Below are 43,265 nucleotides of genomic sequence, written 5' to 3'. Positions count from 1 at the left end.
GTGGCGAATAGATTGCCTTGGCGCGATGCTTAGTCGAGGTAATCAAATACCTTTACGATCCGCTGTACGCCGCCAACCGAGGAGGCTGCGTTGACAATGCGGTCAGCCTCTTCGCGGGTGACGCGGCCCATCAGATAAACGCTGGCATTCTCAGTGGTGACTTTGATTTTTGAAGAGTCGATGCGGTCATTGGTGGCTAGTTGACTAACCACATTGGTGGTTAACCAGGTGTCGGCTAGGCGCTGGCTTGCGGGTAGGTTGGCGGCGATGGTTAGCTCGTTATGCACCCGGCTAACGCCGCGTAACTGGCTAGTGACACCTTCCGCCATGTCGCGAAGCTCTTCGCTGGGCACTTGCCCCACCAGTAGTACAACCCCGTTGTAGCTATGGGCACGAATGCGGGCATCGGCTAGACGTGCATCAGCGCGTTCCAGGGCGCGACCGGCTTCACGTTCGATGGTGGTATCGACGGCTTCAACATCGTCACTACGCTGGGCATAGTTGGACTGGTTGGAGGCTGAGTTATTGGCGCAGCCAGTGATGAAGAGTGCTGCGCAAAGCACAGCGACCAGTAAGCCGCGGGGGGAGAGGCGTTGGGTCATCGGTATGACTCCTTAGTGCTGGCAGTTAGAGCATGGGTTTTAAAAACGTTCAGTTAAACAATATCCTGCGTGACAACGTGCTAATAAAGTGATTAGGCGCTGCCAAACAGCTGTTCATCGATAAGATCGCATAAACAGTGAATCACCAGTAGGTGAACCTCCTGAATGCGCGCCGTCGATGTTGCCGGGACGCGAATCTCGCAGTCATCCTGGCCTAGTAGCGATGCCATATCGCCACCGTCGCGGCCGGTAAGCGCAACCACGGTCATGTCGCGATCATGAGCGGCTTGAATGGCCTGCACAATATTGCCTGAATTACCGCTGGTGGAGATAGCCAACAATACATCACCTGGCTGCCCTAAGGCGCGAATTTGCTTTGAAAACACCTCATTATAGCTATAGTCGTTGGCAATTGAGGTAAGCGTAGAGGTGTCAGTCGTCAGGGCCAGTGCGGGTAGGCTGGGGCGTTCACGTTCAAAACGGTTGAGCAGTTCTGAGGAGAAGTGCTGGCTGTCCCCGGCGCTGCCGCCATTGCCGCAAGTGAGAATTTTTCCTTCGCTGACAAGGCACTGCACCATCATTTGACTGGCCACTTCAATAAACGGCGGAAGTACTTCGCTGGCGTAGGTCTTGGTGTCGATGCTGGCGTTGAAGTGATCGAGTATCCGAGATTGAAAGTCCATCAGGGGCTTCCTGGTAAAATGAGAGTGTTAATGAGTATTTTTAAAGGCAGCTTTTAAAGATGGTTATTACAAACAGTTTTTAAAAATAGCTTTTAAAAACCGTCAAAAGGCATCAAAGGCAGCTTTCACCCAGTCAAACTCAAGGTTGGGTGGTTTGCCCGTTATTGCCAGAATATCAAAGCGGCAAGGCGATGAAAGCCCGCCGCGGGCGATATAAAGCTGTGCCGCACGCACCAGCCGCTGCTGTTTTTGGTAAGTGACGGTTTCCAGTGGATGCCCGTAGCGCGTCGTCGTACGGTGTTTGACCTCAATAAAGACAAGAATATCGCCATCTCGCATTACCAAGTCAAGCTCACCCCCTTTCACGTAATGATTCTGCGTGATCAGGGTGAGCCCTTGCTGGCGCAGCCATTGAGCGGCAATTTGCTCAATGGCTGCGCCGCGGGCGCGGGCGGTGTGGGCGTTAGTCGTCACTGTCGGCCAGGTTTGGGATTAAAATGGGCGAAGGCACACCGTTCTGGAATTTGGCCCAGGGCAGCTCGCGGTAGATGCGCCCGTCGCCATTCAGGTAGAGAGTGCCGGTGCTACCATTAAGGCCATTAAGCTCGTCCAGATCGGAAAAGCGGATGGCCAGTTCGTAAGCATCTACGCCCATGGCCATTAGGCGGAACATAGAAGCATCGGACTCGTCGCGCAGGCTCTGATAGCTAGATGCAAAGGGCAGGGCCTCTTCGCCGCCCACAGCGGCATCGGGGATCTGCCAGGGGATATCCACAAACATGACATCGTTTAGGTCTTGGTCAAGGCGTGTCTGCAAGCGTCCTTCATGCAAGTGTGAGGTGGCATAGATAGGTAGGTCGGGGGCGTAGTAGTAATCCATGTTCGGCGGCACCTGTCGCGCATACTCAGGCAAGGCAAGCAGGAACAGGGCGTCAATATTGCTGAGCCTCGCGCGATCGCCACTGACATTAAGAGCGGTTTGTACGGCATTGGAGACCGAGCTCTCGGGGTTGTAGCGTACGGCGTTAGCAATTTCACCGCCCTGGCTGTGCCACTCATTCCAGAAAGCTTCGCCTACGCGACGGCCCCAGGCGTTATCCGGTACCATCATCGACATTTGGCGATGACCATCCTGCCAGGCGCGGCGAGCGACTTGACGCGCTTCGTCTTCAGCCGAAAGACCGTACTGGAACAGGCGCTGGGCTTGGTTGCTTTCGCCGCTGCCATAGTTAAGTGCCAGTGTCGGGAGCGGTACGCTATCGCGCTGTTCTAGCTGGGTGACTTGATCTTTATCTAACGGTCCAATCATTAGCTGTGCATTCATCTGCTGGGCGCGGTCATAAAGCTCATCCATTGAGTAGCGCGAAGCGTCCAGAAAGCTCAGCTCGACACTGTCGCCTTTAACATCATGGTGCTGACGCATGGCGGTGGCGATCGTATTGGCAACGCTACTCAGCGGACCTGATTCGGGCAATGCAACCACGATGCGACGTATTTCCTGGCCCTCGAGTTCGGGTAGCGCAACGCTAACGGCACCGCTGGGCTGATCAAGTGCCTCACGGGCCCAGCGCTGGCGCTCTGCAAGCCTCTCTTGCTGATTGGCCTGCATCGGTAGTTCGTCGTCAAGCACTTGTGTAGCACGCAGTACGGCGCGCGGTTCATTCAGGGCGCGGGCGAGTTCGGAAAATAGTAGTGCCCAGCGAACACGGTCCGGTTCTGATAGCAGGCTTTCATCTATCCCGTCGGCGGTTTTAAAGGCTCTGTCGCGCTCACCTTGGCGGGCCAGAATATTGGCCGCTTCTAAGCGTGTCTTGGCGGCCTGTTCGGGTGCTTGCTGTTCCGCTTGGCTGAGTAGCTGGCCGGGATCTCCATCGGGTGCACGATCTACCACGCTAGGCGATTGCATCGCACAGCCAGCAACCAGAAATGCCATGAGGGCAGCGGCGAGTAAGCCACGTAATGACTGTTTCATGTATCCTTCCTTAGGTTTCCATTTGCGCTGTCGCTGCTTGTCAGCGATTGACCAAGCCACTGCACAAGCATAGCGCACCAGCAGGGCAAGCCATCAACGAATTGAGAGTCAACAATGACAGACGATAATCCGGGCACATTGTACGTGGTTGCCACGCCAATTGGGAATTTGGATGACTTAACCGCGCGTGCCGCTCGGGTGTTAGGACAAGTTTCGCGTATTGCGGCTGAAGATACCCGCCACAGTGGGCGCCTGTTGGCGCACTTGGGGCTGAATAAGCCCATGCTTTCTTTGCACGAGCACAACGAAGCGCGCCGGGTGGATACCCTGGATAGTTACCTTGCAGCAGGTGAGGATATTGCCCTGATCAGCGATGCCGGAACACCGTTAATTAGCGACCCAGGTTTTGTGTTGGTGCGAGAGTTACGGGCACGCAATCGCCATATTGTGCCCATTCCAGGGCCCTGCGCGCTGATTACTGCGCTTTCAGGCGCGGGCTTGCCGACAGACCGCTTTGTGTTTGCGGGTTTTCTGCCCGCCAAGCCAGGCTCGCGTCGCCAAGCGTTAGACGGTTGGAAAACCCGCGAAGAGACGCTGGTGTTTTATGAATCTCCTCACCGTATCGTACACACTCTGGAGGCGCTGCAGGAGCAGATGGCGGATCGTGATGTGGTCTTGGCGCGTGAGCTAACCAAAACCTTCGAAACATTTCTGCACGGTACCCCAGCGTCGCTATTGACGCAGTTGAGCGCTGATCCTAATCAGGCCCGCGGCGAATTTGTAGTCATCGTCGCCGGCGCTCCGCCGGTCGAGCAGAGTGAGCATCAGGATATATCGGCAGATGCCTTGCTGGAGGCGCTGTTGGCAGAGGGGGTTGGCGTGAAACAGGGCGCTGCAATTGCGGCGCGAATGCTTGGTGGTCGTAAGCAAGTCTGGTACGCGCGTTTGCAAGCAATTAAAGGTGAGCATTGAGGCTAGCCGAGGGCGCTGGTATGCTTGCCGCCGGAGTTGGCCAGACAGTCGCCGCTAATACCCCTCAAAAGGTGTTGGGGGAGGAAAGTCCGGGCTCCATAGGGCAGAGTGCCAGGTAACGCCTGGGCGGCGTGAGCCGACGGAAAGTGCAGCAGAGAGTAGACCGCCTAAGCCCCTGAAATAAACCTCTGGGGCCGGTAAGGGTGAAAGGGTGCGGTAAGAGCGCACCGCGCGCCTGGCAACAGTGCGTGGCATGGTAAACCCCACTCGGAGCAAGACCAAATAGGGATCCAATGGCGTGGCCCGCGCTGGATCCGGGTAGGTTGCTTGAGCGCTGTGGTAACGCAGCGCCTAGAGGAATGGCTGTCCACGACAGAACCCGGCTTATCGGCCGACTCCCCCATATTACGTACCAGAGCGTGCACCCACGCTCTTTATTACGCTGTCACTATCATCTTGTGTGAGAAAAACATGCCTTCTCCTGACGCTGAACAGGTTGCTCCTCGCTTTCGCCATACCAGCGTGTTACTGGAGGGTGCTGTCGATACCTTGGTTCATGATGCGCAGGGCATCTATTTGGACGGTACTTTCGGGAGAGGCGGTCACTCACGAGTTATTCTTGATCGTCTGGATGCCCAGGGCCAGCTACTGGCTATGGATCGCGACCCCCAGGCGATTGACGCGGCCACTGACATAGACGATCCGCGCTTTCAGATTACCCAGCGCGAATTTGCTCAGCTAGCCGAGTTTGCCCGCGAACAGGGCGTATTCGGCAAGCTTTCTGGGGTGCTGCTTGATGTCGGCGTTTCGTCTCCCCAGCTTGATGACCCCGAGCGCGGCTTCAGCTTTATGCGCGATGGCCCGCTGGATATGCGTATGGATCCTACCCAGGGGCAAAGCGTGGCTGATTTTCTGGCCCGTGCCAGCGAAGCAGATATTGCCTACGTGTTTAAAACCTATGGCGAAGAGCGCTATGCCAAGCGCCTGGCCCGCGCCGTTGTGACTCGTCGGGTCGAGAAGCCGTTTACTCATACGGTGGATTTGGCGGAAGTGTTGAAAGTTGCCCACCCCGCCTGGGAGAAGGGACGCCACCCGGCAACCAAGGCGTTTCAGGGCCTGCGTATTTTCGTCAACGGTGAGTTGGAACAGTTAGACAGTGCTTTAGACGCGGCGCTTGAGGCGTTGGCGCCGGGTGGTCACTTAGTGGTTATCAGTTTTCATTCCCTAGAAGATCGCCGCGTGAAGCGCTTTATTCGCCACCACGTGCGCGGCGATACCGACCTGCCGCGTGGGGTGCCTATTCGCGACGATCAGTTGAATCGGCGGCTTGAGGCGCTAGGCAAAGGCGTGCGTCCCAGCGAGGAGGAAGTGGATGCAAACCCTCGCGCACGCAGTGCCGTCATGCGGGCTGCACGCAAACGGATGTAAATGTCATCATGAGCATGGATCGGATTGAGCAGTGGGCAACCACGCTACGCACCGAATGGCCTTTCAGGCTGCGCCTACGCACCTGGCCGGTAGTTATTACGCTGCTGTTTCTACTCTGCATGGCCTCCGGGCTAGGCGTGGTCGTCACCACTCATATGACGCGGGTTCAATTTGCTCAGCTGCAACAGCTGGAGCAGGAAGAGAACCAGCTGCAAACGGAGTGGGGGCAGTTACTGCTTGAGGAGGGCGCATGGTCGACGCCTGCGCGCATTGAAAAAATTGCCGCTGAACGTTTGGGCATGCGAATCCCCGATGTCCATGATGTTGAGGTGATTCGGCCATGAGGAGCGAACGTCGAGGTGGTACCTCGCGCCAGACGCCGATTGCCCCTCCTCTTGGCGGCGGACGGTTCGTGTTTATGCTGTTCGCGATTGGCTTGGCATCTATTATTTTGATTGGCCGCATTACCTTGCTTCAGGTCATCGACCGACCCTTTCTGCAAAGTCAGGGTGACGCACGTACCCTCCGTCACGAAACGATACCCGCCCACCGCGGCATGATTACTGACCGTAATGGCGAGCCGTTGGCCATTTCCACGCCAGTGGTGACCCTTTGGGCTAACCCACAAGAATTACCCGATGATGCTATTCAGCGCGTTATGTTAGCCCAGGCGCTGGGTATGACATTGAGCGACTTTGAGTCTCGGGTGGCACGCTTTAGTGAGCATGAGTTCATGTATTTGCGTCGTCAGATGACCCCCGCAGCGGCCCAGCAGATACTTAACCTGCGCACGCCCGGCGTATACCCGCAACGTGAATATAAACGCTACTATCCAGCCGGTGAGGTCGCCGCCCAGTTGCTGGGAGTGGCCAATGTGGATGATGTCGGCCAAGAGGGGCTAGAGCTCGCCTATCAGCCTTACCTGGCGGGCCACCCAGGTCAACGGCGGGTGATTAAAGATCGCCGTGGACGGCTGGTGCGCGAGCTGGGCGTGATTAACGAAGCCCAGCCGGGGGGCGAACTGACCCTCTCCATTGATCAGCGTATTCAATATATGGCCTACCGAGAGCTGCGCGCCGCGGTGGCTGAGAATGAGGCGGATGGCGGCGTGCTGGTAATGATGGATGCCCGCACAGGGGAGGTGTTGGCGATGGCTAACTTACCCTCCTATAACCCTAATAATCGGGCGGGGCTTGATCCACGCGGGTTACGTAACCAGGCGCTGGTGGATGTGTTCGAGCCAGGCTCGGTGATGAAGCCGCTGGCCATGGCCGCCGTGTTGGAGAGTGGCGTGGTGGATCGTAACGCTGTCGTAGACACCTCGCCCGGCTGGATGCGGCTAGATCAGTTTACCATCCGCGATTTTCGTAATTATGGCGAGCTGGATTTGGCTGGCATTCTGGAGCACTCTTCGAATGTGGGTATGTCTCGTCTGGCGCTGCGGCTAAGCGATACGGCGATTTGGGAAAAGTATAATCAGCTAGGATTGGGCCAGGCGCCCGGAACCGGCTTTCCAGGCGAGTCTACGGGTAGCCTACCGGCGCCGGTTCGCTGGTCACGCAGTGAAAGGGCGACCCTTGCCTATGGTTACGGCTTATCTGTGTCAGCGGTACAACTGGCCAGTGCTTATACGGCATTAGCCAATGATGGTGTGCGTTTGCCACCCTCGCTACTGCGTCTTTCCGAGCCGCCTCAAGGTATCCCAGCGATAGACCCCGCGGTTGCCAATGATCTGTTGCAGATACTGGAGACCTCAGTGGCGGCCTATACCGGCGGGAGGCGGGCCCGTGTCGAGGGCTATCGCGTCGGGGGTAAAACGGGCACGGTGCGTAAAATAGGCCAGCAGGGCTACACCACCGATGCTTATCGCAGCGTTTTTGCTGGGATTGCGCCTATCTCGGATCCGCGTATTGTCACTGTGGTAATGATTGATCATCCCAAGGCAGGCGAGTTCTACGGCGGCGCTGTCGCCGCACCGGTCTTTTCCAGTGTGACAGGGAATGCTTTACGCTTGTTAGACGTTCCGCCGGATCACGAGGCGGAGTAGCTTTTAAAGGAGATTGCATGACGCTGAGTCCAGGCGATGTATTAACGGCGCTTGCGAAAGTGTGGCCCAATTCACCCCTGCCCGCTGATCTGCCTAAGTTGCCGGATCAGGTGCGCATTGAGATGAACTCGCGCAAGCTCGCCAAAGGAGATATTTTCGTCGCCGTGCCGGGGAGTCAGCGTGATGGCCGCGACTTTATCGAGCAAGCGCTCGAGGCAGGTGCTGCGCTTGTTTTAGCGCAGGGGGCGCACAGTGATGTTCAGCTTGATGGGCGGGTGCTGACATTGCCGCATCTGTCGTCTCGCTTGGGAGAGCTAGGGCGCGCGCTGTTTAAGGTGCCCGGTGAGCTGGAGGTCATTGCCGTAACGGGGACGAATGGTAAAAGCTCGGTGACGCATTACATCGCTGCCCTTAGCGAGGCATTGGGTACACCTGCTGGTCTCGTTGGCACCTTGGGTGTGGGCCGCCCCGGCGAGTTGAACGACAGCGGCCTAACCACGCCTGGGCCCCTGGCGCTGCAGGCGACGTTGGGAGAGCTGGCGCAGCAGGGGGTCACCCGTGTTGCTTTAGAGGCCTCTTCCCATGCCCTGGATCAGTACCGTTTGGACGCGGTCAACGTCAGCGTGGGGGTGTTTACCAATCTGACTCGTGACCACTTGGATTACCACGGCAGCATGGCCGCCTACGCCGCTTCAAAGGCCAAGCTGTTTAGACGCTCTGAGCTTAGCTTGGCGGTGGTCAACGGTGATGATCCCTTGGCACGTTTAATGCTGGCCGGCTGCAGCAACCGCGTACGCGTGCTGGCCACCGGGCAAGACGAAGCCGTGACGCTGCGGGTGCTCGATTGGCAGGCGTTTGAGCAGGGGCAGCAGGCGATGATTGCGACCCCAGACGGCGAGAAAATGCTGCGCTTAAAGTTAATCGGGCGGTTTAATTTAGATAACGTGTTACTGGCAATGGCCGTGTTGTACGGATTAGGCGAACCCCTTGATGCGCTGTTTGATGCAGCGATGGCGCTGACGCCGGTGCCGGGGCGCATGGAGCTGTATGGCGATGTTGGCGCCCCCAGCGTAGTGGTTGATTACGCCCACACGCCGGATGCCCTGAAAAGTGCCCTGCAGGCGCTACGCGCTCACCTGGGTGATGCGGGTCAATTATGGTGCGTTTTTGGCTGCGGCGGTGAACGCGATACAGGTAAGCGCGCCGAAATGGCCAGGGTCGCCGAGCCGCTGGCGGATCGCATCGTGATCACCGATGATAACCCGCGCCACGAGCCCGCCGCGCAAGTCCGTGAGCAGATTTTGGCGGGCTTCTCGGCTAGCGCGGGTCCCATTGAAATAGGTGATCGCCGCGAAGCCTTGGCTGTGGCCATTAGACAAGCTGGCGCCCAGGATGTGGTGCTGATCGCTGGCAAAGGGCATGAGGCGTATCAGGAGGTCGAAGGTGTGCGCCACCCTTACACCGATAGCGAAGAGATTCAGCGTGCCTTTGCGCTGCGGAGAGCCCAATAATGCACTGGGATCTTGGTCAAGTAGCCGCGGCGCTCGGCATTGAAGCACCGTCAGAAAGCGCCCGGTTAACTATCTCAGCTGTGATTACCGATAGCCGTAAAATTGAGGCGGGTTGTCTGTTTGTTGCCTTAAAAGGTGGCAATTTTGACGGCCATGATTTTGTTGAGCGTGCTCACGCGCTGGGCGCGGTGGCGGCGTTGGTTGACACACCTGTTGCCAGTGACCTACCCCAACTGGTGTGTCCCGATACGCGCTTAGCCCTAGGGCTACTGGCCGGCGCCCACCGACGTGAATGGCAAGGTCCCCTAGTCGCAGTCACCGGCAACAGTGGTAAAACCACCGTGAAGGAGATGTGCGCTGCACTGTTGATGCCTTTAGGTGAGGTGCTAGCCACCGAGGGGAATCTGAACAACGATTTCGGCGCGCCGCTGACCTTGTTGCGATTGCGTCAGCAACATAAAGCCGCTGTGATAGAGCTGGGCGCTAATCATTTGGGTGAGATCGCCTGGACAGCGCCGCTGGCACACCCCGATATTGCGATTATTACCAATGTGACCGGTGCCCATGTGGGTGAGTTTGGCGGCATGGGGCAGATCGCCCAGGCGAAAAGTGAATTGCTGGCTGGGCTGAATGAGCAGGGTATTGCCATATTGAATCGCGATGATCACTACTACACTTTCTGGGCCTCTCGTGCGGCCCCAAGGCGAGTCGTCAGTTTTGGCTTTCACCCCCAGGCCGAGGTGAGTGCCTCAGCGCTTTCCTGTGATCCTCAAGGGCGGTATGCTTTCACGCTACTGCAGCATGGTCAGGTGCTGGGCCAAGTGCGTTTGCCGCTACTCGGCAAGCATAATGTCAGTAATGCCTTGGCCGCCGCTGCGGCAGCATTAGCGCTGGGTGTGTCGGCAGCGCAGATCATTGCGCGCCTGGAAACACTGCCAGCGCTAGCGGGTAGGCTAACCGTGGTGCCCGGCTTGCGGAATGCCAAATTGCTGGATGACACTTACAATGCCAACCCAGGGGCGGTCAAAGCAGCCCTGGATACCCTGGCAAGTTTCCCAGCCCCGCGCTGGTGTGCGTTAGGGGCGATGGGCGAGCTGGGGGGCGAGTCGGCAGCGCTGCACGCGGAAATTGGCCGCTACGCCGCTGAGCTAGAGATTGATCAGTTGTTAACGCTGGGTGATGCCGCAGGTCCCGCCAGCGAGGCCTTTGGTCGTGGGCTGCATTTTAACGATCACGAGGCGCTAACGCGTCATGTCACTAATACTTTGCCGCCGGACACCACTTTACTGGTGAAAGGGTCGCGCAGTGCGGGCATGGAACATGTCATCAATGCACTGCGTTCGGATAAATAAGGTAAACGCCGTTCATGTTACTTCACTTGGCGAATTTTCTGTCGCAGTACCAATCTGATTTTCAGGTAGTCAATTATTTAACCCTGCGTGTGATTTTAGGCGCTCTCACATCGTTAATGCTCTGCTTGTGGCTGGGGCCATGGATGATCCGACGTCTGGTCGAAGGCCAGATCGGCCAATCCGTGCGTGACGATGGTCCTCAATCGCACCTTTCCAAGGCGGGGACTCCGACCATGGGGGGGGCGATGATCCTGTTGGCTATCGCCATTAGTACCTTGCTATGGGGTGATCTCACCAATCTGTATATTTGGGTGGTGCTAGGTGTCACGCTGGGCTTTGGTGCCATTGGCTGGGTCGATGATTACCGCAAAGTGGTAGAGAAGAACCCCCGTGGCTTGCCCGCGCGCTGGAAGTATTTTTGGCAGTCAGTCGTCGGCCTGGGGGCGGCAGTGCTGCTTTATTTGAGCGCCTCAACGCCGGTCGAAACCAGTTTGTTAGTGCCGATGTTTAAAGAGGTTGCGCTGCCGTTGGGCGTTTTCTATATCGTGCTTAGCTACTTTGTGATTGTGGGCAGTTCCAATGCGGTTAATTTGACCGATGGTCTTGATGGCTTGGCGATTATGCCCACTGTACTGGTCGCCATGGGCTTGTCAGTATTTGCTTATGCGAGTGGTAATACCCTGTTTGCTGAGTATCTGCATATTCCGTTTATTGCCGGTACCGGCGAATTGGCAGTGTTCTGCGCCACAATTGCCGGTGCAGGTCTTGGGTTTTTATGGTTTAACACTTATCCCGCCCAGGTCTTTATGGGTGATGTGGGCGCCTTGGCGTTGGGTGCTGCCTTGGGCGTGGTGGCAGTGATTGTGCGTCAGGAGATCGTGCTGTTTATCATGGGCGGTATCTTTGTCATGGAAACGGTATCAGTCATTCTTCAGGTCGGCTCCTATAAACTCACCGGGCGACGCATCTTCCGCATGGCGCCCTTGCATCACCACTATGAATTAAAAGGCTGGCCTGAGCCGCGAGTCATCGTGCGCTTTTGGATTATTACAGTGGTGCTGGTGCTGCTTGGCCTCGCAACTCTCAAAATTCGTTAATGCATGTGGGCACGAGGCGAGAAGGAGCCTGTGATGGTTCAAGTTGCTAAGGGTTTAACGCTGGTGGTAGGGCTGGGGATATCGGGTCGTGCCATTTGCCGTCATCTAAGCCGCTTAAAGGTGCCTTATATGGTGGCGGATACGCGTGCCGAGCCACCGGGGTTAGATGACTTTAAATCCTCTCATCCGGGTGTTGAAGTTCACTGTGGCCCGTTAACGTCGCTGGATCTGCGTGATGTTGAAGAGGTGGTGGTTAGCCCTGGGCTTGATCCACGCATGCCGGGCTTAAAAGAGCTGGCGGATCAGCTTAATCCGCGCACCGGCGAGCCGAGGGTAGTGGGCGAAATTGCCCTCTTTGTACGTGCTGCTAACGCCCCCATCGCCGCTATCACCGGCTCTAATGCCAAATCCACGGTCACCACGCTACTGGGAGAAATGGCCGCTGCAGCCGGTGTCAATGCGGCGGTGGGCGGTAATCTGGGTACACCTGCTCTGGATCTATTGGCCAGCCATCCGGGTGCGGCGCTGTATATTCTTGAACTCTCAAGCTTTCAGCTTGAGACGACTCCCTCCCTGGGAGCGAGGTGTGCAGCCTTCCTGAATTTATCCGAAGATCACTTGGATCGTCATGGCGATATGCACGGCTATCGCGCCGCCAAACAGCGTATTTTTATCGGTGCAGAGAGTGCCGTGGTGAATGCCGATGAGCCCCTGACATGGCCTGAGCAGTCAGTGGCCCAAGTGGCTTATTTTACCCATAACGTTCCCAAGGAGGGCGAGTGGGGGCTGGCGCACCACCACGATAAGTTGACGTTAATGCAGGGTAAAACGCCTTGGCTGGCCATTGATGAGTTAAACATGGCCGGTCAGCACCACTATCTGAATGCCTTGGCGGCACTGGCCATAGGTCAGGCGTTGGGCTTCGCACCTGAACCCATGTGCAGTGCGCTGCGCGCATTTAAAGGTTTAGAACACCGCAGTGAAGTCATTGCGCAAATCAATGGTGTTACCTGGGTCAATGACACTAAAGGTACCAATGTGGGCGCCACCTTAGCGGCCATTAATGGCATTGGCGCTACGCTGGGAGGGCGGTTGATTTTATTGGCGGGAGGGGTCGGCAAGGGCGCCGATTTTTCTCCCTTGGCCGAGCCTCTTTCAGAATTTGCACGGCACGTGCTGCTCTTCGGTTTAGATGCCCCACGGCTAGCCGAAGCATTGATTGAACACGTTAGTATTCAGCAGGTAGAGAATTTAACCCAGGCGATGCAGATAGCCTTTGAGCTTGCCCAACCTGGTGACTGCGTGCTGCTCTCGCCTGCCTGCGCAAGCCTGGATCAGTTTGCCAACTACCAGCAGCGCGGCGATGTATTCCGCCGCTGGGTGCAGCAACGGGCACTGCTTTCCACGGGGGAAGCGCAATGAGCCGACTGCAACGTCTTCGCTCGACGCTTTCCACTCGCGACTTACCCTGCGATGTCTGGCTCATCGTGGCAGCGGTTGCCTTGGCGGGCTTGGGTTGGGTCATGGTCAGTTCAGCGTCGATTGGTTTGCTGGAAGATACCTATCACTACTCACGTCAGCACGGTATGTTCCTGATCCTCGCCATTATGGCCTGCGTATTTATGCTCTGCGTGCCTCTAGAAGTTTGGCGCCAAAACGCAGCGCTGATCCTGCTTGCCACTATTTTCCTTTTGATCCTGGTGTTGATTATTGGCCAAGAGATCAATGGCAGTAAACGCTGGATAGCGTTGCCGGGACCCTTGCCGAGTTTGCAGGTGTCTGAATTTGCTAAAGTCGGCCTGATTTTCTATATGGCGGCATTTATGTCGCGTTTTACCTACGATTTACGTCGCCGAGCGTTTAGCATGTGGCGCCCGCTAGCCGTGCTGGCGGTGCCTGTTGGGCTGCTTTTTCTAGCGCCCGATTTCGGCGGCATGGTGGTGTTTACCGTTTGCGTGATTGGCATGCTGATGATGAGCGGTGCATCGCTGGTGCTGTTGGGGGGTAGCGGGCTGCTGCTTGGCTCCGGTGCGGTCATGATGGTGGTGATTGAGCCCTACCGACTGGCCCGCTGGACCAGTTTTCTGGATCCTTGGGCCGATCAGTTTGCCACCGGCTATCAGTTAACCCAGGCGTTAATTGCCTTTGGTCGAGGGCATGTCACGGGCACTGGCTTGGGTAACAGCGTGCAAAAATTGCACTATCTGCCCGAAGCGCATACTGACTTTATCTTCGCCGTGATCGCTGAAGAGCTGGGCATGATCGGTGCGATTATCGTCGTGCTGCTGTTCACTCTGTTTATTGCCCGCGCCATGTGGGTGGGCCGTAAAGCGGAGCTAGCCGGGCACCTTTTTGGTGCTTACGTCAGTTACGGCATCGGGTTTGTGGTGGCCGCCCAGGCGTTTATTAACATGGCGGTGAGTTCGGGGCTACTGCCGACCAAGGGGCTAACGCTGCCGCTGATGAGCTATGGCGGCTCTAGCCTCCTCGTGACGGGTATTATGGTCGGTCTGCTGTTGCGCACAGATGCCGAAACACGCCATCGGCCCCGGCGCGCCTCCACCCCGTATAAATCGCGCCATGAACCGCGTTTATCGTAACGCTATGCCGCTGGGTGTTATCAGGAGTTTGATGTGACGACGAACGTAAGGCGACGAGTACTGATTATGGCCGGTGGCACCGGCGGCCACGTGTTCCCGGCGCTGTCGCTTGCCAAGGCTTTGCAGGCACAGCAGGTCGATGTTGAGTGGTTGGGCAGCCCGCGGGGAATTGAAAACCGTCTGGTTCCCGAGGCGGGGATTAGGTTGCATACCATTGCAGTGAGTGGGCTGCGCGGAAACGGTTTAACGGGCTGGCTAAAAGCGCCGCTGAACCTTAGTCGTGCGATCTTACAGGCACGTGCCGTTATTGATGGCTTCAAGCCCCATGTAGTGGTCGGTTTGGGCGGCTTTGCCAGTGGCCCCGGCGGTTTGGCGGCATGGTTGACGCGGGTTCCGCTTGTTATCCATGAGCAAAACGCCGTGGCAGGCTTGACCAACCGCGTCTTGTCGCGACTGGCTAAACGAACCTTTGCTGCTTTTCCTGAGGCCTTTGGCGCGCGTGCCGATGTTATTGGCAACCCAGTGCGTGACGACATTGCCGCCTTGGGGAGCACGCCGAGGGACGAGAAAACACTCTCTTCTCGGCCTCTACGTTTGCTGGTGGTGGGCGGTTCGCTCGGCGCTGTAGCGCTTAACAAGCGCTTGGCCCCCGCACTGGCTGCACTGCCTATTGAGCAGCGCCCCCAGGTGCGTCATCAGGCGGGTAAGGATCGTGAAGCGGCCACTGCTGAAAATTATCAGCAGCACGGCGTGAGCGCTGAGGTTAGCCCTTTTATTGAGGATATGGCCGATGCCTACGAGTGGGCCGACTTAGTGGTGTGCCGCGCCGGTGCGCTGACAGTGGCTGAATTGGCGGCTGCGGCTAAGCCCGCGCTGCTGGTGCCGTTCCCCTTTGCTGTCGATGACCATCAGCGCATCAACGCCCAGGTACTCGTCAAGGCGGGGGCAGCTCAGTGCGTTGTTCAGTCTGAGCTGACCGTTGAGCGGTTAAGTGAATATTTACATCAATTGCTCGTCCCAACCACCCTGGCTGCAATGGCGTCTAAAGCACGCCAGGCCGCCCATCTAGATGCGACGAAGCGCTTGGTTGAAGGGTGTTTGGCGATGATGCCGGTAGGAGACTTTGCGTGATCGATTCAGACCAAACCATGACACCTTCACGAACTGCTGCGGGCCCCGGCATGCGTCGGATACGCCGACTCCATTTTGTTGGCATTGGTGGCGCGGGCATGTGTGGTATTGCGGAGGTGCTGGCGAACCAGGGCTACACCGTGAGCGGCAGTGATGCCAAAAACTCTTCGGTCTTGGAGCGACTGCGTCAATGCGGTGTCAGTGTGGCGATCGGTCATGCAGAGGCCAATGTGGAAGGCGCCGATGTAGTGGTTGTCTCCAGCGCCATTGATGAAACCAATCCGGAAATACGCTGGGCTCACGAGCACCGCGTGCCGGTGGTGCGTCGCGCTGAAATGCTCGCGGAGCTGATGCGCTTTCGCCACGGCATCGCCGTGGCGGGCACCCATGGTAAAACCACCACGACCAGTTTAACGGCGACACTGCTGGCCGAAGGTGGGCTAGATCCCACCTTTGTGATTGGCGGCAAGCTGACCAGTGCCGGTGCCAATGCCCGCCTAGGTGAAGGCGACTATTTGGTTGCCGAAGCCGATGAGTCCGACGCATCGTTTTTGCACTTGCAGCCGATGGTCTCGATTGTCACCAATATCGATGCAGACCATATGGCCACCTACGGTGGCGACTTCGAGCGACTGAAGAGTACCTTTATCGAATTTCTGCACAACTTGCCGTTCTATGGATTGGCGGTGCTGTGTATCGATGACCCTCATGTGCGTGTGCTTTGCGAACAGGTAAAGCGGCAGTTTGTGACCTATGGATTTGATAGCGATGCCGATTACCGCATTATGGATTTTGCCCAGCGTGGTGGTGAAGTATCGTTTACAGCGCTACGCCCTGGTGGCGCCGCGCCGTTAGACGTACGTTTGGCCATGCCAGGGCGCCATAATGCCTTAAACGCCATGGCGGCGATCGTGGTGGCTACTGATGCAGGCGTGAGCGATAAGGCTATTTTGAGCGGCTTGGCAGGCTTTGCTGGGGTGGGGCGTCGCTTTCAGGTTCACGGCCACTTTCCCGCGCCTAAGGGTGGCGGTGACGTCATGCTGGTGGACGACTATGGACACCACCCCCGTGAAGTTGACATGGTCATTCAAGCGATTCGCGCAGGCTGGCCTGAACGTCGGCTGGTCATGCTCTATCAGCCCCATCGCTACAGCCGTACCCGGGATTTGTACGAAGATTTTGTGCGCGTGCTTTCCCAAGTCGATACGCTGGTGCTGCTTGATGTTTATAGTGCTGGTGAAGCGGTTATTCCTGGCGCTGAGGGGCGCACCTTGGCGGGTTCAATCCGCCAGCGCGGTGAAGTCGATCCGCTGTTTGTCGAGAATAAACATGAATTGCCTGCGCTGTTAACCAACGTGTTACGCCCAGGCGATATTTTAATTACCCAGGGCGCCGGTGATGTGGGGGGGATCTCCCTGCGTCTGGCACAGGCACGGCTAGCGATGAACGAGGTGGATCTGTGAGCGTCGACGTAGCAACTTCCCACTCTGTTGGAAAAGTCGTGGTTGTTTATGGCGGCACCTCCGCGGAACGCGAGGTCTCGCTGAAAAGCGGTGCGGCGGTACTTGAAGCGCTGCAGCGTAAAGGTGTCGATGCCTGTGGCTATGATCCCCAAGACGGTGGCCTGGCCGGCTTAGAGCAACTGGCGCCATCGGTGGTCTTTGTTGCTTTGCACGGCCGCGGCGGTGAGGATGGCACGCTGCAGGGGGCATTGGAACTGTTGAATATTCCTTATACCGGCAGTGGGGTGCTGGCCTCGGCGCTGGGGATGGATAAGCAGCGCACCAAACAGCTGTGGAGCGCAGTTGGCCTGCCCACTCCTGAGAGCATTATGCTGGATCAAACGGCGGATTGGTCAGCGGTCGTCGCGCAGCTCGGCTTACCGCTGATCGTGAAGCCGGTGCACGAAGGTTCGACGCTGGGCATTAGCATCGTAAAAAGTCAGGCAGCGCTTGAGGCGGCCTACCGCGAGGCAGCCCAGTTCGACGCCCGTGTGATGGCCGAGCGCTTTGTAGTGGGCGACGAGTATACGGTCGCGCTGCTAGGTGACCAGGTGTTGCCCGCCATCCGTGTTGAAGTGCCCGGCGGCTTCTACGACTACGAAGCCAAATATATCGCTAATACCACCCAGTACCACTTGCCTTGCGGCTTATCTGCCGAGGATGAAGCAGCACTGGCTGAGCTGTGCCAGCAGGCGTTTACAGCCATAGGCGGGGTAGGCTGGGGCCGGGTTGATGTCATGCGCGATAGCGAAGGGCGTTTTTGGTTATTGGAAGTCAATACGGTGCCAGGCATGACCGATCATAGTTTAGTGCCTCAAGCAGCGGCGCATGCGGGTATTGGCTTTGATGATCTAGTGCTGCACATACTCAACACCGCAGGCGAGCCGTTCACCGCATGAGCAATAACTTATTTAAAAGCGCCTTATTAAAAGTGCCTTATGAAAAGGCGTAATGCTTGGTTGGGAGTTATCCTGCTGGCGCTGCTGATGGGGGCAGGCGGGCGTGCGCTTTGGCTGTGGCTAGATCGCCCTATTGAACGGGTGTCTATTCGTGGCGAATGGGAGTATGTCAGCGCCGATTACCTGCGCACTCAGCTGGCGCCACTGGTGGTCGATGCCACTTGGCTGTCGGCAGATCTGGGAGAGCTGCGCGACCGAGCTCTGCAAGTGGGCTGGTTAAACGAAGTGCGTATCTCCCGTGAATGGCCTAACGCCCTGGTGTTTGAACTCATTGAGCAGCAGCCTGTCGCGCGCTGGAATGATGATTTCTTGCTTAACCCTGAGGGCGAGCCTTTTGCCTTTGCCCCTTTAACGCCACCGTCAGGCATGCCTGATCTGGCAGGTCCTGCTGGTAGCAGCGAAGAAGTGTTGAACTATTACCATCGGCTAAAATCCCACTTCGAACAGTTATCGCTAGAACTCACCCAGCTTCGTTTAGAGCCTCGCGGTGCTTGGCGGCTGCAATTAAACGATGGCGCTTGGGTGATGTTGGGGCGGCGACAGCATGAAGTACGCTTAGCACGATTATCGGCTTCTTGGCAGCGAGAGTTAAATTCACTTAGTGATCAAATTCGCTATATTGATCTGCGCTACCCTAACGGTGTTGCCGTTGCTTGGCATGGAGAAAGTGAATTTGCGGTGCAAGCTGAGTAACTTTTCTATTACTTGATGCAAATAAGGTGTAAAAGTGAGTAGTTGCCATCGTTGAAAAAGCCAATAATCGGCTTTAAATTGCTCTTCAAGCCTATTATTGTGGTTTTGTACTAGTCGTATTGTGACTATTGTTTCTATACTATGGGCCAGACGCGAGTTAAATAGTTTTTAATTTCGACTATCGACAATTAGCGAGTGTCTGAGAAACAGCACTGATTATTTTGGGTAGTACGCCTTCAATGTTAAGCGTCACCCTATTTATATTTATTTTTAACAATGGCGCAAGGAGATTTCCCGACTCATGGCAGGCTCACCCAACGCATCCAATATGGTGGTCGGGCTGGACATTGGAACGTCCAAGGTCGTCGCGATAGTCGGTCAACCTACCGATGATGGCGGAATTGAAATTGCTGGTATTGGTTCGCACCCTTCGCGTGGTATGAAACGTGGCGTGGTGATCAATATTGAATCAACGGTTCAGTCTATCCAGCGGGCGGTTGAAGAAGCAGAGTTAATGGCCGGGTGTGATATCCACTCGGTATATGTCGGCGTCGCCGGTAGCCATATTAGTTCAATGAATTCGGATGGCGTTGTGGCCATTAAAGAGCGTGAAGTAACGCCCTCCGATATTGAACGCGTGATTGACTCTGCAAGGGCGCGCGCCATTTCAGAAGGCCAGCGTGTGCTGCATGTGCTGCCCCAGGAGTTCTCGATTGATGCTCAAGGCGGTATCCGTGAACCGCTAGGTATGTCTGGAGTGCGCTTGGAAGCGCAGGTGCACTTAGTGACGGCCGCATTAAACGCGGTGCAAAATATCGAAAAGTGTGTGCGCCGCTGCGGTTTAGAAGTTGATGCTATTATCTTAGAGCAGCTCGCCTCAAGCATGGCAGTGCTTACTGATGATGAGCGTGAACTAGGCGTTTGTATGGTAGATATCGGTGGTGGGACGACCGATATGGCTATTTTCAGCGAAGGCGCCATACGCCACACGGCGGTTATTCCTATCGCGGGTGACCAAGTCACTAACGATATTGCCATGGCGCTGCGCACACCAACGCAGCACGCTGAAGAGATCAAAGTTAAATACGCTTGCGCATTAACGCATTTAGCCGCAAGCGATGAAATGATTAAAGTACCTAGCGTAGGCGATCGTCCTGCGCGTGATCTATCGCGTCAAGCGCTCGCTGAAGTGGTAGAACCACGCTATGAAGAGCTGTTTACGCTAATTAGAGACGAATTGCGCCGTAGTGGCTATGAAGACATGGTGGCTGCTGGGATAGTGCTTACTGGTGGTACCTCTCGCATGGAGGGGGTTAGCGAATTGGCGGAAGAGATTTTCCATATGCCTGTTCGTATCGCAAGTCCGCAAAATGTAAGAGGTTTGGCGGATGTCGTTCATAACCCCATCTATGCGACGGGCGTCGGTCTGCTGCATTATGCCTTGCAGGAAACGCGTCATGGGCAAGGTCTAAGAAGCCACGGGGGAGTGGTTGCCGCTCATAAGGGCCGCAACGAACTTGCCCGGCGTGATATCAAGGAAGACCATTCGGCGCTGGCAAGAATTAAAGGCTGGTTCAAAGGAAATTTCTGACAGGGCCGCAAGCGCGGTTCAGGAGACGGGGCTTATGTTCGAATTAGTAGATAACGCACCCTCGAGCAGTGCGGTCATCAAAGTGGTTGGTGTTGGCGGCGGTGGCGGCAATGCTGTTAACCACATGGTCGAGAGTAATATTGAAGGCGTTGAGTTTATCTGCGCTAACACGGACGCCCAGGCGCTGAAACGCTGTGCAGCGAAGACGGTGTTGCAATTGGGTAGCGAAATCACTAAAGGATTAGGCGCAGGTGCCAATCCCGACGTGGGACGCCAGGCGGCAATGGAAGACCGCGAACGGATTGCGGAATTGCTGGTGGGGGCCGATATGGTCTTTATCACTGCTGGCATGGGTGGTGGTACCGGTACCGGAGGCGCCCCGGTTGTGGCTCAGGTCGCCAAAGAGCTGGGGATTCTTACCGTTGCAGTGGTGACGCGTCCCTTCCCATTTGAGGGGCCAAAGCGTATGCGCGCTGCAGAGGAGGGCATGAAAGAGCTCTCCGAGCACGTCGATTCGTTGATCACTATCCCTAACGAAAAGCTGCTTTCCGTGCTGGGCAAGAACGCCACGTTGCTGACAGCTTTCAGTGCGGCGAACGATGTGCTGTTGGGCGCTGTTCAAGGTATTGCAGAGCTGATCACTAGCCCAGGCATTATCAACGTTGACTTTGCCGATGTGCGCACCGTTATGTCAGAAATGGGCATGGCGATGATGGGAACCGGTGGCGCAACAGGTGAAAATCGTGCCCGTGAAGCTGCCGAGAAGGCTATCCGTAGCCCGTTACTGGAAGATATCGATCTTCATGGCGCGCGCGGTATCTTGGTCAACATCACTGCGGGCCCTGATTTGTCGATCGGTGAGTTCAATGATGTGGGCGCCACCGTGCAGGAGTTTGCTTCTCCGGATGCCACTATCGTAGTGGGTACCTCCATTGATATGGAAATGTCCGACGAGCTGCGTGTCACCGTGGTGGCGGCTGGCTTGGATGGACAAAAACCTAAAACGGCCGCGCGCGAGCCAGCGCGTCGTTCCGCTGCGGAGTCGTCGGATTACCGCAAGCTGCAGCAGCCGACGGTGATGCGTCAGCAGGCAACAGCCCGCGCCGAAGCACCCGAAACGGCCGCAAAACCTCGTCCAGAAAAGCGTCGTGCTGCCGAAGCCGATGACTATCTGGATATACCCGCGTTTCTACGCCGCCAGGCGGATTGATTCTCGCTATCAGGCTCACTGTAACGGCGAGCGAGCGTTTTGTTGGCTAAAACGCTCGTTTGCTGTTAAAGTGAACACTGTTTGATAACTTTTTCCCCTGCGGTTATTACCGTCATCAGAGTTCGGCTACTATCCATGATCAGACAACGCACCCTGCAAAACGTCATTCGCGCCACCGGAGTGGGCCTGCATTCTGGCAAAAAAGTCCATCTGGCTCTGCGTCCGGCGCCTCCCAATACGGGGATTGTGTTTGTTCGAACCGATCTGGATCCCGTTGCACACGTTCCCGCGCGGGCAGCATTAGTTGAAGACACTAAACTGTGTACTGCACTGGTTCTGGATGGAGTCAAAGTAGCCACGGTAGAACATCTGATGTCAGCCTTTGCTGGATTGGGTATCGATAACGCCTATGTGGACGTTAGCGAACCTGAAGTGCCCATTATGGATGGTAGCGCTAGCCCGTTTGTGTTTTTGATTCAGTCGGCGGGTATCCTGGAACAGGACGCTGCGAAGAAATTTATTCGTATCAAGCACCGCGTGGCGGTGACCGATGGCGATAAAGAAGCTGTTTTCTTACCCCATCAAGGGTTCAAGGTCTCGTTTGCTATCGACTTCGATCACCCGGTTTTTGAGCAGCAAAAGCAGACCGCACTGATCGATTTTTCGACGACCTCTTTCGTTAAAGAAGTTTCCCGTGCGCGTACCTTTGGTTTCATGCGCGACCTAGAGTTTTTGCGCTCAAACAACCTGGCGTTAGGCGGAAGTTTAGATAACGCTATTGTGGTGGACGATTACCGCATTGTTAATGAAGGCGGTCTACGCTACGAGGATGAGTTTGTTAAGCATAAAGTGTTAGACGCGATTGGCGACTTGTACCAGTTGGGTTATAGCTTAATCGGGGAGTTCCGTGGGGTGAAGTCTGGCCACGCGCTAAACAACCAGCTGTGTCGCGAATTGTTGGCGCAGCCCGAGGCGTATGAAATCGTCACCTTTGAAGAAGAGAAGGCAGTAGCGCCAATTTCTTATGCCGCGCCTGCCATGGCCTGATATTGTGCCAGCTAATCTGGGCGCAATGAGCTAATCCATACGAACTAGGCCTGAACCAGGTCATACGAATCAGGTTATATGAACCAAGTCGGCTTGGGTGGGTAAGTTAATAAAGCATCGCTTAGGCGGTGCTTTATGCGTTTAAAATCGAGGCCCAGTAACGCTGGTCGGTACGTTGATTATTTAGCCGGTCGCGCGTGAGAGGCAAGGCGTTCAAGCGCCCGTTTAAGCGCGGGGTTGGTGGTGTCTTCAGCACATTCCGCTAATGTTTTGCCTGCGTCGGCTGACAGGCTGCGTGTATTGCGCTGGGGAGCCACAATAGGACGCACAGGGCGTACTTTAAAGGTGAACCCGCTGACCCCTTCAAAGCCGGGCAACTGATGAAGCAGTTCCAAAAGGCGCCGCTGTTCAAAGCGTAGCCACGTCAACCAGCTCGCCTGGCCACTAATCAGGGTTAAGCGACCTTCGCTAAAGCCACCCACAAAAATGTGCTCACGCATCTCTTCGGGCAGGTGAGCGCGCAAGTGCCGCTGCGCCTGATCGATTAACCGAGATAGGCGCATTAACTTATTAATATCGCCCGACTTGGAGAGCAGACGGGCAATGGGCTGTGCGCGAGAACGCTTAACCTTTATACTCATACGCTTAATTCCTAGGGTACCGCTATCCTAGGGTACCGCTAATGATGAGGTCGGAAGTATTAGCCGATTCCACTTTAGCCGATATTACCACGCTCAGGAGCCGGTCTACAGCATGTCACCTACGCTTGATATTCAATCAGCTTTGCCGCGGCGCCAGCGCCGTCACGGTATAGCGCGTTGGTGGCTGGCCGGTTTGCTAGTGAGCTGCCTATTGCCCGCCAGTTTAGGCTCTGCCGATGCACTGCGCAGTGGCGAGCGTAGCGTGGCTATCTGTTTCTGGGTGCCGGCGATTTTACGCGCCCAGTCTCATTGGGTGGCCAAGCGGCGGCGCGCTCTGCAACGCTGGGCGCAAAGCCCTCGGCGATTTGCGCCTATGCGGCGTCTATGCCACTGGCTAGCCCCGATGGCTATGCTGGTCGCTGCGCGGGATGTCTTGACCCAGCGCGGCCCGCCTTCCCAACGAGTCTGTCGTTAATACACCTACATTGGGCATGCTCTGCAGAGAAAGAGCGTGCGGTGAAAAGCCTGTCGTAAAGGGCAATGTCCGCTAGGACGCTCGTGAATACTTGGATATTTCATGCTTAATAATTTATTACGTAAAGTCGTGGGTTCTAAAAATGACCGCGATGTTAAACGCATGCACAAAAATGTGCCGCAGATTAACGCCTTAGAAGCGGAGCTTGAGGCGATTAGCGATGCGGAGTTGCAGGGGAAGACGGCCGAACTGCGCCAACGTTTAGAGGCTGGTGAGTCGCTTGATGCGCTGCTAGCGCCCGCCTTTGCGATCGTTCGAGAAGCCAGCAAACGCGTTATGGGCATGCGCCACTTTGACGTGCAGATGGTGGGGGGCATGACCCTACACCGTGGCCGTATTGCTGAAATGAAAACCGGTGAGGGTAAAACGCTGGTAGCGACGCTGGCGGTATACCTGAATGCGTTGCCGGCTAAGGGCGTGCACGTGGTCACGGTAAACGACTACCTGGCTCGGCGTGATGCGGAGTGGATGCGCCCGCTGTATGAGTTTCTAGGCCTGACTATTGGCGTTATCTTCTCCGGCCAGACTGGCGAAGAGAAGCGTCATGCCTATCATTGCGATATTACCTACGGTACCAACAACGAATTCGGCTTCGATTATCTGCGCGATAACATGGCGTTTTCGTTAGAAGATAAAGTCCAGCGTGGACTGCATTATGCAATTGTCGACGAAGTTGACTCGATTCTGATCGATGAAGCGCGCACGCCACTGATTATTTCCGGCGCGGTGGATGAAAATACCGACCTTTATAAAGTCGTTAATCAACTTGCCCAACAGCTTGAGAAAGGCGAGGAGATTGAAGATGAAGAGGCCACCGTGGTCGGTGACTTTTTAGTCGACGAGAAGCAGAAACAGGTAGAGCTAACGGAGCAGGGGCATAATAAAGTTGAAGAACTGATGCGCGCTGAGGGTTTATTGGGCGATGAAGAGTCGCTCTATGCCGCGCAGAATCTTAACTTGCTTCAGCATATGCATTCAGCCCTGCGTGCCCGGTATCTCTATAACCGGGATGTCGACTACATCGTCTCTGAAGGTCAGGTGGTGATCGTCGATGAGCACACTGGCCGTTCGATGCCTGGGCGCCGTTGGTCGGAAGGGTTGCACCAGGCTGTCGAGGCTAAAGAGGGCGTCACGGTGCAGCGCGAAAGCCAGACACTGGCCTCCACGACGTTCCAGAACTACTTCCGCTTGTATGAAAAATTAGCCGGTATGACCGGTACGGCGGATACCGAAGCTTTTGAGTTTAGGCAAATCTACGGCCTCGACGTGGTGGTGATTCCCACCAACCGGCCATTGGCCCGTAAAGACCTCAACGATCTGGTTTACTTGAGCGCGGAAGAGAAGTACGAAGCGATCATCAAAGATGTCAAAACCGAGACTGAAGCCGGTCGCCCGGTACTGGTGGGTACGGCGTCTATTGAGACATCCGAGTACCTTGCCAAGCTGATGCGTGAAGCGGGCCTGACGTTCAACGTGCTGAACGCTAAGCAGCACCAGAGCGAAGCCGAAATTATTGCCCAGGCGGGTCGTCCAGGGGCGATTACCATCGCCACCAATATGGCCGGTCGCGGTACCGATATTGTTCTGGGTGGTAACTGGGAAGCCGAAGTCGCCAAACTGCAAAACCCAAGCCAAGAGCAGATTGATGCGCTTAAAGCCGAGTGGCAGACGCGTCACGATGGTGTGCTGGCCGCGGGTGGCCTGCACGTGGTGGGCTCTGAGCGCCACGAATCCCGGCGGATCGATAATCAGCTGCGTGGCCGTGCTGGGCGCCAGGGTGATCCTGGCTCGACGCGGTTCTTCCTGTCGCTTGAAGATAGCCTGATGCGGTTGTTTGGCTCTGATCGTGTCAAGCGCCTGATGCAGGCATTGGGACTTGAGCACGGCGAAGCCATAGAGCATAAGATGGTTTCTAACGCCGTTGAGCGTGCGCAGAAGAAAGTCGAAGGACGTAACTTCGATATTCGTAAGCAGCTGCTTGAGTATGATGACGTTGCCAACGACCAGCGCCGGGTGATTTACGACCAGCGCAATGAAATTCTGGCTGCGGACGATGTTGCCGATGCTGTCATCGGTATCCGTGAAGAGGTAATGGAGACGGCTATCAGCGATTATGTGCCGCCCCAGAGCCTGCCTGAACAGTGGGATCTGCCCAGCTTGGAAGCGCACCTGAAAACCGAGTTCAACCTTGATGTGCCCGTGGTTAAATGGGCCGCTGAGGATGACCGTTTCAGTGAAGAGCAGCTGCGCGAGCGTCTGCAGACGATGCATCGCGAGGCCTATGCAGCCAAAATCGAGGCGGCGGGTGAGAAGCTGATTCGTCGCTTTGAGAAGCAGGTCATGTTGCAAGTGCTGGATACGCGTTGGAAAGAGCACCTTCAGTCGATGGATCACCTGCGTCGCGGTATCCACCTACGTGGCTATGCGCAGAAAAACCCCAAGCAAGAGTACAAGCGTGAATCCTTTGAGCTCTTCCAGCAGTTGTTGGAGCATATTAAAGCCGATGTTACACGCATTTTGAGCCACGTTCAGGTGCGTCAGCCTGAGGAAGTGGACGCCCTTGAGCAACAGCGTCGCGAAGCGCTGGCCCGGGAAACCGCCACGGCGGCCAGCCGGCATGACGCCCCGAATCCGGAGCGGCCTACTAGCGAGCAGGCAGCGCCTGGCGTAGATGGCCGCCCTGTGCGGCGCGAAGGCCCCAAGGTTGGCCGCAACGATCCATGTTTTTGTGGTTCGGGTAAAAAGTATAAGCAGTGCTGCGGAAAATTAAGCTAACGGCGACGGATGGCGAGACGTTCTTTGCCTAGAAGGAGAGACTCATGGCGGTTGGAAACACTCCCTTTCCAGAGCTGCCACCCCTAAAAGGGGTGCGTCTGGGGGTTGCAATGGCGGGTATCAAAAAGCCGGATCGCCGTGATGTGGTGGTGATTGAGCTGCCCGATACCACGACAGTGTCAGGGGTTTTTACCCGTAATGCATTTTGTGCAGCGCCCGTGGTGGTGGCTAAGCAGCACCTTGAACAGTGCCGTGCAGAAAAGCGTTCGCCGCGTTTTTGGCTGATCAATACCGGCAATGCCAACGCGGGCACTGGCCATGCTGGCTTGCGCGATGCACGTACAAGCTGTGCAGAACTGGCTAAGCAGGTCGGCGTGACGGAGCAGGACGTGCTGCCGTTCTCGACCGGTGTGATTGGTGAGCCGCTACCCATGGAGCGTCTGTTAGCGGGTTTGGCGCCAGCGGTCGAGAGTTTAGCCAGCGACTCTGCTGCCTGGCAGCACGCAGGCCAAGGCATTCTAACTACCGATACCCGCGCCAAAGGCGCGACTGTGACGCTGGAAATAGATGGCCAGCCGGTGACGATTAACGGTATCACCAAAGGCTCGGGCATGATCAAGCCCAATATGGCGACCATGTTAGGGTTTGTGGTGACCGACGCGGCTATCGAAGCACCGCTGCTGGATCGCCTGCTGCGGGAAACGGTGGATCGCTCGTTTAACTGCATTACCGTGGACAGCGATACCTCAACCAATGACGCTTGTATGTTAGCGGCAACCGGTACAGGCCCTCGCATTGCCGATGATGAGCAGATAGCCGTGTTCAGCAACGCTCTGCAGCGGGTAATGACCGAGCTGGCACAAGCGATTATTCGCGACGCAGAAGGCGCAACCAAATTCGTTACCCTGCAGGTGGGCGAAGCGAAAAGCCGTCAAGAGGCGCTGGATGTGGCCTTCACCGTTGCGCACTCGCCGCTGGTTAAAACTGCGCTTTACGCCTCAGATGCTAACTGGGGGCGTATTTTGGCGGCCGTCGGGCGAGCGCCGGTGAGTGACTTTGATGTGAATCGTGTGGTGATTGATTTAGGCGATGTACGTTTAGTCGAGCAGGGCGGGCGTGCAGCAGGCTACACCGAAGCGGCAGGAAGCGCTGTGATGGCGCAGTCAGAAATTACCATTCGCATTAACTTGGGGCGCGGCGAGGAGAGTGCCACGGTATGGACTTCCGACCTCTCCCATGACTATGTGTCGATCAACGCGGATTATCGCAGCTAGTCATGTTGCCCTAAAGGGTGACTGATTAGCAGTGGTAATGGGCAAACGCAGCGAGATAGCGCCGTCATGCAGAAGGGCGGCGCGCAGACAGTGGATAAAGACGTAATGAGTGTAAAGGTAAAACGACGGGTTCACGTCGCGGCGGCTGCCATTATCAGCGCCGATCAACAGCAGGTACTGATCGCTCGTCGGCCGTCAAACGTTGACCATGGCGGACTGTGGGAGTTTCCAGGTGGCAAGTTGGCTCCTTATGAAACCGGTCTAGAAGGGTTAAAACGAGAGCTGCACGAAGAGCTGGGTGTCGAGATTGTATGTGCCCAGCCACTGATTCGCGTCCACCATGAGTATCCCGACAAGCACATCCTGCTCGATGTATGGCAGGTGCACGAGTTTGCTGGCGAGCCCTTTGGTCGTGAAGGGCAGGCGGTGCGCTGGGTGCCCATGAGTGAGCTCTCCAATTACCCTTTCCCGGCGGCGAATTTGCCGATTCTACGCGCGGTAAGATTGCCCACCGAGTATTTGATCACCGGTGAAGAGTTGGATGAGGCGCGTTTCGATGGGTTTCTGGAACGCGCGCTGCGTGAAGACACTATTCGCCTGGTGCAGCTGCGTGCCAAGCAGTTGGACGAAACGGCTTATTTGGCCCGTGCCCAGCGTGCCTTGAGCTTGTGTCGTCAATACGGCGCGCGATTGTTGCTCAATGGCGAGCCAACGCTGCTTGAACACATTGACGCCGACGGTATTCATTTGACCAGCGAGCGTTTGATGCAGCTTGAGCGTCGCCCGATTGCCGAGAATAAATGGCTGTCCGCGTCGACGCACAACCAAACGCAGCTTACCCAGGCGGCGGTGTTGGGATGCGACTTTGTTAGCCTGTCGCCACTGCGCACTACGCCATCTCACCCGGAAGTGTCCCCGCTTGGCTGGCATGATTTCCAGCAGTTGGTCGAGCGCGCAGGTATGCCGGTGTTTGCATTGGGCGGTATGACGCGCTTTGACGCTAACCACGCCCGCGCCGTGGGCGCCCAAGGGATCGCCTCAATCCGTGATTTCTGGAAGTAAACCGGCCAAGCCAGAACGCATAAAAAGCGCTATGTAATGAAAAACGCCTGCCCCGGTAGTTATCCAAGGCAGGCGTTTTTTCTTTAACAAGCCTAGTCGCGGTAGCGGCGGGTTAGATCGCCATAAGCGTCCACACGGCGATCACGCAGATAGGGCCAGATGCGCCGGGTGTTTTCACTGCGCGCCATATCAAGTTGTACAACGAGCTGCTCTGTCTCTTCTCCTGCATGGGCTAATAGTTCACCTTGCGGCCCGCAGACAAAACTGCCGCCCCAGAACTGAATGCCATCGCCGACCCCGGAGTGATCTGCCTCAAAACCCACCCGGTTGGCCACCAGCACCGGCAAGCCGTTAGCCACGCCGTGGGCGCGCTGAATCACCGTCCAGGCATCTTTCTGGCGGGTCTTTTCTGCGTTGTCGTCGTTCGGATCCCAGCCAATCGCCGTCGGGTAGAGCAGTAAGTCCGCACCGGCCAGTGCCATTAGGCGGGCGGCTTCGGGATACCACTGATCCCAGCAGACCAGTACGCCAAGACGGCCCAGCGAGGTTTCAATCGGCGTAAAGCCTTCTCCGCGGGCGCTGTCATGATCACCCGGCGTGAAGTAAAACTTCTCATAAAACCCCGGATCATCGGGAATATGCATCTTACGATACTGCCCGACGCGGCCTTTAGCGCGGTCATAGACCACAGCGGTATTGTGGTAGAGCCCGGGGGCGCGGCGCTCAAATAGCGACCCGACCAGAACAATATCCAGCTCTTTAGCGAGCGCCGCCAGGCGCTGGCCGGACGGGCCGTCGAGGGGCTCCGCGAGATCAAACAGCGTGGGATCTTCAAATTGGCAAAAGTAGTGGGTAGCGTGCAGTTCTTGAAGGAGTACCAGTTGTGCCCCTTGCTTAACGGCACGGCGGATACCTTCTTCGCTTGCTGATAGACTTTGGGCTTTGTCCGGCCAGGCGGGTTGCTGCACAACAGCGACGGTTAGCGTTGTCGACATGGTGACTCCTTTAGCAAATAGCGGTTGAAGCAAGCGTGCCTTGTGGAAGCTGCATGGTTAAACAGTGCAGGCTGCCGTGCTGGCGAATAACGCTGACGCACTCAATAGGGATAAGCGTGTGTTCAGGAAAAGCAACCGCCAGTGCGTTTAGCGCGCTGACATCCGCCGGGTCGCCGTAAGTAGGCACCAACACGGCTTGATTAATGATCAAAAAATTAGCGTAGGTGGCGGGCAGGCGGTGACCATCTTCCGGGTCAAAGCAAGGCTGGGGCCAGGGCAGGGCGATAAGCCGGTAGGGTTCGCCATTGCGCTGGCGGAAAGCCTGCAGCTCCTGCTCCATGGCCGCCAAGGCCGGGTAGTGCGGGTCGTTGGGGTCATCGCAGCGCACGTAGGCAATGGTGGATGGATCGCAGAAGCGTGCCAGGGTATCAATATGGCTGTCGGTGTCGTCGCCTTCTAAATGGCCGTTGGCCAGCCACAATACGCGGTCAACGCCGAAATCTTGGGCTAGCCGTGCTTCTACCTCTGCTCGGGATAGCGTGGGGTTACGGTTGGGGTTGAGCAGGCATGCTTCAGTGGTCAGCAGGGTGCCTTCACCATCGGTTTCGATGGCACCGCCCTCCAGTACAAAATCCCGCCTTGCCACCGGGCAGGCCCATACGCCTGCATCAGCAAGCCGCTGGGTGAGTCGATTATCACGCTCGGCGGGAAATTTGCCGCCCCAGCCGGTAAAGGTGTAATCGAGCATGACGCATTGGCCATCTTCATCGACCACGCTGATCGGCCCATGGTCCCGCGCCCAGGTATCATCGGTAGGTGCGACAATAAGCTGCAGGCGTTCAGCGGGCACGCCGTAGGCGTCAAAAGTGACCGCTAAATGCTGTTTTGTGGCCTCGTCGGGAATACATATAAGTAGCCGCTGGTAGTGAGCCGTGGCCATCACAATGCGTTCGAGAGTGGCTTCGATGCGCTCAATGAGTGGCGCCCAATCGCCGTCGTGGCGAGGCCAGGTCAGTTGTATCCCGTCTTGGGGATGCCATTCGGGTAGCAAACGATAGGTCATAGTCGCCAATGTCATGAAGGCCTTTTGGAGTAAATAAACCTAACCGAGGCTAAGACACAAAGGTAGCCACACGGTCAGCAGTAAATCGGCGCAATGTAGGGTGTGGCGGAACAAGTTGCAAGCGTAACGTTTTTATTATGAACGCTCACGGCGAAGGCCGCTCTAATGGCCGTTTGGAACATGCAGAGAGACTAAAAAAACCGTACCATGAGCGCTTATTAATAAGGAATGACGCCATGCTTGATCGTTTGCCTTTTCTGGTGGGGCTGCGCTACGTGCGCGCTAAACGCCGGAACCACTTTATATCGTTTATTTCGCTCACCTCGATGCTGGGGTTAATGCTCGGGGTCGCGGTACTTATTCTAGTGCTGTCGGTGATGAACGGCTTCGATCACGAATTACGCACGCGCATCTTGGGCATGGTGCCCCACGCCAAAATTGAGTCACGGGTGGGCATGGTCGAGTGGGAGTCGCTGGCTGAAGAGTTGATGCAACGCGAGCGCGTCATTGGCGCGGCACCTTACGTTGAACAGCAGGGTATGTTCTCGGTGGGCGGGCGCAATCAGGGGGCCATGGTGAATGGCATTAACCCTGAATGGGAAGACCGGGTCTCGATTGTCAGCGAGCATATGCGCCAAGGCGAGCTGAGTGACCTGGTGCCCGGTGAGTGGCACGTGGTGCTGGGCTCCATGCTGGCGCGCAACTTGGGGGTTGGCGTGGGGGACCGGGTGACGCTGCTGGTGCCCGAAGCCTCGATTACCCCCGCCGGTGTTTTTCCGCGTTTAAAGCGCTTTACCGTCAGCGGTATTTTTAGCGTCGGCGCTGAACTGGATGCCAACCTGGCTTACGCCAATATCGAAGATATGCAGACCCTTGCCCGCATGGGCGATGCAGTAGGCGGGCTTCGCCTGGAGCTGGATGATTTGTTTGCCGCCAGTAGCGAAACCCAGGCAATCCTCAATGAGCTGGGCCCTGAGTATCGCGGTAGCGATTGGACATTCTCCCAAGGCAACCTTTTCCAGGCGATACAAATGGAAAAGCGCATGATCGCGCTACTGTTAACGGTGATTATCGCCGTGGCGGCGTTTAATATCGTCTCGACGCTGGTCATGGTGGTCACCGACAAGCGTGCGGATATCGCTATTCTGCGTACAATCGGCGCTAAACCGAGCTCGATTATGGGCATCTTCATTGTACAAGGGATGGCGATTGGGCTGATTGGCATCGCCATCGGGGTGGCCGTGGGTGTGTTGCTGGCGCTCACTATTGCCGATCTCATCGGCTGGGTTGAGGGAACGCTGGGTATCCAGTTCTTGGATGCTGGGGTCTACTTCATCAGCGATCTACCCTCTCAACTGCAGTGGGGCGATGTTATTCGGATCGTTTTGGCAGCCTTTGGTCTGACGTTCCTGTCGACACTCTATCCCGCTTGGCGAGCGGCAAAAGTTCAGCCGGCGGATGTGTTGCGCTATGAATAATGGCTTCCGGAATGATGACTTCAGGAATAAGGATGACTCGATGTCTATGAATTCGGCGTCTATAAACGCTACGTCTACCCGCGGTGGGCAAGAGGCGGCGGTGATGCTCGATTGCCAAGCGTTGACACGCACCTACAGTGAGGGCCCCCAGGATCTCACGGTGCTGGATAAGCTCAATTTGCAGGTGCGAGCCGGAGAACGGGTGGCCATCGTCGGTAGCTCGGGGTCGGGTAAGACGACGCTGCTCAACTTGCTGGGGGGGCTGGATCGTCCCAGCGAAGGCAGGGTGGTGATCGCCGGTGAGCCGCTGTCGGGCCTAAATGAAGCGGCGCTGGGTAGCTTCCGTAACCGCTACATTGGCTTTGTGTATCAGTTTCACCATCTGTTGGCGGAATTCACCGCCGTCGAAAATGCGGCGTTGCCGCTGATTATTCGCGGCCAGTCGAAAAAGGCAGCCGAGCAGCGGGCGATGCAGATACTCGAGCGGGTAGGCATGCAGCCCCGTGCGGATCATAAGCCGGGAGAGCTTTCCGGCGGGGAGCGCCAGCGCGTGGCCATCGCCCGCGCGCTGGTCACCGATCCTAGCCTGGTACTTATGGATGAGCCGACGGGTAACCTGGACCAGACCACGGCGGCGACTATTTTGGCGCTGATGGACGAACTGGCCAAAGAGAGCGCCTGCGCCTTTGTGATTGTGACCCACGACGTGAGCCTTGCGGCCCATCAAGACAGGGTGCTTAAACTGGATGCGGGTAAGTTGGTAGAGCAGGCTCCAGCGCTCTAACCGTCGAGCTCAATCATCCATCATTACTCATCAAATTCCGCTTCAATCTGTGCGCGCCGCTGCCGACGTTTCTGGCGGCGGCGTTTCCAGTTATGGGAGACGTGCCAGCGCCAGATTAATCGAATGCCAATATTAGCGACGATGGCCAATACGACCGCCGTTACCAATGAGCCGACGATCAGTGGCGGCATAATGTCGTGCATCTGTTCGGCGATCCAGCGTGAAGAGATACGCGAGGGGGCTTCCCGCACGGGCGCGCCGAGTATAAAGGTGCCAATCCAGTAGTTGCCGTAAAAAATCAGCGGCATTGTTAAGGGGTTGGTAATCCATACCAAACCCACCGAGAGGGCTAAGTTGCAGCGTGTTATGCGCGCGCCCAGCGCGGCGACCACCATTTGAAAGGGGATAGGCAGCATCGCGCAAAACACGCCCACGCTAAATGCATTGGCAACGCTTCGGCGAGTTAAAAGCCACAAACCTGGATCGGCAATCAGCGGTGCCATAAAGCGTAGCGAGCGCTGCTTCCTGATCGTGTCGGGTTTGGGCATGTAGCGCTGCAGGAACCGGCGCGGCATGATGGATACTCTTACCTATCGATGTGGCCCATTATCCATATCGAGCTGCCTTTCGGCTATGCTAGGCCATCAATGATGCGTCACCAGGGAGGGTTCTATGCGCTTAGGCGTTGCCATGCCAGCGGCACTTGCAGCACTCGCCGGAGGCACTTTTGCTTGGTATAGCCACACTGCCGCGCTGAGCCAACGTGCGTTTGAGTGGGGGTTGGTAGCTGCTTTGCTGGTAATGGTGTGGCGGCCGCGCTCAGGTCGATGGCTGCTAATCGGGGCGTGGGTCTTCATTGGCGTACAAAGTGAGTGGGGAAGTCGCTTGCCGGCGGGACTCAGCGGTGAAGATATTACCGTGGAGGCGACCGTGTTGACCGCTCAGCCGTTGGGCAATGCAACGCGCCTGTTGTTAAGCGTTGATAAGTGCCACAGTGCTGTAAATAGCCAAGCCCGGCCCAGCTGTTCGGCGCTCTCCAAGGTGCGCATAACCGCTTATAGCGATGAGCGATTTAAGCCCGGAGAAGCGTGGCAAATGACGCTGCGTTTGCGCCCTCCAAGCGGCTTTGCCAACCCTGATACCTTCAATTATGCGCAGTGGCTGTGGCGTGAGGGAATCCATGCCACCGGCTATCTGCGCCAGGAGCCAGCGCCAGTTCGGCTCTCTTCTGCTGATCCCTCGTTGCGCCAGCTAGCGCTGGGTTTTTTAGCCCGCCAGCCGCTCGAAGGCCGAACCAAGCGCTGGCTGGCCGCATTGACGTTAGGCGATAGCGAACAGCTTACCCAGGATGACTGGTCGCTGCTGAATGCTACCGGTACGACGCATCTGGTAGTGATTTCAGGTTTGCATGTCGGCCTGGTGGCGTCGTTTGCGCTGCTACTCGCCAAGTTAGCCGCGCGTGTGGCGACGCCCACCCACTGGCGCATGCGTACCTGGCCTTGGTGGTTGGCGGCAGTCGCCTGCGTCGGTTACGCCACCCTCGCCGGAATGGCGCCTCCCGCCATGCGCGCAATGGTAATGACGCTGATAGGGCTGTGGGTGCTCAGCGGGCGCCATGCGCCAGGGCCGTGGCAAGCGTGGTGGCTGGCCCTTGCGCTGGTGCTGATCGTTGATCCGCTGGCTTTATGGCGCCCTGGTATGTGGCTGTCGTTTGTCGCCGTAGCGTGGTTAATCCTTATTTGGCAGGGGCGGCAGCGACCCAAAGGGGTGAAAGGCTGGTGCTGGGCGCTGGTGAGGTCTCAACTGCTGCTTGCCCCGTTAATGGCCGCTGCGGTACTGGTGGCCTTTGGAAGGGTGGCGCCCGCCGCGCCGTTAATCAATTTAGTCGCCGTGCCCTGGGTGAGTTCGGTGATGGTCCCCGCGGCGCTGCTGGGGTGGCTGCTGTCCCCGATACCTGGGGTGGGAGAAGCGCTGTGGTGGTTGTTTGAGCAGGCACTTGACGTTTTCCATCTGCTGTTGGCGCTTGCTGTGCAGCACTGGCCATTGTGGGAGCCTGATCGGCCGTTAACTTACCCGCTCGCCTTTGCATTGTTATTACTGTCGTTATGCTGGGGGCTGCCTGCCGTGCTGCCGGGGCTGCGGTTGTCTGCTACCGCGCTGGTTCTAGTGCTGCCCTGGTGGTCGCTGCCGTCATCGATTCCTCCCAATACGCTCAGAGTTAGCGTGTATGACGTTGGGCAGGGGCAGTTGATAGAGCTGCGCAGCGAACATTATCGCCTGCTCTACGACACCGGGCCGCGCTTTCGTAGCGGCTTTATGCCGCTAGAGACGCTTTGGTCGCCGGGGCAGCGGTTTGATCAAGTGATTGTTAGCCACGCTGATAATGACCATGCGGGCGGTATTCGCGGGTTGCTAGCCGATCATTGGGTCAGGCAGTGGATGGCGCCCGCGGGTGAGGCGCTGCCTGTTTCAAGCCATGACTGCCAGCGTGGTCAACGCTGGCAGCGCGACGGCGTTAATTACCGCATCCTTTGGCCGCCCGCGGGAGATAACGATTTTTCTGCCAACGATCGCTCCTGCGTACTTGAGGTGAGCGTTGGTGAGCAGCGTCTGCTGATTACCGGGGATGTGGGCACGCAGGTAGAGCGGCGCTTTCTGGGTGAGGTAGAGCGGCCCGTTAGCGTGCTGGTTGCTGGGCACCACGGCAGCGGCACCAGTTCGGGTATCCAGTTTGTGCGCCATGCCGCACCTCAACATGTGATATTTAGCGCCGGGCGGGGTAACGCTTTTCAGCATCCGGTCGATGATGTTGTGCGCCGTTTTCGCCAGCAGGGAAGCTGTCTATGGAACACGGTGCATGACGGAGCACTGCGTTTTTGGCTAAACGCGGCCTATCCCGTTCAGGTTGAAACAACGCGACCATTGCCGCGACGACGTAACCAGTGTTGAAGCGCGCCGCCATCAGGTAGAATTCCCGACACTGCACACTATGGCCAGGAGCGCGTGTGACTGATTCAGGTTGGGCTATCTATAAACGGTTGTTGGGCTATGTTAAGCCGCATTGGCGTGCTTTTGCTCTGGCGGTGGTGGGGTTTGTGGTGTATGCCGCGTCGAGTACCGCGCTTGCGGAAATGATGAAGCGTCTAATTGATGGCATTCAAAACCCGGATGCGGCCTTTCGGCTATTTCTACCGCTGTTTGTGATTATTATGTTTTCCGCCCGGGGGCTAGGTACTTTTTTAAGCACCTATTTTATGGCCTATGTGGGCCGCTACGTGATTCATACCCTGCGCTGCGACGTGTTTGCCCATCTACTCCATCTGCCCGGCTGGTTTTTTGACCACCACTCCAGCGGTCAACTGGTGTCGCGGGTGACCTACCACGTGGAGCAAGTTGCCGGGGCGGCCACCAAAGCGGTGACGATTATTCTACGTGAAGGACTGTTCGTCGTCGGTCTGGTGCTCTATTTGCTGTGGACTAATTGGATGTTAACGCTGCTGTTCTTGGGTGTAACGCCGATCATCGCGGTAGTGGTGAGCTACGTGAGTAAACGATTTCGGCGCATTTCAAAGCGTATTCAGCACTCCATGGGCGATGTCACCCATATTGCCTCTGAGGCGCTGTCGGGCTACCGAGTGGTTCGAACCCACGGCGCCGAGCAGTATGAAAAGCAGCGCTTTGAGCGGGTAAGCGAAGAGAATCGCCGTCAGAGTATGAAAGAAGCCATGACCCGTGCGGTCAGCTCCCCCGTGATTCTGATGCTGGTGGCTATCTCCATGGCGCTACTGGTCTGGTTGGCCATGGCGCCCTCGCTGATGGAGAACATGACGCCCGGTGAGTTTGTGGCTTTTATTACCGCAGCCGCCCTGATGATCAAGCCAGTGCGCCAACTGACTGAGATTAATGGTGAGATCCAGAAGGGCCTAGCGGCCGCGTCAGAACTTTTCGGGCTACTGGATATGACCCCTGAAGAGGATAGCGGTAAGCGCATCGCCAGCCGTTTAAGAGGCGAGGTAGTGATTGATAAGGTGAGCTTCCGCTACGCTGACGACCAGCCCGAAGTGTTACACGATATTAATCTGCGCCTAGCGCCGGGTGAACTGGTGGCGATTGTCGGGCGTTCGGGAAGTGGCAAGTCCACCCTGGTCAGCCTGCTGCCGCGTTTCTACCGGCCCAGCCAGGGCCGTATCAGCATCGATGGCATTAACGTTGATGAGTACGCGCTAGGGCCACTACGCCAGCAAATTGCCCTGGTATCCCAGCAGGTGACGCTATTCAACGCCTCAATCGCCGATAACATTGCCTATGGGGTGGACAATCCTGATCCCCAGGCCATTCAGGCGGCGGCAGAGGCTGCCTATGCCCATGAGTTTATCGACAAACTCCCCAATGGCTATGCCACCACCGTGGGCGAAAACGGCGTGATGCTCTCGGGCGGACAGCGCCAGCGGCTGGCGATAGCTCGGGCGATCTTTAAGGATGCCCCGTTGCTGGTGTTGGATGAGGCGACGTCAGCGCTGGATACAGAGTCCGAGCGCTATATCCAAAAAGCCCTTGAGCGGGTTTGTGAAGGGCGTACTACGCTGGTTATCGCTCACCGCCTGTCTACCATTGAGCGGGCTGACCGGATTGTGGTGATGGATCAGGGGCGCATTATCGAAGAGGGTTCGCATCAGGCGCTGCTGGATGCCGAGGGCGCCTACGCGGCACTGCACCAGCTACAGTTCCAAGAGGTGCTATGACACTCTCGCAGCGCTGGTTGAAGGGCGCCTATCAAGGCAGTTGCTGGCTATTGCCACTGAGGCCATTAGGGGCGTTGTACCAGTGGGCCATGGTGCGTCGGGAGCAGGCATATCAGCGTGGCAGCAAGGCCTCCTGGAGAGCCCCCGTGCCGGTTATTGTGGTTGGTAATATTACCTTGGGGGGAACGGGAAAATCGCCGCTGGTGGCGTGGTTGGCTAGCTGGCTGGTGGCTCAAGGCTGGTCGCCAGGCATTGTTAGTCGCGGCTATGGCGGAAAAGCGCTGCACTACCCATTATTTGTCACCGCCAGCAGCAACGTTGCCGAAAGCGGCGATGAGCCGCTGATGCTGGCACAGCAAACCGGCTTGCCAGTGGTGGCGGATCCCCAGCGCGTGCGGGGTGTTCAGGCATTGGTCGATGCGGGATGCGATATTATCCTTAGCGACGACGGCTTGCAGCATCTGGCGCTGGCCCGGGATATTGAGCTGGTCGTTGTTGATGGTGCCCGCGGGCTGGGTAACGGCCGCTGCCTGCCCGCGGGGCCACTGCGCGAGTCGTCTAGCCGGTTGCAGCAAGTTGATGCGGTCATCGTCAACGGCGACTCACCGCCGTCGTTGCCGGTCGCCTCGGTCACTACCATGCAACTAGCGCCGCTGCGCTGGCGCCGCCTTGATGATGGCGTGCATTTTCCCCTTGTGCCACTGCCGTTTACGCTGCCGGTGCACGCGGTAGCCGGTATCGGTCATCCCGAACGCTTTTTTCGTACCCTTTCCACGCTGGGTATTGAGGGCGAGTGGCATCCGCTAGCTGATCACCAGCATTTTGATGCAGACGCGCTAAGCTTTGCAGAGTCACGCCCGGTGATTATGACCGCCAAAGACGCCGTTAAGTGTTACGCCCTGGCGCCGCCGAATAGCTGGGTACTAGACGTGGAAGCAACCCTTCCTCCCGAATTTGAGCACTGGCTGGCAGCGCGGCTGTCGGCTCTTTCCTAAAGGAGATATGCGCATGGATAAGGAACTGCTGGCAATGCTGGTCTGCCCATTGTGTAACGGCAAGCTGAAATATGACCGCGACGCTCAAGAGCTGCGCTGCCACTACGATGGACTCGCCTATCCCATTCAAGAGGGGATTCCAGTGATGTTGCCTGAAGAGGCCCGCACAATGGATGCCGATGAAAAGTTACCCAGTTCTTCAGGACGCTCTCCAGGACATTCAGGAGGCGCTTAATGGCTTTTCCTGAATATACGGTTGTCGTACCCGCGCGCTATGGCTCTACCCGGTTACCCGGCAAGCCGCTGCTTGAGATTGCCGGGGAGCCAATGATTGCCCACGTATGGCGTCGCGCCTGCCAGAGCCACGCCACCCGAGTGGTCGTGGCGACAGACGATAGCCGCATTCGCGATGCCATGCTGCCTTATGGTGCTGAGGTGATCATGACCCGTGACGATCACCCATCGGGCACCGACCGTTTAGCCGAGGTGGCTGCTAGCTTAGCGTTGGCGGATGATGCGCTGCTGGTCAATGTGCAGGGCGACGAGCCGTTAATTCCCCCCGCGCTGATTGACCAGGTGGCGCTGCGTTTGGCCGACGACCCTGAGGCATCGATAGCCACGCTCGCCGAGCCTATCAATGATGTGGACACGCTGTTTAATCCCAATGTGGTTAAGGTGGTGCGTACGCTTCAGGGTCGCGCGCTGTATTTTTCCCGGGCACCCATTCCCTGGGATCGTGAACAGTTCAAAGCGCCGCCCACTATGCTGGCAACCGATGCATGGCTGCGTCATATCGGCCTGTATGCCTACCGGGCTGGTTTTCTAGCCGCCTACCGGGACTGGCCCGCTTCAAGCCTTGAGCAGCTTGAACAGCTCGAACAGCTGCGTGCGCTGCAGAACGGCCACGTGATTCAGGTGGCATTGGCCTGCGAAGTTAATCCTGCTGGGGTCGATACGGCTGAGGATCTTGCGCGGGTACGGGCGCTGTTGACATAGCGCGAGTTCGGGCGCTGCTGGCATAGCGCGGGTTCGGGCGCTGCTGATATAGCGCGCTGTTAACATAGCCTGTGGTTAATGACGAGTGACGCTAATAAGTTGTAAAGGAGCGCTACTGTGAAAGTGTTATTTGTGTGTTTAGGCAATATTTGCCGCTCACCCACCGCGGAGGGTGTTTTTCGTCGTGCTGTTGAACAAGCGGGGTTGGCCGGGCAGGTTAAAATTGACTCCTGCGGCGTCGGCAGTTGGCATTTAGGCAAAGCGCCGGACGCCCGCGCCCAGCAGGCAGCGCGACTGCGCGGTATCGATTTAAGTGACCTGCGGGCCCGCAAGCTAAGCGAGCAGGATTTCCGTGAATTCGATTACGTGCTGGGTATGGATCAGGACAATTTACGCGCCATGCGCGAGCTGAAGCCCGCCAATAGCCAGGCGCATGTGGGGCTTTTTTTGGATTTTGCCGGTTCCGCGGGTGCCGAAGTTCCAGATCCTTACTATGGCGGTGATGAGGGGTTTGAGAACGTGCTGAATATGATTGAGGCCGCATCAGATGGGTTGATTCAACACCTCAAGCGTGGGCTTTAATGGGGCTGATGGTGTGGCTAAATAGATGACTATTTTCAGCAATGTCGATCTGTCCGCGGCGAATACGCTTCGGCTCCCCTGCCAAGCAGAGCGCTTCGCAGCGCCAACGACATTAACAGCCTTACGCCAAACGCTAGTGGAGGCTTGCCGTAAGGGCTGGCCGGTCACGCTGCTGGGCGGCGGTAGCAATGTGCTGCTGCCCGAAACGTTACCAGGGTTGGTGGTGCGTCCTGCTTTGCAGCAGTACTGGCTTAGTCAGCGTCCAGGGGATGTATTGGCCCACGTGGGGGCTGGCGTTAATTGGCATACGCTGGTGATGACCACAGCTGCACGCGGCCTATGGGGCATTGAAAATCTGGCGCTGATACCCGGTAGTTGTGGTGCCGCGCCGGTGCAGAACATTGGTGCCTACGGCGTTGAGCTTGCCGATACGCTGCAAGCGGTACAGGTAATGGAACTTGCCACCGGGCAGGTTGATTGGTTGAACTCTCAGCAGTGTGCTTTTGGTTACCGTGACAGCCTATTTAAAGGTGAATTGGCGGGTAGTATGGTGATCACCCAGTTGGTTTTGCGTTTGTCACGTACGCCAGCACCCCGGCTCGGCTATGGCGATCTCGCTGCACGCTTAGCGAACTCTCTCACTCCCACGCCGCTTGCCGTCGCCGAAGCGGTATGCGCTATTCGGCGCGAGAAGTTGCCCGACCCTCAGGTGCTGGCCAACGCGGGAAGTTTCTTCAAAAATCCACTCGTTAGCCATCAATGGGCAGCACAGCTGCTGAAAGAACACCCGTTCATGCCGCACTTCCCCCAGGAGGGCGGTCAAACAAAGCTGGCGGCGGGTTGGTTAATCGATCAGTGCGGCTTGAAAGGGATGCGCGATGGCGCCTTCGGGGTGCACCAGCATCAAGCGCTGGTGCTGGTGCACTTTGGCGGCGGAGATCGTCAGGGGCTGATGAAAACAGCCGACTATATCGCCGCCCAAGTGGAAGCACGCTTTGGGCTACGTTTAGAACCTGAGCCGCGGTTGGTTAATCCCTAATGCTTATTACTAACGGGTGCTAACGGTGCCGATAACGTAAAAAACCCCGCCGAAGCGGGGTTTTTTGCTGTTGCAACACGCTGACCGATTTACTCGGAGAGGGTGTCTTGCTGCGCCTGTTTACGCTTCTCGCGCGGGTCGTTGTGGGCCCGGGTGCGACGACGCGGTTTAGGCATGTCTTCATTAACCGTTTCTGCAGGCTCTTCTTTAACAGGCTCCTCTTTAACAGACTCCTCTTTATCAGGTGCTTCGCTGGCGACCGACTGAGCGGGCTGAGGCTCAGCTTCAGCCGCAGGGTCTTCTAGATTGCTGCTCTTCTTTTCAGTGCTGCTCTCTTTAGTACTATTCAGTTCAACGCTACTCTCTTCAATGCTGCTCTCTTCAACGTTCTGTGGCTCAGCGTTTTTTGCTTCCGCGCTTGGCTTCCGCTCGCTGCTGGATGCCTCTTCAGTTGAGGGCTCAGCGTCGACACTCTCAGCAGCACTGGGAGTGCCAGTTTCCTGGGCGTTGGTTGACGCTTCAGGCTGACGCTCGTTGCTGCTTTGATCTGAACCAGCACTATTTAACGGGGCAGGGGAGGCGGCCTCTTCAATTGCTTCTGCTGGATCAACAGCGTTGGCCGCGGGTGGTTCGATGGCTTCCGGTGCTACCGGTTGGCTAGCAGTTGGCTGATTATCATCAGCCGTTTGCTTAGCATCATCAGTTGGTTCAGCGTTGGCTTCGGCTGCTGCTGAGCTCATCACTGATGTTGCTGCCTGCTCATTGGCCGCTATGGCCTCCGGTTCGCTGGGCTTGGCAACGGCTTCCTCCTGCTGATCGGTGTCGGTCTGTTCCGCTTGGGAAGCCGCTTTAGGCTGACGACGCTGGTGCGTCGACTTGCGCGCTTTAGCATTTTCTGCCGCGGGCCGGTCGGCGGTGGTTGCATCATCCGCTTGCTCAGGCTCTGGCTGAGCCTCAGGTTCTAACTTAGTCTCAGGTTCTAACTTAGTTTCAGGTTCTAACTTAGTCTCAGGCTCAACCTTGGCGTTAGACTCAGGTGCATCGGCTGCTGCCACTGCTGGCTGGGCGGTATGGGCATCCGATTTTTCCGCTTCCGGTTTGCTTGGTGCTCCATTAGATGCTGCTTTAGCCTCTTCTGTTGTTGCAAGGGCTTCTTTCGGCTCTTGAGTGGCTGCTACCGCTTCATCCTGGGCTTGGGCCTGCAATTTTAACTGCTCAGCTTCTGCTTGGGGATTAATCGCCTGGGTGCGTGTGCGGTTACGCGGGTTGTTACGGGTACGCTTCGGCTTGCCGTCGTCCTGATTGGTTTCGGCTTGTTTGGCCGCTTCATCGCGCTGGTTGTTGCGGTTTTTGTCATCACCGCTATCGCGACGCGACTCTTTCTGCGCTGCACTTTTGCCGCTGTTGCTCTCGTTGGCAGAACTGTCTTTGGAAGCGCTGTCGGCCTGGGGCTCTTTACGAGGCGTCTTGGCCGAATCTTGACCATTGGCATCCTCCTGCTGAGGATGACGACGGCGGTTGCGAGTACGGTTGGGGCCGCTGCGCTTTTCGCTATTGTCGTCATTGGCTGGGCGCGGTGTGCTGCTGCGCTGCTCAGTTTTCTGGTCGGCTTTTTGTTCAGCCTTTTGCTCAGCTCTTTGTTCAGTTCTTTGCTCAGCTCTGGCGCTGCTATCGCCGCGCTCGCTGCGTGAAGACTTCTGCCGCGACTCGCTGCTGCGCTGAGTGGTTTTACGCTCGCTCGGCTTGCGTGGCGCCGGGGTTTCAGCCTTCGGCGCTGGTGTGGCTTCAGTTGCGTTTTCGTCGCTGCCGAGCAGTTTGGCGAAACCGCGGATAAAGCGACCAATAACGCTGGGTTGCTCGCTGGTCGCCGGTGTTGGTTGGGCCGCAGGAGCTGGGGCAGCCGCAGG

At 56.9% G+C, this 43,265-nt stretch carries 38 protein-coding genes and 1 other RNA gene (1 of these 39 only partly in view); 30 read left to right on the top strand and 9 right to left on the bottom strand.

Features of this window, described 5'->3' with window-relative positions; all coding sequences use genetic code 11:
- Nucleotides 1-29: 29 nt before the first annotated feature.
- From ACT3UM_RS17975 to ACT3UM_RS17960, 4 genes are all read right to left on the bottom strand, one after another.
- Complete coding sequence (locus ACT3UM_RS17975) at nt 30-602, bottom strand: BON domain-containing protein (RefSeq protein ID WP_498901046.1); 573 nt, start codon at nt 600-602, stop codon at nt 30-32.
- Nucleotides 603-694: 92 nt separating this feature from the next.
- Nucleotides 695-1,285, bottom strand: coding sequence for a phosphoheptose isomerase (locus tag ACT3UM_RS17970; RefSeq protein WP_035578410.1), 591 nt, complete (start codon nt 1,283-1,285; stop codon nt 695-697).
- Nucleotides 1,286-1,387: 102 nt separating this feature from the next.
- On the bottom strand, nt 1,388-1,759 hold the full coding sequence (locus tag ACT3UM_RS17965) for a YraN family protein (protein ID WP_498901044.1): 372 nt from the start codon (nt 1,757-1,759) through the stop codon (nt 1,388-1,390).
- Entirely contained in the window at nt 1,749-3,257 is a 1,509-nt protein-coding gene (locus ACT3UM_RS17960; RefSeq protein ID WP_498901042.1) for a penicillin-binding protein activator, read from the bottom strand. Before ACT3UM_RS17960 ends, ACT3UM_RS17965 begins: the two co-directional genes overlap by 11 nt.
- Nucleotides 3,258-3,371: 114 nt before the next feature.
- Between ACT3UM_RS17960 and rsmI the strand changes: the two genes are divergently transcribed.
- The 17 genes from rsmI (at nt 3,372) to lpxC (ending at nt 22,397) form a co-directional block, all read left to right on the top strand.
- Nucleotides 3,372-4,229, top strand: a complete 858-nt coding sequence (rsmI, locus tag ACT3UM_RS17955; RefSeq protein ID WP_498901040.1) for a 16S rRNA (cytidine(1402)-2'-O)-methyltransferase — start codon at nt 3,372-3,374, stop codon at nt 4,227-4,229.
- A gap of 32 nt (nt 4,230-4,261) precedes the next feature.
- Nucleotides 4,262-4,632: RNase P RNA component class A (gene rnpB, locus ACT3UM_RS17950), an RNA gene on the top strand.
- 68 nt (nt 4,633-4,700) lie between these two features.
- Nucleotides 4,701-5,657, top strand: coding sequence for a 16S rRNA (cytosine(1402)-N(4))-methyltransferase RsmH (rsmH, locus tag ACT3UM_RS17945; protein WP_498901038.1), 957 nt, complete (start codon nt 4,701-4,703; stop codon nt 5,655-5,657).
- 8 nt (nt 5,658-5,665) lie between these two features.
- Nucleotides 5,666-6,001, top strand: coding sequence for a cell division protein FtsL (ftsL, locus tag ACT3UM_RS17940; protein ID WP_498901036.1), 336 nt, complete (start codon nt 5,666-5,668; stop codon nt 5,999-6,001).
- A complete protein-coding gene (locus ACT3UM_RS17935; RefSeq protein WP_498901034.1) occupies nt 5,998-7,704 on the top strand; it encodes a peptidoglycan D,D-transpeptidase FtsI family protein in 1,707 nt (568 codons plus the stop codon). Before ftsL ends, ACT3UM_RS17935 begins: the two co-directional genes overlap by 4 nt.
- A 17-nt stretch (nt 7,705-7,721) precedes the next feature.
- Entirely contained in the window at nt 7,722-9,215 is a 1,494-nt protein-coding gene (locus ACT3UM_RS17930; RefSeq protein WP_498901032.1) for a UDP-N-acetylmuramoyl-L-alanyl-D-glutamate--2,6-diaminopimelate ligase, read from the top strand.
- Nucleotides 9,215-10,567, top strand: a complete 1,353-nt coding sequence (locus tag ACT3UM_RS17925; protein ID WP_498901030.1) for a UDP-N-acetylmuramoyl-tripeptide--D-alanyl-D-alanine ligase — start codon at nt 9,215-9,217, stop codon at nt 10,565-10,567. The genes ACT3UM_RS17930 and ACT3UM_RS17925 overlap by 1 nt, the downstream gene beginning before the upstream one ends.
- A 14-nt stretch (nt 10,568-10,581) precedes the next feature.
- Nucleotides 10,582-11,664 (top strand): phospho-N-acetylmuramoyl-pentapeptide-transferase, encoded by a 1,083-nt coding sequence (mraY, locus tag ACT3UM_RS17920; RefSeq protein ID WP_498901028.1) that lies wholly within the window; start codon nt 10,582-10,584, stop codon nt 11,662-11,664.
- 33 nt (nt 11,665-11,697) lie between these two features.
- The gene (murD, locus tag ACT3UM_RS17915; RefSeq protein WP_498901026.1) at nt 11,698-13,086 is read left to right on the top strand and encodes a UDP-N-acetylmuramoyl-L-alanine--D-glutamate ligase; all 1,389 of its coding nucleotides are present in this window, start codon (nt 11,698-11,700) and stop codon (nt 13,084-13,086) included.
- Nucleotides 13,083-14,264 carry a putative lipid II flippase FtsW gene (gene ftsW / locus ACT3UM_RS17910; protein WP_498901024.1) on the top strand — a complete coding sequence of 394 codons (1,182 nt, stop codon included), beginning with the start codon at nt 13,083-13,085 and terminating at the stop codon, nt 14,262-14,264. Before murD ends, ftsW begins: the two co-directional genes overlap by 4 nt.
- Before the next feature lie 33 nt (nt 14,265-14,297).
- Nucleotides 14,298-15,395, top strand: a complete 1,098-nt coding sequence (murG, locus tag ACT3UM_RS17905; protein ID WP_498901022.1) for an undecaprenyldiphospho-muramoylpentapeptide beta-N-acetylglucosaminyltransferase — start codon at nt 14,298-14,300, stop codon at nt 15,393-15,395.
- Nucleotides 15,396-15,412: 17 nt separating this feature from the next.
- Nucleotides 15,413-16,858, top strand: a complete 1,446-nt coding sequence (gene murC / locus ACT3UM_RS17900; RefSeq protein WP_498901061.1) for a UDP-N-acetylmuramate--L-alanine ligase — start codon at nt 15,413-15,415, stop codon at nt 16,856-16,858.
- Nucleotides 16,855-17,796 carry a D-alanine--D-alanine ligase gene (locus ACT3UM_RS17895; protein ID WP_498901020.1) on the top strand — a complete coding sequence of 314 codons (942 nt, stop codon included), beginning with the start codon at nt 16,855-16,857 and terminating at the stop codon, nt 17,794-17,796. The genes murC and ACT3UM_RS17895 overlap by 4 nt, the downstream gene beginning before the upstream one ends.
- Before the next feature lie 39 nt (nt 17,797-17,835).
- Complete coding sequence (locus ACT3UM_RS17890) at nt 17,836-18,549, top strand: cell division protein FtsQ/DivIB (RefSeq protein ID WP_498901018.1); 714 nt, start codon at nt 17,836-17,838, stop codon at nt 18,547-18,549.
- A gap of 301 nt (nt 18,550-18,850) precedes the next feature.
- On the top strand, nt 18,851-20,140 hold the full coding sequence (gene ftsA / locus ACT3UM_RS17885; RefSeq protein ID WP_498901016.1) for a cell division protein FtsA: 1,290 nt from the start codon (nt 18,851-18,853) through the stop codon (nt 20,138-20,140).
- A gap of 34 nt (nt 20,141-20,174) precedes the next feature.
- Complete coding sequence (gene ftsZ / locus ACT3UM_RS17880) at nt 20,175-21,350, top strand: cell division protein FtsZ (protein ID WP_498901013.1); 1,176 nt, start codon at nt 20,175-20,177, stop codon at nt 21,348-21,350.
- 135 nt (nt 21,351-21,485) lie between these two features.
- Complete coding sequence (gene lpxC, locus ACT3UM_RS17875; protein WP_498901011.1) at nt 21,486-22,397, top strand: UDP-3-O-acyl-N-acetylglucosamine deacetylase; 912 nt, start codon at nt 21,486-21,488, stop codon at nt 22,395-22,397.
- 179 nt (nt 22,398-22,576) lie between these two features.
- Here lpxC and ACT3UM_RS17870 read toward each other — a convergent pair whose 3' ends face one another.
- Nucleotides 22,577-23,038: a DUF721 domain-containing protein gene (locus tag ACT3UM_RS17870; RefSeq protein WP_035578464.1), complete on the bottom strand. Its 462-nt coding sequence runs from the start codon at nt 23,036-23,038 to the stop codon at nt 22,577-22,579.
- A 112-nt stretch (nt 23,039-23,150) separates the two neighbouring features.
- Here ACT3UM_RS17870 and ACT3UM_RS17865 point away from each other — a divergent pair, with 112 nt between their 5' ends.
- The 4 genes from ACT3UM_RS17865 (at nt 23,151) to ACT3UM_RS17850 (ending at nt 28,684) form a co-directional block, all read left to right on the top strand.
- Nucleotides 23,151-23,513 (top strand): hypothetical protein, encoded by a 363-nt coding sequence (locus ACT3UM_RS17865; protein ID WP_498901009.1) that lies wholly within the window; start codon nt 23,151-23,153, stop codon nt 23,511-23,513.
- 102 nt (nt 23,514-23,615) lie between these two features.
- Nucleotides 23,616-26,348, top strand: a complete 2,733-nt coding sequence (gene secA / locus ACT3UM_RS17860; protein WP_498901007.1) for a preprotein translocase subunit SecA — start codon at nt 23,616-23,618, stop codon at nt 26,346-26,348.
- Between the two features lie 44 nt (nt 26,349-26,392).
- Nucleotides 26,393-27,622 (top strand): bifunctional glutamate N-acetyltransferase/amino-acid acetyltransferase ArgJ, encoded by a 1,230-nt coding sequence (gene argJ / locus ACT3UM_RS17855; protein WP_498901005.1) that lies wholly within the window; start codon nt 26,393-26,395, stop codon nt 27,620-27,622.
- Nucleotides 27,623-27,727: 105 nt separating this feature from the next.
- Nucleotides 27,728-28,684, top strand: a complete 957-nt coding sequence (locus tag ACT3UM_RS17850) for a Nudix family hydrolase (RefSeq protein WP_498901003.1) — start codon at nt 27,728-27,730, stop codon at nt 28,682-28,684.
- A gap of 92 nt (nt 28,685-28,776) precedes the next feature.
- Here ACT3UM_RS17850 and ACT3UM_RS17845 read toward each other — a convergent pair whose 3' ends face one another.
- Entirely contained in the window at nt 28,777-29,679 is a 903-nt protein-coding gene (locus ACT3UM_RS17845; protein WP_498901001.1) for a carbon-nitrogen hydrolase, read from the bottom strand.
- A gap of 10 nt (nt 29,680-29,689) precedes the next feature.
- A complete protein-coding gene (locus ACT3UM_RS17840; RefSeq protein ID WP_498901059.1) occupies nt 29,690-30,742 on the bottom strand; it encodes an agmatine deiminase family protein in 1,053 nt (350 codons plus the stop codon).
- A 236-nt stretch (nt 30,743-30,978) separates the two neighbouring features.
- Here ACT3UM_RS17840 and ACT3UM_RS17835 point away from each other — a divergent pair, with 236 nt between their 5' ends.
- Together ACT3UM_RS17835 and ACT3UM_RS17830 are read left to right on the top strand one after the other, a co-directional pair.
- Nucleotides 30,979-32,220 carry a lipoprotein-releasing ABC transporter permease subunit gene (locus tag ACT3UM_RS17835; protein ID WP_498900999.1) on the top strand — a complete coding sequence of 414 codons (1,242 nt, stop codon included), beginning with the start codon at nt 30,979-30,981 and terminating at the stop codon, nt 32,218-32,220.
- Between the two features lie 40 nt (nt 32,221-32,260).
- On the top strand, nt 32,261-33,004 hold the full coding sequence (locus ACT3UM_RS17830; protein ID WP_498900997.1) for an ABC transporter ATP-binding protein: 744 nt from the start codon (nt 32,261-32,263) through the stop codon (nt 33,002-33,004).
- A gap of 23 nt (nt 33,005-33,027) precedes the next feature.
- Here ACT3UM_RS17830 and ACT3UM_RS17825 read toward each other — a convergent pair whose 3' ends face one another.
- Nucleotides 33,028-33,579: a DUF2062 domain-containing protein gene (locus ACT3UM_RS17825; protein ID WP_035578486.1), complete on the bottom strand. Its 552-nt coding sequence runs from the start codon at nt 33,577-33,579 to the stop codon at nt 33,028-33,030.
- Nucleotides 33,580-33,676: 97 nt separating this feature from the next.
- Between ACT3UM_RS17825 and ACT3UM_RS17820 the strand changes: the two genes are divergently transcribed.
- The 7 genes from ACT3UM_RS17820 (at nt 33,677) to murB (ending at nt 41,358) form a co-directional block, all read left to right on the top strand.
- Nucleotides 33,677-35,953 carry a DNA internalization-related competence protein ComEC/Rec2 gene (locus ACT3UM_RS17820; RefSeq protein WP_498900995.1) on the top strand — a complete coding sequence of 759 codons (2,277 nt, stop codon included), beginning with the start codon at nt 33,677-33,679 and terminating at the stop codon, nt 35,951-35,953.
- 56 nt (nt 35,954-36,009) lie between these two features.
- Nucleotides 36,010-37,746 (top strand): lipid A export permease/ATP-binding protein MsbA, encoded by a 1,737-nt coding sequence (gene msbA / locus ACT3UM_RS17815; RefSeq protein WP_498900993.1) that lies wholly within the window; start codon nt 36,010-36,012, stop codon nt 37,744-37,746.
- Nucleotides 37,743-38,741: a tetraacyldisaccharide 4'-kinase gene (gene lpxK, locus ACT3UM_RS17810; protein WP_498900991.1), complete on the top strand. Its 999-nt coding sequence runs from the start codon at nt 37,743-37,745 to the stop codon at nt 38,739-38,741. The genes msbA and lpxK overlap by 4 nt, the downstream gene beginning before the upstream one ends.
- 13 nt (nt 38,742-38,754) lie before the next feature.
- Complete coding sequence (locus tag ACT3UM_RS17805; protein WP_035578497.1) at nt 38,755-38,976, top strand: Trm112 family protein; 222 nt, start codon at nt 38,755-38,757, stop codon at nt 38,974-38,976.
- Nucleotides 38,976-39,737, top strand: coding sequence for a 3-deoxy-manno-octulosonate cytidylyltransferase (gene kdsB, locus ACT3UM_RS17800; RefSeq protein WP_498900989.1), 762 nt, complete (start codon nt 38,976-38,978; stop codon nt 39,735-39,737). Before ACT3UM_RS17805 ends, kdsB begins: the two co-directional genes overlap by 1 nt.
- 117 nt (nt 39,738-39,854) lie before the next feature.
- The gene (locus ACT3UM_RS17795) at nt 39,855-40,319 is read left to right on the top strand and encodes a low molecular weight protein-tyrosine-phosphatase (RefSeq protein ID WP_035578503.1); all 465 of its coding nucleotides are present in this window, start codon (nt 39,855-39,857) and stop codon (nt 40,317-40,319) included.
- 25 nt (nt 40,320-40,344) lie between these two features.
- Nucleotides 40,345-41,358, top strand: coding sequence for a UDP-N-acetylmuramate dehydrogenase (gene murB / locus ACT3UM_RS17790; protein WP_498900987.1), 1,014 nt, complete (start codon nt 40,345-40,347; stop codon nt 41,356-41,358).
- An 89-nt stretch (nt 41,359-41,447) separates the two neighbouring features.
- Here murB and rne read toward each other — a convergent pair whose 3' ends face one another.
- On the bottom strand, nt 41,448-43,265 hold the 3' portion of the coding sequence (gene rne / locus ACT3UM_RS17785) for a ribonuclease E (RefSeq protein ID WP_498900985.1). The gene runs 1,641 nt beyond the window's last position; the window shows 1,818 of its 3,459 coding nt (coding positions 1,642-3,459); its start codon lies beyond the right edge, outside the window — the gene reads right to left on this strand; it ends in the stop codon at nt 41,448-41,450.

This window comes from Halomonas sp. AOP13-D3-9, assembly GCF_052379125.1.
Classification (GTDB): Bacteria; Pseudomonadota; Gammaproteobacteria; order Pseudomonadales; family Halomonadaceae; genus Vreelandella.
This window is presented reverse-complemented; position numbering and strand designations above follow the sequence as displayed.

Excerpts from the sequence above, each read along its gene's own strand:
- ACT3UM_RS17975 (WP_498901046.1), bottom strand. The coding sequence starts at position 602 with ATGACCCAACGCCTCTCCCCCCGCGGCTTACTGGTCGCTGTGCTTTGC.
- ACT3UM_RS17970 (WP_035578410.1), bottom strand. The coding sequence starts at position 1,285 with ATGGACTTTCAATCTCGGATACTCGATCACTTCAACGCCAGCATCGAC.
- ACT3UM_RS17960 (WP_498901042.1), bottom strand. The coding sequence starts at position 3,257 with ATGAAACAGTCATTACGTGGCTTACTCGCCGCTGCCCTCATGGCATTT.
- rsmI (WP_498901040.1), top strand. The coding sequence starts at position 3,372 with ATGACAGACGATAATCCGGGCACATTGTACGTGGTTGCCACGCCAATT.
- rsmH (WP_498901038.1), top strand. The coding sequence starts at position 4,701 with ATGCCTTCTCCTGACGCTGAACAGGTTGCTCCTCGCTTTCGCCATACC.
- ftsL (WP_498901036.1), top strand. The coding sequence starts at position 5,666 with ATGAGCATGGATCGGATTGAGCAGTGGGCAACCACGCTACGCACCGAA.
- ACT3UM_RS17935 (WP_498901034.1), top strand. The coding sequence starts at position 5,998 with ATGAGGAGCGAACGTCGAGGTGGTACCTCGCGCCAGACGCCGATTGCC.
- ACT3UM_RS17930 (WP_498901032.1), top strand. The coding sequence starts at position 7,722 with ATGACGCTGAGTCCAGGCGATGTATTAACGGCGCTTGCGAAAGTGTGG.
- ACT3UM_RS17925 (WP_498901030.1), top strand. The coding sequence starts at position 9,215 with ATGCACTGGGATCTTGGTCAAGTAGCCGCGGCGCTCGGCATTGAAGCA.
- mraY (WP_498901028.1), top strand. The coding sequence starts at position 10,582 with ATGTTACTTCACTTGGCGAATTTTCTGTCGCAGTACCAATCTGATTTT.
- murD (WP_498901026.1), top strand. The coding sequence starts at position 11,698 with ATGGTTCAAGTTGCTAAGGGTTTAACGCTGGTGGTAGGGCTGGGGATA.
- ftsW (WP_498901024.1), top strand. The coding sequence starts at position 13,083 with ATGAGCCGACTGCAACGTCTTCGCTCGACGCTTTCCACTCGCGACTTA.
- murC (WP_498901061.1), top strand. The coding sequence starts at position 15,413 with ATGACACCTTCACGAACTGCTGCGGGCCCCGGCATGCGTCGGATACGC.
- ACT3UM_RS17890 (WP_498901018.1), top strand. The coding sequence starts at position 17,836 with ATGAAAAGGCGTAATGCTTGGTTGGGAGTTATCCTGCTGGCGCTGCTG.
- ftsA (WP_498901016.1), top strand. The coding sequence starts at position 18,851 with ATGGCAGGCTCACCCAACGCATCCAATATGGTGGTCGGGCTGGACATT.
- ftsZ (WP_498901013.1), top strand. The coding sequence starts at position 20,175 with ATGTTCGAATTAGTAGATAACGCACCCTCGAGCAGTGCGGTCATCAAA.
- lpxC (WP_498901011.1), top strand. The coding sequence starts at position 21,486 with ATGATCAGACAACGCACCCTGCAAAACGTCATTCGCGCCACCGGAGTG.
- ACT3UM_RS17870 (WP_035578464.1), bottom strand. The coding sequence starts at position 23,038 with ATGAGTATAAAGGTTAAGCGTTCTCGCGCACAGCCCATTGCCCGTCTG.
- ACT3UM_RS17865 (WP_498901009.1), top strand. The coding sequence starts at position 23,151 with ATGTCACCTACGCTTGATATTCAATCAGCTTTGCCGCGGCGCCAGCGC.
- secA (WP_498901007.1), top strand. The coding sequence starts at position 23,616 with ATGCTTAATAATTTATTACGTAAAGTCGTGGGTTCTAAAAATGACCGC.
- argJ (WP_498901005.1), top strand. The coding sequence starts at position 26,393 with ATGGCGGTTGGAAACACTCCCTTTCCAGAGCTGCCACCCCTAAAAGGG.
- ACT3UM_RS17850 (WP_498901003.1), top strand. The coding sequence starts at position 27,728 with ATGAGTGTAAAGGTAAAACGACGGGTTCACGTCGCGGCGGCTGCCATT.
- ACT3UM_RS17845 (WP_498901001.1), bottom strand. The coding sequence starts at position 29,679 with ATGTCGACAACGCTAACCGTCGCTGTTGTGCAGCAACCCGCCTGGCCG.
- ACT3UM_RS17840 (WP_498901059.1), bottom strand. The coding sequence starts at position 30,742 with ATGACCTATCGTTTGCTACCCGAATGGCATCCCCAAGACGGGATACAA.
- ACT3UM_RS17835 (WP_498900999.1), top strand. The coding sequence starts at position 30,979 with ATGCTTGATCGTTTGCCTTTTCTGGTGGGGCTGCGCTACGTGCGCGCT.
- ACT3UM_RS17830 (WP_498900997.1), top strand. The coding sequence starts at position 32,261 with ATGTCTATGAATTCGGCGTCTATAAACGCTACGTCTACCCGCGGTGGG.
- ACT3UM_RS17825 (WP_035578486.1), bottom strand. The coding sequence starts at position 33,579 with ATGCCGCGCCGGTTCCTGCAGCGCTACATGCCCAAACCCGACACGATC.
- ACT3UM_RS17820 (WP_498900995.1), top strand. The coding sequence starts at position 33,677 with ATGCGCTTAGGCGTTGCCATGCCAGCGGCACTTGCAGCACTCGCCGGA.
- lpxK (WP_498900991.1), top strand. The coding sequence starts at position 37,743 with ATGACACTCTCGCAGCGCTGGTTGAAGGGCGCCTATCAAGGCAGTTGC.
- ACT3UM_RS17805 (WP_035578497.1), top strand. The coding sequence starts at position 38,755 with ATGGATAAGGAACTGCTGGCAATGCTGGTCTGCCCATTGTGTAACGGC.
- kdsB (WP_498900989.1), top strand. The coding sequence starts at position 38,976 with ATGGCTTTTCCTGAATATACGGTTGTCGTACCCGCGCGCTATGGCTCT.
- murB (WP_498900987.1), top strand. The coding sequence starts at position 40,345 with ATGACTATTTTCAGCAATGTCGATCTGTCCGCGGCGAATACGCTTCGG.